The sequence below is a fragment of the Cryobacterium glaciale genome, assembly GCF_004402535.1.
GTDB lineage: Bacteria > Actinomycetota > Actinomycetes > Actinomycetales > Microbacteriaceae > Cryobacterium > Cryobacterium glaciale.
The window spans coordinates 115,343-169,365 of the sequence record NZ_SOEY01000007.1; the positions used below are offsets into that span (position 1 = coordinate 115,343).

At 67.0% G+C, this 54,023-nt stretch carries 62 protein-coding genes (2 of these 62 running past the window's edge); 29 read left to right on the plus strand and 33 right to left on the minus strand.

The window, feature by feature from the left end; translation table 11 throughout:
- Window positions 1-937: the 5' portion of a heparan-alpha-glucosaminide N-acetyltransferase domain-containing protein gene (locus E3O06_RS04380; RefSeq protein ID WP_134501778.1), read on the minus strand. 83 nt of this gene lie to the left of the window's left edge; the window shows 937 of its 1,020 coding nt (coding positions 1-937); the start codon lies at window positions 935-937; the stop codon falls past the left edge of the window.
- A gap of 30 nt (window positions 938-967) precedes the next feature.
- Window positions 968-1,456 carry a hypothetical protein gene (locus E3O06_RS04385; RefSeq protein ID WP_134501779.1) on the minus strand — a complete coding sequence of 163 codons (489 nt, stop codon included), beginning with the start codon at window positions 1,454-1,456 and terminating at the stop codon, window positions 968-970.
- Between the two features lie 340 nt (window positions 1,457-1,796).
- On the opposite strand from E3O06_RS04385, the gene E3O06_RS04390 reads away from it, so the two are divergent.
- On the plus strand, window positions 1,797-2,141 hold the full coding sequence (locus E3O06_RS04390) for an HPF/RaiA family ribosome-associated protein (protein ID WP_134501780.1): 345 nt from the start codon (window positions 1,797-1,799) through the stop codon (window positions 2,139-2,141).
- 98 nt (window positions 2,142-2,239) lie between these two features.
- Here the strand turns inward: E3O06_RS04390 and E3O06_RS04395 are convergent, their stop codons facing one another.
- The 4 genes from E3O06_RS04395 to E3O06_RS04410 form a co-directional block, all read right to left on the minus strand.
- Window positions 2,240-3,460: a Dyp-type peroxidase gene (locus E3O06_RS04395; RefSeq protein WP_134501781.1), complete on the minus strand. Its 1,221-nt coding sequence runs from the start codon at window positions 3,458-3,460 to the stop codon at window positions 2,240-2,242.
- Complete coding sequence (locus tag E3O06_RS04400; protein WP_134501782.1) at window positions 3,460-3,975, minus strand: copper chaperone PCu(A)C; 516 nt, start codon at window positions 3,973-3,975, stop codon at window positions 3,460-3,462. Before E3O06_RS04400 ends, E3O06_RS04395 begins: the two co-directional genes overlap by 1 nt.
- Window positions 3,972-4,592 (minus strand): copper resistance CopC family protein, encoded by a 621-nt coding sequence (locus E3O06_RS04405; RefSeq protein ID WP_134501783.1) that lies wholly within the window; start codon window positions 4,590-4,592, stop codon window positions 3,972-3,974. Before E3O06_RS04405 ends, E3O06_RS04400 begins: the two co-directional genes overlap by 4 nt.
- A gap of 121 nt (window positions 4,593-4,713) precedes the next feature.
- Complete coding sequence (locus E3O06_RS04410) at window positions 4,714-5,307, minus strand: hypothetical protein (protein WP_134501784.1); 594 nt, start codon at window positions 5,305-5,307, stop codon at window positions 4,714-4,716.
- A 177-nt stretch (window positions 5,308-5,484) separates the two neighbouring features.
- On the opposite strand from E3O06_RS04410, the gene E3O06_RS04415 reads away from it, so the two are divergent.
- From E3O06_RS04415 to E3O06_RS04425, 3 genes are all read left to right on the plus strand, one after another.
- Window positions 5,485-7,842, plus strand: coding sequence for a trehalase-like domain-containing protein (locus E3O06_RS04415; RefSeq protein ID WP_134501785.1), 2,358 nt, complete (start codon window positions 5,485-5,487; stop codon window positions 7,840-7,842).
- Between the two features lie 93 nt (window positions 7,843-7,935).
- Window positions 7,936-8,628 carry a TetR/AcrR family transcriptional regulator gene (locus E3O06_RS04420; RefSeq protein WP_134501786.1) on the plus strand — a complete coding sequence of 231 codons (693 nt, stop codon included), beginning with the start codon at window positions 7,936-7,938 and terminating at the stop codon, window positions 8,626-8,628.
- An 11-nt stretch (window positions 8,629-8,639) separates the two neighbouring features.
- A complete protein-coding gene (locus E3O06_RS04425; RefSeq protein WP_092107039.1) occupies window positions 8,640-9,158 on the plus strand; it encodes a CarD family transcriptional regulator in 519 nt (172 codons plus the stop codon).
- Window positions 9,159-9,240: 82 nt separating this feature from the next.
- Here the strand turns inward: E3O06_RS04425 and E3O06_RS04430 are convergent, their stop codons facing one another.
- The 11 genes from E3O06_RS04430 to E3O06_RS04480 all read right to left on the minus strand — a co-directional run bounded on the left by E3O06_RS04430 (window position 9,241) and on the right by E3O06_RS04480 (window position 16,314).
- Window positions 9,241-10,518 (minus strand): hypothetical protein, encoded by a 1,278-nt coding sequence (locus E3O06_RS04430; protein ID WP_134501787.1) that lies wholly within the window; start codon window positions 10,516-10,518, stop codon window positions 9,241-9,243.
- Between the two features lie 159 nt (window positions 10,519-10,677).
- Window positions 10,678-11,736, minus strand: coding sequence for a YihY/virulence factor BrkB family protein (locus E3O06_RS04435; protein ID WP_134501788.1), 1,059 nt, complete (start codon window positions 11,734-11,736; stop codon window positions 10,678-10,680).
- Between the two features lie 120 nt (window positions 11,737-11,856).
- Complete coding sequence (locus E3O06_RS04440; RefSeq protein WP_134501789.1) at window positions 11,857-12,480, minus strand: DUF3618 domain-containing protein; 624 nt, start codon at window positions 12,478-12,480, stop codon at window positions 11,857-11,859.
- On the minus strand, window positions 12,477-12,893 hold the full coding sequence (locus E3O06_RS04445) for a phage holin family protein (RefSeq protein ID WP_134501790.1): 417 nt from the start codon (window positions 12,891-12,893) through the stop codon (window positions 12,477-12,479). The genes E3O06_RS04440 and E3O06_RS04445 overlap by 4 nt, the downstream gene beginning before the upstream one ends.
- A complete protein-coding gene (locus E3O06_RS04450; RefSeq protein WP_134501791.1) occupies window positions 12,890-13,654 on the minus strand; it encodes a methyl-accepting chemotaxis protein in 765 nt (254 codons plus the stop codon). Before E3O06_RS04450 ends, E3O06_RS04445 begins: the two co-directional genes overlap by 4 nt.
- A 93-nt stretch (window positions 13,655-13,747) precedes the next feature.
- Window positions 13,748-13,921: a CsbD family protein gene (locus E3O06_RS04455; protein WP_134501792.1), complete on the minus strand. Its 174-nt coding sequence runs from the start codon at window positions 13,919-13,921 to the stop codon at window positions 13,748-13,750.
- 81 nt (window positions 13,922-14,002) lie between these two features.
- Window positions 14,003-14,608, minus strand: a complete 606-nt coding sequence (locus E3O06_RS04460) for a hypothetical protein (RefSeq protein ID WP_134501793.1) — start codon at window positions 14,606-14,608, stop codon at window positions 14,003-14,005.
- Window positions 14,605-15,183: an Asp23/Gls24 family envelope stress response protein gene (locus E3O06_RS04465; RefSeq protein ID WP_134501794.1), complete on the minus strand. Its 579-nt coding sequence runs from the start codon at window positions 15,181-15,183 to the stop codon at window positions 14,605-14,607. Before E3O06_RS04465 ends, E3O06_RS04460 begins: the two co-directional genes overlap by 4 nt.
- Entirely contained in the window at window positions 15,180-15,644 is a 465-nt protein-coding gene (locus E3O06_RS04470; protein ID WP_134501795.1) for a hypothetical protein, read from the minus strand. Before E3O06_RS04470 ends, E3O06_RS04465 begins: the two co-directional genes overlap by 4 nt.
- Window positions 15,641-15,835, minus strand: coding sequence for a DUF2273 domain-containing protein (locus E3O06_RS04475; RefSeq protein ID WP_134501796.1), 195 nt, complete (start codon window positions 15,833-15,835; stop codon window positions 15,641-15,643). Before E3O06_RS04475 ends, E3O06_RS04470 begins: the two co-directional genes overlap by 4 nt.
- Window positions 15,832-16,314 (minus strand): Asp23/Gls24 family envelope stress response protein, encoded by a 483-nt coding sequence (locus tag E3O06_RS04480; protein ID WP_134501797.1) that lies wholly within the window; start codon window positions 16,312-16,314, stop codon window positions 15,832-15,834. Before E3O06_RS04480 ends, E3O06_RS04475 begins: the two co-directional genes overlap by 4 nt.
- A 130-nt stretch (window positions 16,315-16,444) precedes the next feature.
- Between E3O06_RS04480 and E3O06_RS04485 the strand changes: the two genes are divergently transcribed.
- The 4 genes from E3O06_RS04485 to E3O06_RS04500 are packed head-to-tail and all read left to right on the plus strand — an operon-like array spanning window position 16,445 to window position 18,645.
- The gene (locus tag E3O06_RS04485; RefSeq protein WP_134501798.1) at window positions 16,445-17,020 is read left to right on the plus strand and encodes an RNA polymerase sigma factor; all 576 of its coding nucleotides are present in this window, start codon (window positions 16,445-16,447) and stop codon (window positions 17,018-17,020) included.
- Window positions 17,017-17,664, plus strand: coding sequence for an Asp23/Gls24 family envelope stress response protein (locus E3O06_RS04490; protein WP_134501799.1), 648 nt, complete (start codon window positions 17,017-17,019; stop codon window positions 17,662-17,664). The genes E3O06_RS04485 and E3O06_RS04490 overlap by 4 nt, the downstream gene beginning before the upstream one ends.
- Entirely contained in the window at window positions 17,664-18,008 is a 345-nt protein-coding gene (locus E3O06_RS04495; protein WP_134501800.1) for a hypothetical protein, read from the plus strand. Before E3O06_RS04490 ends, E3O06_RS04495 begins: the two co-directional genes overlap by 1 nt.
- 55 nt (window positions 18,009-18,063) lie before the next feature.
- A complete protein-coding gene (locus tag E3O06_RS04500; RefSeq protein ID WP_134501801.1) occupies window positions 18,064-18,645 on the plus strand; it encodes a hypothetical protein in 582 nt (193 codons plus the stop codon).
- A 32-nt stretch (window positions 18,646-18,677) separates the two neighbouring features.
- Here the strand turns inward: E3O06_RS04500 and E3O06_RS04505 are convergent, their stop codons facing one another.
- A complete protein-coding gene (locus E3O06_RS04505; RefSeq protein ID WP_134501802.1) occupies window positions 18,678-19,163 on the minus strand; it encodes an Lrp/AsnC family transcriptional regulator in 486 nt (161 codons plus the stop codon).
- Between the two features lie 148 nt (window positions 19,164-19,311).
- Between E3O06_RS04505 and ald the strand changes: the two genes are divergently transcribed.
- On the plus strand, window positions 19,312-20,427 hold the full coding sequence (gene ald, locus E3O06_RS04510; protein ID WP_134501803.1) for an alanine dehydrogenase: 1,116 nt from the start codon (window positions 19,312-19,314) through the stop codon (window positions 20,425-20,427).
- Window positions 20,428-20,454: 27 nt separating this feature from the next.
- Here ald and E3O06_RS04515 read toward each other — a convergent pair whose 3' ends face one another.
- Window positions 20,455-21,057: an NAD(P)-dependent oxidoreductase gene (locus E3O06_RS04515; RefSeq protein WP_134501804.1), complete on the minus strand. Its 603-nt coding sequence runs from the start codon at window positions 21,055-21,057 to the stop codon at window positions 20,455-20,457.
- A gap of 84 nt (window positions 21,058-21,141) precedes the next feature.
- Between E3O06_RS04515 and E3O06_RS04520 the strand changes: the two genes are divergently transcribed.
- Entirely contained in the window at window positions 21,142-21,510 is a 369-nt protein-coding gene (locus E3O06_RS04520; RefSeq protein ID WP_134501805.1) for a winged helix-turn-helix transcriptional regulator, read from the plus strand.
- A 41-nt stretch (window positions 21,511-21,551) separates the two neighbouring features.
- Here E3O06_RS04520 and E3O06_RS04525 read toward each other — a convergent pair whose 3' ends face one another.
- A complete protein-coding gene (locus E3O06_RS04525; protein WP_134501806.1) occupies window positions 21,552-21,992 on the minus strand; it encodes a MarR family winged helix-turn-helix transcriptional regulator in 441 nt (146 codons plus the stop codon).
- 48 nt (window positions 21,993-22,040) lie between these two features.
- Here E3O06_RS04525 and E3O06_RS04530 point away from each other — a divergent pair, with 48 nt between their 5' ends.
- The 6 genes from E3O06_RS04530 (at window position 22,041) to E3O06_RS04555 (ending at window position 27,953) form a co-directional block, all read left to right on the plus strand.
- Window positions 22,041-22,283, plus strand: coding sequence for a hypothetical protein (locus tag E3O06_RS04530; RefSeq protein ID WP_134501807.1), 243 nt, complete (start codon window positions 22,041-22,043; stop codon window positions 22,281-22,283).
- Between the two features lie 5 nt (window positions 22,284-22,288).
- Entirely contained in the window at window positions 22,289-23,965 is a 1,677-nt protein-coding gene (locus tag E3O06_RS04535; protein WP_134501808.1) for an aldehyde dehydrogenase family protein, read from the plus strand.
- 204 nt (window positions 23,966-24,169) lie between these two features.
- Window positions 24,170-25,456, plus strand: coding sequence for an ATP-binding protein (locus tag E3O06_RS04540; protein ID WP_134501809.1), 1,287 nt, complete (start codon window positions 24,170-24,172; stop codon window positions 25,454-25,456).
- Between the two features lie 113 nt (window positions 25,457-25,569).
- Complete coding sequence (locus E3O06_RS04545) at window positions 25,570-26,622, plus strand: ATP-binding cassette domain-containing protein (protein ID WP_134501810.1); 1,053 nt, start codon at window positions 25,570-25,572, stop codon at window positions 26,620-26,622.
- Window positions 26,619-27,521 (plus strand): ABC transporter permease, encoded by a 903-nt coding sequence (locus tag E3O06_RS04550; protein ID WP_134501811.1) that lies wholly within the window; start codon window positions 26,619-26,621, stop codon window positions 27,519-27,521. The genes E3O06_RS04545 and E3O06_RS04550 overlap by 4 nt, the downstream gene beginning before the upstream one ends.
- A gap of 33 nt (window positions 27,522-27,554) precedes the next feature.
- The gene (locus E3O06_RS04555) at window positions 27,555-27,953 is read left to right on the plus strand and encodes a VOC family protein (RefSeq protein ID WP_134501812.1); all 399 of its coding nucleotides are present in this window, start codon (window positions 27,555-27,557) and stop codon (window positions 27,951-27,953) included.
- Window positions 27,954-28,016: 63 nt separating this feature from the next.
- On the opposite strand, the gene E3O06_RS04560 is transcribed toward E3O06_RS04555, so the two are convergent.
- On the minus strand, window positions 28,017-28,877 hold the full coding sequence (locus tag E3O06_RS04560) for a LysR family substrate-binding domain-containing protein (protein WP_166788101.1): 861 nt from the start codon (window positions 28,875-28,877) through the stop codon (window positions 28,017-28,019).
- Window positions 28,878-28,951: 74 nt separating this feature from the next.
- On the opposite strand from E3O06_RS04560, the gene E3O06_RS04565 reads away from it, so the two are divergent.
- A complete protein-coding gene (locus tag E3O06_RS04565) occupies window positions 28,952-29,389 on the plus strand; it encodes a DUF5997 family protein (protein ID WP_134501814.1) in 438 nt (145 codons plus the stop codon).
- 70 nt (window positions 29,390-29,459) lie between these two features.
- Here E3O06_RS04565 and E3O06_RS04570 read toward each other — a convergent pair whose 3' ends face one another.
- The gene (locus tag E3O06_RS04570; RefSeq protein WP_134501815.1) at window positions 29,460-30,134 is read right to left on the minus strand and encodes an alpha/beta hydrolase; all 675 of its coding nucleotides are present in this window, start codon (window positions 30,132-30,134) and stop codon (window positions 29,460-29,462) included.
- A gap of 173 nt (window positions 30,135-30,307) precedes the next feature.
- On the opposite strand from E3O06_RS04570, the gene E3O06_RS04575 reads away from it, so the two are divergent.
- Window positions 30,308-30,892, plus strand: a complete 585-nt coding sequence (locus tag E3O06_RS04575; protein WP_134501816.1) for an NUDIX hydrolase family protein — start codon at window positions 30,308-30,310, stop codon at window positions 30,890-30,892.
- 54 nt (window positions 30,893-30,946) lie between these two features.
- Here E3O06_RS04575 and E3O06_RS04580 read toward each other — a convergent pair whose 3' ends face one another.
- The 5 genes from E3O06_RS04580 to E3O06_RS04600 all read right to left on the minus strand — a co-directional run bounded on the left by E3O06_RS04580 (window position 30,947) and on the right by E3O06_RS04600 (window position 36,233).
- A complete protein-coding gene (locus tag E3O06_RS04580; RefSeq protein ID WP_134501817.1) occupies window positions 30,947-31,936 on the minus strand; it encodes a nucleoside hydrolase in 990 nt (329 codons plus the stop codon).
- A 101-nt stretch (window positions 31,937-32,037) separates the two neighbouring features.
- Window positions 32,038-32,529 carry a GNAT family N-acetyltransferase gene (locus E3O06_RS04585; RefSeq protein WP_134501818.1) on the minus strand — a complete coding sequence of 164 codons (492 nt, stop codon included), beginning with the start codon at window positions 32,527-32,529 and terminating at the stop codon, window positions 32,038-32,040.
- Window positions 32,530-32,633: 104 nt separating this feature from the next.
- On the minus strand, window positions 32,634-34,241 hold the full coding sequence (locus E3O06_RS04590) for a DEAD/DEAH box helicase (protein ID WP_134501858.1): 1,608 nt from the start codon (window positions 34,239-34,241) through the stop codon (window positions 32,634-32,636).
- A gap of 253 nt (window positions 34,242-34,494) precedes the next feature.
- Window positions 34,495-35,133, minus strand: coding sequence for a DUF1684 domain-containing protein (locus E3O06_RS04595; protein WP_134501819.1), 639 nt, complete (start codon window positions 35,131-35,133; stop codon window positions 34,495-34,497).
- 98 nt (window positions 35,134-35,231) lie between these two features.
- Window positions 35,232-36,233 (minus strand): 2-hydroxyacid dehydrogenase, encoded by a 1,002-nt coding sequence (locus E3O06_RS04600; protein WP_241979856.1) that lies wholly within the window; start codon window positions 36,231-36,233, stop codon window positions 35,232-35,234.
- Window positions 36,234-36,582: 349 nt separating this feature from the next.
- Between E3O06_RS04600 and E3O06_RS04605 the strand changes: the two genes are divergently transcribed.
- The 6 genes from E3O06_RS04605 to E3O06_RS04630 are packed head-to-tail and all read left to right on the plus strand — an operon-like array spanning window position 36,583 to window position 43,019.
- Entirely contained in the window at window positions 36,583-38,154 is a 1,572-nt protein-coding gene (locus tag E3O06_RS04605; RefSeq protein ID WP_134501820.1) for an ABC transporter substrate-binding protein, read from the plus strand.
- 38 nt (window positions 38,155-38,192) lie between these two features.
- On the plus strand, window positions 38,193-39,194 hold the full coding sequence (locus tag E3O06_RS04610) for an ABC transporter permease (protein WP_105035274.1): 1,002 nt from the start codon (window positions 38,193-38,195) through the stop codon (window positions 39,192-39,194).
- Entirely contained in the window at window positions 39,175-40,185 is a 1,011-nt protein-coding gene (locus E3O06_RS04615; RefSeq protein ID WP_105035275.1) for an ABC transporter permease, read from the plus strand. Before E3O06_RS04610 ends, E3O06_RS04615 begins: the two co-directional genes overlap by 20 nt.
- On the plus strand, window positions 40,185-41,228 hold the full coding sequence (locus E3O06_RS04620) for an ABC transporter ATP-binding protein (protein WP_134501821.1): 1,044 nt from the start codon (window positions 40,185-40,187) through the stop codon (window positions 41,226-41,228). The genes E3O06_RS04615 and E3O06_RS04620 overlap by 1 nt, the downstream gene beginning before the upstream one ends.
- Window positions 41,221-42,306: an ABC transporter ATP-binding protein gene (locus E3O06_RS04625; protein ID WP_134501822.1), complete on the plus strand. Its 1,086-nt coding sequence runs from the start codon at window positions 41,221-41,223 to the stop codon at window positions 42,304-42,306. The genes E3O06_RS04620 and E3O06_RS04625 overlap by 8 nt, the downstream gene beginning before the upstream one ends.
- A gap of 5 nt (window positions 42,307-42,311) precedes the next feature.
- Window positions 42,312-43,019, plus strand: a complete 708-nt coding sequence (locus E3O06_RS04630) for a sulfite exporter TauE/SafE family protein (protein ID WP_105035278.1) — start codon at window positions 42,312-42,314, stop codon at window positions 43,017-43,019.
- 12 nt (window positions 43,020-43,031) lie between these two features.
- Here the strand turns inward: E3O06_RS04630 and E3O06_RS04635 are convergent, their stop codons facing one another.
- From E3O06_RS04635 to E3O06_RS04650, 4 genes are all read right to left on the minus strand, one after another.
- Complete coding sequence (locus tag E3O06_RS04635; protein WP_240607200.1) at window positions 43,032-44,039, minus strand: 2-hydroxyacid dehydrogenase; 1,008 nt, start codon at window positions 44,037-44,039, stop codon at window positions 43,032-43,034.
- Window positions 44,036-45,328, minus strand: coding sequence for a glucarate dehydratase family protein (locus E3O06_RS04640; protein ID WP_198415778.1), 1,293 nt, complete (start codon window positions 45,326-45,328; stop codon window positions 44,036-44,038). Before E3O06_RS04640 ends, E3O06_RS04635 begins: the two co-directional genes overlap by 4 nt.
- Window positions 45,329-45,371: 43 nt before the next feature.
- Complete coding sequence (locus E3O06_RS04645; RefSeq protein WP_241979857.1) at window positions 45,372-46,226, minus strand: IclR family transcriptional regulator; 855 nt, start codon at window positions 46,224-46,226, stop codon at window positions 45,372-45,374.
- 108 nt (window positions 46,227-46,334) lie between these two features.
- Complete coding sequence (locus E3O06_RS04650; protein WP_134501823.1) at window positions 46,335-47,264, minus strand: 5-dehydro-4-deoxyglucarate dehydratase; 930 nt, start codon at window positions 47,262-47,264, stop codon at window positions 46,335-46,337.
- 113 nt (window positions 47,265-47,377) lie between these two features.
- Between E3O06_RS04650 and E3O06_RS04655 the strand changes: the two genes are divergently transcribed.
- The 3 genes from E3O06_RS04655 (at window position 47,378) to E3O06_RS04665 (ending at window position 51,414) form a co-directional block, all read left to right on the plus strand.
- Complete coding sequence (locus E3O06_RS04655) at window positions 47,378-48,352, plus strand: LysR family transcriptional regulator (RefSeq protein ID WP_134501824.1); 975 nt, start codon at window positions 47,378-47,380, stop codon at window positions 48,350-48,352.
- Window positions 48,353-48,461: 109 nt separating this feature from the next.
- The gene (locus E3O06_RS04660; protein WP_134501825.1) at window positions 48,462-50,072 is read left to right on the plus strand and encodes an aldehyde dehydrogenase (NADP(+)); all 1,611 of its coding nucleotides are present in this window, start codon (window positions 48,462-48,464) and stop codon (window positions 50,070-50,072) included.
- A 13-nt stretch (window positions 50,073-50,085) separates the two neighbouring features.
- Window positions 50,086-51,414 carry an enolase C-terminal domain-like protein gene (locus E3O06_RS04665; protein WP_198415779.1) on the plus strand — a complete coding sequence of 443 codons (1,329 nt, stop codon included), beginning with the start codon at window positions 50,086-50,088 and terminating at the stop codon, window positions 51,412-51,414.
- A 15-nt stretch (window positions 51,415-51,429) separates the two neighbouring features.
- On the opposite strand, the gene E3O06_RS04670 is transcribed toward E3O06_RS04665, so the two are convergent.
- Window positions 51,430-51,975 (minus strand): hypothetical protein, encoded by a 546-nt coding sequence (locus E3O06_RS04670; RefSeq protein WP_174843207.1) that lies wholly within the window; start codon window positions 51,973-51,975, stop codon window positions 51,430-51,432.
- A 57-nt stretch (window positions 51,976-52,032) separates the two neighbouring features.
- Here E3O06_RS04670 and E3O06_RS04675 point away from each other — a divergent pair, with 57 nt between their 5' ends.
- Both E3O06_RS04675 and E3O06_RS04680 read left to right on the plus strand, forming a co-directional pair.
- Window positions 52,033-52,473: an EVE domain-containing protein gene (locus tag E3O06_RS04675; protein ID WP_240607202.1), complete on the plus strand. Its 441-nt coding sequence runs from the start codon at window positions 52,033-52,035 to the stop codon at window positions 52,471-52,473.
- A 37-nt stretch (window positions 52,474-52,510) separates the two neighbouring features.
- Window positions 52,511-53,776: a coiled-coil domain-containing protein gene (locus E3O06_RS04680; RefSeq protein WP_134501826.1), complete on the plus strand. Its 1,266-nt coding sequence runs from the start codon at window positions 52,511-52,513 to the stop codon at window positions 53,774-53,776.
- Window positions 53,777-53,792: 16 nt separating this feature from the next.
- Here E3O06_RS04680 and E3O06_RS04685 read toward each other — a convergent pair whose 3' ends face one another.
- Window positions 53,793-54,023, minus strand: partial view of a SprT-like domain-containing protein gene (locus E3O06_RS04685; protein ID WP_134501827.1) — the 3' portion only. Its footprint extends 264 nt past the window's final position; only the last 231 of its 495 coding nucleotides appear in the window; its start codon lies off the right edge, out of view; its stop codon occupies window positions 53,793-53,795.

Below are 54,023 nucleotides of genomic sequence, written 5' to 3' on the forward strand. Positions count from 1 at the left end.
ACAGACCGGCACCGAGAAAGGTGAGCAGCAGCATCCCGACGAGCAGCGGCCAGCCGGGATAGTCGATCTCGGTGCCGCCGGCCATCACGGCCAGGGCGATAATCTGCACCGTGTAAACGGTGAGCGCCATCGATCCGGTTGCGGTGATCGGCCAGAGGATGCCGCGCAGGGTACGTGCCAGGGCGCCACGCTCCGCGGCCGTGAGCCAGAGCAGCGCACCGATGAGCAGGACGGCGAGCCCGCCGGAGCCGATCACCTCGGCGATCGAGCCGGAATGGGCTTCGGCGCTGACGCCCGGCAACACGAGAGCCGCGCCATAGCCGGCGACCGCCGCTGATGTACCGACCCCGACCAGCGCCACCTGGGTTTTCGGCCTGGCCAGGTCGGAGCGCGCGATGATCAGGCCCGCGAGCAGGAACGGCATCCAGATGAGAACCGGGTAGGTGCCGTTCAGAAAGAAGTAGTCGACGAAGTAGCTGACCGGCGGCGCGCCGGCATCCACCTCACCCTGGGCGGCGCCCAGCAACGGCGCGCCGAAGAGGAAGATGACGCCGGTCAGGCCGAGCAGCCACCGGCGCAGAAAGAGCATCGGAATGAGCAGCAGGAACATGAGGGCGTAGAAGTGCAGGATGACGGCAACGCCGCTGTTCAGGCTCGAGAGCAGCACGCCGAGCAGGAACAGGAACAACGCCCGCACCACGATGCCGATGACGCGATCCGAGCGCTGGCCGCGCGGGAGGGCCCGCTGCGAGCCGGTCATGATGCCGAGCGACACCCCGGCGAGGGTCGCGAACAGAATTGACGAGCGCCCGTCGACGAGCAATTCGGTGTCGCCCGCCCTCGGGATGACATGGGCCACGAACATGCCGATGATCGCGAGGCCTCTGGCCACGTCGATGGCGACGACCCGGTCGCTCGGGTCCGGCCTGATCTGCATGCACACAGGCTACGTGCTTCTGCGCCACATTCAGCGTGGCAACAGAATGACCTGCGCGAACGCGCCCCCGAAGAGGATAAGGAGTACGTACCCCGCTGCCAGCAGAATAACGACCAGCAGGTGGCCCCAGAGCGGGCCATATCCCTCGAAGTTTCGCAGGGAGGTGCGCTGGCCGCGCACGAACAGATAGACCGACGGAGCCAGCAGGGCCCAGTAGGGGAAGGCGGTTTTTCCATAGCCCCTGGTCTCCAATTGTTCACCGTCATACCAGGCCAACACGGCCGTCGTGCCGGCCACGAGCGCAGCAATCGCACCGACGGCGACCCAGGTGACATAGCCGCCCACGACATTCGCCGTCACGTGCACCCCCAACTGGATCAGGGGCGAGATCGCAATGATCCACGAGGCGAGGGTGTTGCTGCTGGACTGCACACCGAGGGGCGCGATCGAGGTACACAGGGCGGGTGCCCACCGGCGAAGCGGGGATTTGCGATAGTCATTTTCCCTCGGGCAGGTCATGAGCGAGACAGCGAGCGAGCGAGCCAGCCGGTCGATTGTCCCCTTGACCGAAACATTACTTTGGTATGCACCTGCGCCCGCGTCTTTTGGGAGGTCGGGGACCCCCAGAATGGGGTCGTTGCCAGAGCAGGGACTGACCGCGCCAGCGCCCTATCTGGCGGGGGTGCCCTTCGCCAGCGCGCCCGTGGCGTCGAGGGCCAGCGTTTCGGTCAGGCGCAGCCTGGCCAGGAAGGCGTCATCGTGGCTGACCACGATCAGAGCGCCCCGGTATGCCGCGGCCGTGCAGGGCCCGGATCAGGGAGCGGTAGCCTTAAGTTGTAAGCAATTAAGAGGAGTCATAATGCAGGTCATCGTGAACACCGACAGCAACGTCAACGGCACCGAGCGGGTTGCCGGAGCGCTCGAAACCATCGTCGAAGAATCCCTCTCGCGCTACGGCGAACGCCTGACCCGGGTTGAGGTTCACCTCTCCGATGAAAGCGCCGGACGCAGCAGCACCGACGACATCAAGTGCACGCTCGAGGCCCGCCCGGCCGGCGGAACGCCGGTCGTCGTGACCGAGAACGCCAACGCCGTCGAGGAAGCCCTGACCGGTGCACTGCACAAGATGAAGAGCCTGCTCGAGACCCACTTCGGCAAGCTGGATGCACGTAAGGGCAACCTCCCGATGGGTGAGGTCGTCTAACCAGCCCTTTCTGGTCGCGAGAGCGGGTGAAGTGTTGCTTCAGGACCCCTGCGATAACACTTCACCCGCTTTCGCGTGAAGCCGCGCGGCCCGCCAGCTCAGAACAGGGTGTCACCGATGTAGCCGCCCGCGGCGCACCCCGGCGGGATGGCGAAGACGGCCGACCCGATCGGCGTGGTCCACTCGTTCAACAGGTCGAGGGCGTCGAGGCGGCGCTGGATCGGCACGAACTGGGCGTCGACATCCGCTTGAAAAGTGACGAAGAGCAGCCCGGAATTCGACACGCTTCCGGCCGTGGGCAGGTCGTCATAGTTGTAGCCGCGGCGCAGGATGCGTTCGTCGGGGTTCTCGCTGCGGGCGCGGCGCAGGTGCGAGAACTCCGGGATCACCGGAAATCCGATGGCGGTCTTCGCATCGAAATCGGGTTCATCCGTTTCATTGACGCCGGTGAGCGGCGCGCCGTTGCTCAAGGTGCGCCCAACGGATGCCTCCCGCCCGGCCCGGTCAAGCTTGTCCCACTTGTCGAGTTGCATGGCCACGCGCCGCAGAACGAACCCGGTGCCGCCGTGCAGCCAGGCCGGGTTGCCGGCGTGACCCCAGACCAGCCGTTCGAAGTCGGGGGTGCCTGGCACGAAGTTGACGGTGCCATCGACCTGGCCGAACAGGTTGCGCATGGTCGTGCCGGGCTTGACCGAGCCGGGCGCCCGCCGAAAACCGGTCTGCACCCAGCGCACGGTGCTGAAGGAGCGGCTGTCTTTGAGCAGCATGCGGGTGGCGTGCGCCACGGTGAGGGCGTCGTCGGCGGCAATCTGCAGCAGCAGATCGCCGTCGGCCCAGGCCGGGTCGAGCCGGTCGATGCCGAACGCCGGCAGCGGTCGCAGCCAGCTGGGCGCGGCGCCGCCGGCCAGGGCGACCAGGCCGGGGCCGAAGCCGAACGTGACGGTGAGCCTGGCCGGTGCGACGGCGAGCTCCGGCTCGGAGTCGGCGAGCGCCGCCTCGCCCTGGCTGAGCCGGGCGGCGTCACTCGTGAGAATCTTCAGGAGCCGCCGCAGCGCCGCGGCGTCGGTTCCCGGAACCAGGTCGAGCGCGATCAGGGACGCGTTGCTCTGCGGCACGGTGTCGATCCCGGCCTGGTGCACCCCGTAGAACGGCACGGTCTGCGTTCCGTTGAGGGGCTCAGCGACGGCCGTCGGACCGGCCTTCGTCGCCAGGTCGATGCCGAGCGCGCCGACGGCGCCGATCCCGGCCGAGGCGCCTCCCAGAAGGAGGTGCCGCCGGCTGAGACGACGACCAGCGGATGCCTGCTGATCGCCGGACACTATTTCTCGGTCTCTTCGTAGCTCTCGTTCGCGCCGGAGTAGTCCTTGGCCGGGGCCGTGAACTCGAAGGTCGACCCGTCCGAAAGGGTCAGCGTGAACGTGGAGTCGACTCCCGCGACGAGCGGCGCGGTCAGCCCCATCAGCATCAGGTGGTTGGCGCCCGGTGCGAGCTCGTAGGAGCCATTGGCCGGAACGATGAACCCGCCCTCGATCTGCTGCATGACCATGGCTCCCGAGTCGTCTTCGACCGTCTCGTGCAGCTCGATCATGGTCGCGGCCGAGGATTCGGCCGAGACCACGGTGATGTCGGTGTCGCTCGCGTTCTCCAGGGTACCGAAGGTGGCGCTCATGCCCGTCTCGGCGGATTTGACCCACGGGTCGGCGATGGTGAGGCTTGCAGCCGCGGTGGTCGTCGCTTCAGGCGCCGCGGTGTCGGTGGTGGTAGCGCAGCCCGAGAGAGCCAGCAGCGCGGCGACGGCGACGACGAGAATGCGGGGGGTGGCGGGGAGAGTCATTGTTCTGTCTTTTCTGTAGTTGTGGAAATGCGTGCAGCGGATGCCGCGCGGCGCCGCTCAATCGCCAAAATGCCGAGAAAGAGTCCGAGGCCGACCGCGGCACCGATCAGCGCGGTGACGCCGATCGGCAGCCCGTCCGGGGACGGTGCGGACGCGGCCACGCTCGAATCGGTGGGGGTGGTGAAAGCGGGCGCTGCGGCATCCGTTGTGGGTGCTGCTGCCCTGCCGGAGCCGACACTGAAATCGAACGTTCCCGAGATGGGATGCCCGTCGGCCGAGACGACCCGCCAGCGCACCTGGTAGGCGCCGTCGGGCAGGGCGGGGTCGACGGCCAGGGTGGCCGTCGGACCGTCGAGGGCGGGTTCGCCCACTGCCCAGTCGGTGCCGGCGGCATCCACGACGAGCATGACCGCGCCGAGTTGCATGATGTCGTCGGTGAACCGCATCGATACCGTTGCCGGTGCCAGGTCGACGTGTTCGGTGTCGGACGGCACGGTGGCGAGCACCGAGTCGTGCGCGCTCGCGGCCGGTGCGGCGCCGCCGATCGCGAACGCTGCGGCGAGGGCGAGGGCCCCGAGACCGGTCAGGAGCCGGTTTCGGGCATGAAAATGGAGCATGCGGTACCTCCGAAGGGGTCGCGGAAAAGGTGGATGCTTCGTGGCACGTGTTTGGGCTCGGGGCACTGGTTCAAACCAGTGCCGACTTCTCAAACGAGTGCCACGAGCGGATGTGCGGGGGCTAGACGCCGGCGAGGGGCGGGCCGCGGTGTCGCATCGGCGACAGCAACACGGCCAGGTCGACTGGTTCGATCACGCGGTGCAGCGCGGCGCGCAGTCGAGCCACGCGAAGCGGAACGCGCACCAGCCCGAGCGCAATGACCACGGCCACTAGAGCGGTGCGCGCCAACTCGACCAACGCCCAGAAGGTGCGCTCGCCGCGGCGCAGCGCCACGATCGTCAGGGCCGCCGCGCAGGCGTGGGCCAGCCACATCCACCCCATAGCGGGCGAGACCGGCGAAGCGGATGCCGCCCCCACGATCACCGTCGTCGCCCCGTGGTGCCCGGCCACGGACATCGAGCCGGCTGATCCGCCGAGGCCGAACAGCAGGTGAAACAGCACCTGGCTGAAACCCACCGACAGGCTGAGCCGCGCGAGCGACAGTTTCCTGCCGGCGAGGGCCACGCTGACCATGCCGGCGAAGGCCAGCGCGATGGCGATGCTGACCGGTGCGGGGGCATGGCCGCCGGCGGCAACGTGGGAGAGGGCGGCGACGAGCACGGCCACGACGGCGGTCAGCCAACCGCGCACGAATCGCGCCCATCTCGTTGCCATATCACCCACCCGATGAAGAATTAACTGTGGTCGTTGCTTCAGGCTAGCGGGTCGCGGAGCCACGCCAGACTGATAACAGCCCGCCAGAAGGCGCGATCTCCACTGTGCCGTCGTTGGCAAATGGTAACGTCGCCTAGGTCTGGCAACCGGTCGACGCCCTCCTGCAAGGAATTTCAGATGCCCCACCGCATGAATCTCTCCAAAAACCTTCCACGCACATTGACGGGGCTGTCAAGTGAAATTCTGCAGGACCTGCAGCAGCTCGCCCGTACGCCCTCGCTGCTGGTGGCCTGCAATTACGGCGGCACGCTCTCGCACCACGTTGCCTCCGACGTGCCGTCGGTGCTGCTGGCCGAGTCGGCGACCGCACTGCGCGCCCTCGCGGCCCTGCCCAACACCCACACCGCCGTCATGTCAGGCCGCCCGCTGCGCGACCTCGCCGCGGACTCCCGCCTGCCCCGCGAGGTGCATCTGGTCGGTTCGAACGGCGCCGAGTTCGACTCGGAATTCTTCGACGCCCCCCAGCGTGACGACGAGTCCGAGGACTCCGGCGTCGCACTCGACCGCCTGCGAACCAGGCTCGGCGTCAGCGCCGCCTTTTTCGCCGGCGATGCCGAGAGTGACGAATTAGCCATGAACACCCTGCACGGCCCCGACCTCGGCATTCGCATCGGTGACGACGAATCCGTCGCCGCCCACCGCATCAGCGGCCCCGAAAAGCTCGCCCAGATTCTGGCCCTGCTGTTCGAACTGCGCAAGGACTGGCTGTTCGGCCAGCACGTCGTGGCCATCGAACGCCACTCGATGCTCGGTGACGGCACCTCGACCGCCCTCGTCACGCCGGAAGCGCGCATCTGCTGGATGACGCATCCGCTGCCCGATTCGGGGTCGTTGTTCGCAAGCATCCTCGGCAGCGAAGAGGCCGGGCACTTCTCGATCGAGCCGGTCAAAAAGAGCCGGGTACTCGGCCAGCGCTACGTCGACAACACCATGATCGTCGAAACTCGCTGGGCCGACGTCACCGTGACCGATTACATCGAGCCCTCGCCGCTCGGCATCACCAACCTCGTGCGCAAACTCACCGGCACCGGCCTGGCCCGCATCGTGTTCGCGCCGCGGCCCGACTACGCCGTCGCCTACTTCAACATGCACGCGACCGACGGCATGGTCACCATCACCGGCACCCTCGACCCGATCGTGCTCTCGGCGGCGGGCGTCGAGTTCGCCGTCACGAGCGACGGCCGCAACGAAACGGCCACCGCCGTCGTCGACCTCTCGCAGGGCGCGGTCATGCTCAACCTGCGCTGCGGCGACACCGAGCCGTACACAGCGGATGCCTCCGGCGAGGCCGCCCGCCGCGGCGCGGTCATGAACGACTCGCGTGCCTGGGTGAATTCATTGTCGCTGCCGAGCGTGAAGCCCTCGCTCGTCGGCCGCTCAGCCCTGGTGCTGCGCGCTCTGTGCTACGAACCGACCGGTGCGGTGCTCGCTGCGTCGACCACCTCGCTGCCCGAGGGAATCGGCGGCACGCGCAACTGGGACTACCGCTACTGCTGGCTGCGCGACGGCTCGATGACGGTCAAAGCGCTCGTCGACCTGGGGTCGACCGACGAGGCCGACGGGTTCTTGCGCTGGCTGGCCGGGGTCGTGGCCGACAGTCCCGGCGCGCAGTGGCTGCATCCGCTCTATTCGGTCACCGGCTCGTCGCTGTCGACCGAGGCGAGCCTCGAATCGCTGCCTGGCTATGCCGGATCCCGCCCGGTGCGCATCGGAAACGCGGCCGACAACCAGGTGCAGATCGACGTGTTCGGACCGGTCGCCGAACTGATCGACACGCTCAGTGCCCGGCAGGGAACCCTCTCGGACTTTCAGTGGCACCTGCTTACCGAGATGGTCGACGCCGTCACGAGCCGCTGGCAGGAACCCGACCACGGAATCTGGGAAGCCCGGCGTTCGCCGCGGCACCACACCTACACGAAGACCATGTGCTGGGTGACCGTTGACCGGGCCATCCGCACCGCGGTGCGGCACGGGCGCGACGTGGGCGAAGGCTGGGCCCTGCTCGCCGCCACGATTCGCGAGGAGGTGCTGCGCGAGGGCTGGAGTGAGGAAGCTCAGTCGTACACCGTGGCCTACGACAGCCCCGACCTCGATGCCGCCGTGCTGCACATCGGCCTGTCCGGACTGCTCGACGTGACCGACGAGCGCTTCCAGCTGACCGTGAGCGCGGTGGAGCGTGAGCTGCGCGTGGGCCCGACGGTGTTCCGCTACCGCTACGACGACGGCCTGCCCGGCCTCGAGGGCGGCTTCCACATCTGCACGACCTGGCTGATCGAGGCCTACGTGCTCACCGGTCGCCTCGACGAGGCCGAGGCCCTGTTCAACCAGCTGATCGCCCTGGCCGGCCCGACCGGACTGCTCTCGGAGGAGTTCGACCCGGCCACCGAAACCCACTTGGGCAACCACCCGCAGGCCTACTCGCACCTCGGCTTCATCCGCTGCGCGCAGCTGCTCGACGAGTGCCGCGGGCGCTGAATTCGCGCGGCGCAATCGGGGGATTCGTGCGAGTCTGCCGTGAAGCGGTACAACCGTCTCGGACATGTGTCCGAAAAGTGTTAGTATAGACGGATGACTTCGTTGACTACCCCCCGCCTGCCAGCGGGCGAGGTTCAGTCCGGCGTCGTGCAGTCCGTCGCGGTGCAGTCCAACGCTCAGGGCGAATCGAAGCACGACCCTCGCGCCGAGCGCACCCGGCAGCTCATTCTCACGGCGATGCGCACGCTGATCGCCCAGCCGGCGGCATCCGTTTCGGTGGCCGAGATTGTGCGCCTGGCCGGCATCAGCCGCAGTTCCTTCTACGCGCACTTCGCGAGCCTCGACATGCTCGCGGCCGAGCTGCTGCAGGCGCAGTTCGCCGACATCGGCTCGGCCGGGCTCGACTTGCCCCGGCCGCGAACCGGCGAGAACGCTGCCCGGCTCGGTTATGCCCGCCTCGTCGCGCACATGGTCGAGAATTTTCCCCTGTACGCGAGCGTGCTCGAGCTGCCGTTGACGCGCAGCGCGCACGATCAGATCATCGAGGCCTACGCCACCCGCATGCTCGAGTCGGTGCTGGTCTTCGACGAGACCGTGAATGCCGAACTGGTCACGACCTACGTCGCCGGCGGCGCCCTCACCCTGATCGGCGCCTGGATGCGCGGCCACCTCGACGTCTCCGACGACGAACTCGTCGACCAGCTCGTGGCCCTGCTGCCCGGCTGGCTTCTCGATACCCCTGCTTCAGCAACGCCCGTTCGCGTTGCACCACCCACACAACCCTGAAGGCGCATTCTATGAAGATTGAAATTGGCGAAACCCTGGTCTACCCGCACCACGGAGCGGTCACTATCACGGCCCTGGCGACCCGCACCATCAAGGGCGTCGAGAAGCAGTTCATGACCCTCAACGTGCACACGAGCGCGCTGACCATTCAGCTGCCGGTCGACAACGTCGAGCTGGTCGGCGTGCGCGATGTCATCGACGCCGCCGGAGTGAGCGCCGTGTACGAAATTCTGCAGAACGCCTTCACCGAGGAGCCGGGCAACTGGTCGCGTCGCTACAAGGCCAACCAGGAGAAGATGGCCAGCGGCAGCGTCTATCGGGTCAGTGAGGTCGTGCGCGACCTGTGGCGCCGCGACCAGGACAAGGGCGTCTCTGCCGGCGAAAAGCGGATGCTCGAAAAGGCCCGCCAGATCCTCGTCTCCGAACTCGCTCTGGCCCAGGGCCTGACCGACCAGGAGGCCGGCGACCTACTGCTCATCGAGATTCAGAACTACGTCGTCAGCGACGAGCCGGTCGAAGTCGCCGTCTGATCTGACGCCCACGTGCACCCTCGTTCGCCTCGCGAACGGGGGTGCACCTGCCTGATCTGTTGGCGCGTTCGTCCCCCGAGCGCTAGACCAGTGCGGCGCAGAGCAGCAGCGCCGGCCAGGCAGCGACCAGCACGGCCGCGAGGTAGACCAGGTTGCGGCGGGTGAGGGTGATGCTGTCGATGCCGTACCGGGCGCTGAGCAGCAGGGTCAGGCCGGTGATCGGACCGACCGCCGTCGATACTCCCCAGCCGATGCACGCGGCGAGCACGAACAGGGTCGGGTCGGGGTGCAGCGGATGCACCAGCGCCGCGACGATCGCGACCGACACGACCGGGTGCACCCCGATGATCGCGCAGAGAACCATGGAGAGAATCATCGCCCAGGCGACGGGAACGGTGAACTCGGACACCGGCAGCGGTAGGTCGAACAGGGGAAGCAGCATCCGCAGGCCGACGGCGAGCACGCCCGCCGAGGCGAAGAGCGTGACCTCGCCGCGCAGCTGCGGCAGGTCGTGGCGGGCGTGTCGGGCGAGCGCGCGCAGGGCCCCGCGACCGTTGGTGATCAGCAGGCCGATCAGCGTGACGCTGAGGCCGGCGATCAGCACGATTCGCGGCACGGTGACCGAGGGAAACAGCTGGTGGGCGGTGATTACGAGGGCCACGAGGGCGAGTGGAACGCGCACGAGCGCCCAACTCAGGGAGTAGCCGGTATACGCGGGAAGGTCCGGTCCCCAGAGGTGGAAGATGTCCCAGAGGCTCAGGCCGATCGCGACGATCGCGAGCGCCAGGCCCACCAGAAGCAACACGAGGGAGTTCGCTCCCGGCACGAGCGTGGTCGCGGCCGCGGCGGCCGCCCAGAACGGTGACCAGAACGCCGCCGCCGAGAAGGATCGGGTCAACAGCGCGGCGTCGGCCAGCCGGAGCGCGGAACGGCCGCGCAGGTGATCGCCGACGATGCCGACGGCTCCGATATTGATGATCGCACCGAGCGCGTGCGTGGCCAGGGCCGTGCGCACCACGGCGAGGCGGCCGCGCAGTCGGGTGCGGGTGTTCGGCACGGTCGGGATGACGAGCCGTAGAAACGACACCGCCGTGAGCATGCCGATGAGGTCCTGGTTGACCGAGAGCAGGTTTCGGCCGTCAAACTGGCCGCCGAACATAAGCGCCAGCACAACGGATGCCAGCCCCACGCCGATCAGCAGCAGTGCAATGATGCGCTGGGTGCGGTTGACCAGAACCAGGCCCACCGCGGCCGCGGCGAGGGTGAGCCCACCGGCGACGAGCGTTGCATCGGGCAGCGCCACCGACAGCCCCACGGCCAGGATGATGCCGCTCAGGAACAGCGCGTAGAGCAGTCGCACGCGTGCCCCCATTCGGTGTGGCCGGGTCGCCGGGTACTCCTATCCAACCAGCACGTGCGTGCATCGCGGACGGGGCCCGGGCCCCGAACGCGGGCCCATGATACAAACTGGGCCCAGGGACGGGGCCCGGGCCCCGTCTAAAAAAAGAGACGGGGCCTCCTACTCGCGCTGGGTCGCGTTCGCCTTGCGGATGCGGCGGCCGTCGGCGACGGTCTGCATCTCCTTCAGGGCGGCCTTCTTGCTCTTCTTGGTGCCGCGCGGCGGCAGCTGAATATTCTCTTCGGCGGCGATGCCGGCCTGAAGCTCGCGCCCACGTTCGAGTTCGGCGTCGAACTCCGCCCCGAACAACAGCGCGAGGTTGGTCAGCCACAGCCAGAGCAGAAAAATCACGATCCCGGCCAGCGAACCGTACGTTTTGGCATAGTTCGAGAAGGTCGTGACATAGAAGCCGAAGCCGAGCGAGGCGACGACGATCGCCACGAGGGCGACCAGGGCACCGAGGCTCATCCAGCGAAACTTGGGCTGCCGCACGTTCGGCGTGAAGTAGTACAGCACCGCGATCAGCAGCACGACGGTCGCCGCGAGTACCGGCCACTTGGCAATGGACCAGACCACCTGCACGGTCTGGCCGAGCCCGAGGGCCGCGCCAACGGCATCCGTCACGGGGCCGGAAATGGCCAAAATGAGCACGGCCACGAGCAGCAGGGTGATGCCGATGACGGTCACGAGCAGCTGGGTGGGCTTGAGTTTGAGAAACGTGCGACCCTCGTCGATCTCGTAGATGCGGTTCATAGCTCGGCTGAAGGCGCCGACATAACCGGATGCCGACCAGATCGCCACCGCGATCCCCGCCACCAGTGCAAACCCGGCCGACGGTGAGGTGCTGAACTGTTCGATCGGTCCGCGAATGACCTCGAGAGCGTCGCCGGGGGCGACCGAGGCGAGAATCGTCAGCAGCGTGTCGGCTGACTGCTTTCCCTGCCCGAATACGCCGAGCAGGGAGACCAGGGCGATGAGTGCCGGAAACAGCGACAGCACGGCGTAGTAGGTGAGCGACGCCGCAATGTCGGTGCACTGGTCGGTGCCGAATTCGCCCAGCGTGCGCTTAAAGACGTACTTCCACGAGGTTTTAGTGACCTCGGTCGGGGAGTCGGGCTTATGCTCATCGTCGGGCGCTGGGGCGTCGGCGAGTTTCTGGCTCTGGCCGTGGTCAACCATGGGGGGTCTCCTGCTCGGGTCGAATGAGGCCGGGGATCGCGATCGGTCAGGGCGACCGCGATCCCCGGCGCTGAAAATGTACTGCGTTTCGAGCTATCCGGCGGGATGCCGGGGGAGGAATCAGTACAGGTTGGTGTCGCTCTTGTGCTTCGCCGAAGCGGCCTCGTCGCGAGCCGTGTCGGTGACGGTGTCCTTCGCAGCCTGCGCTTCGTCTTTCACCTCGGACGCGGCTCCCTGCGCGGCCGACTTGACCTCGTCGACGGCGTCGGTGGCGCTGTCCTTCACCGCGGCGACGGCCTCCTGCGCGGGTTCGCGCAGGTTGTCGGCCAGCTGCTTGGCGGCATCCGTCGCCTCGGAGATGAGCGGCTGGGCCGCTTCCTTCAACGAACCGGCCAGCTCCTTCTCCTTGTCGCTGGCGGGAACCAGCGACGCGGCCAGCCAGCCGATGCCGAATGCGATGAGTCCGACGGCCATGGGGTTTCCCTTGGCTTTGTTCGCGGCCTGGTGCGGCAGATCACCGATGGTGTCGGTCGCCGAAGACACAGCGTCGCCGGTCTGCGAGGCCGCGCCCATGACACGCTCCGATACCGAACCGAAGGCGGACTTCACCTTGTCGGTCTGGCGCTGCATGATCTTGGACGGTGTCACCTTGTCGGCGAGCGCGTCGACGTCGCCGCCGAGCTCGCGCCGGGTGCGCTCGATGTCCATGCGGATCTGATCGGGGGTGCGGTCGGTGTCGGTCATCGGTTTTCCTCATTTCGTTTCAGTGTGTCGGGGATTTTCTTCAGGGAGTCAACGGTGCGCGGTGCACCCTTGACGGTTTTCAGTTCCTTACGGCCCATCAGGAAGAGCACGAGGCCGATGATTGCCCAGAGTCCGGCTACGATCAGGCCGGACCAGCCGTTGCCGACCAGGTAGCCCAGGCTCCACCAGAGGGCGATCGACAGGAACAGCACGGCCATGATCGCGGCGTAGCCGGCGCCGCCCAGCATGCCGGCGCCTTTTCCGGCCCGGGTGGCCGATTGGCGCAGTTCGGCCTTGGCCAGCTCAAGTTCCTGGCGCATGAGCGTGGAGAGGTCACGGGTGACTTCTCCCAGCAGGTCTCCCAGCGAGGTTTCCGCGGCCTTCTGCTCCGACGGAGTATGCAGGTCGGTCATCGCTCCGGAACCGCCAGATCGGGGTCGTCGCCGAGCAGGCCGGGCTGCCCGGCGACGCTCGTGCGGTCGCTCGTGTCGGTGAGCCCAACGATGCCGGCCTGGCCGACTGCGCCGCCGGTGCCGGACAGACCAACGCCGGGATCTGCTGCGCCGGTATACCGCGGAGTGGTGTCGGTGTCGATACCGCTGCGGTCCCCGGCCGTGCTCTTCGCCTCATCGGCAGACTCCGCGGCGACCGAGCGGGTCAACCGGCCGGCCAGGATACCCGCCGCGGCGGCCAGGGCGATGAACGTTCCGGGCTTGCGACGGGCATAGGAACGCACCTCGTCGAGCAGCGACCCGGGGTCGCGGTCGTCGAGCCAGGTTGCGACACGCCCGGCGCGGGACGCGGCCTGCCGCACGAGGTCCGTGGCGACTCCGTCTGCATCGGACACGGTGGCCATCTGGGTCAGCTCGTCGCTGATCGAGCGCAGGCCGTCGGCGACGCGGGCCTGCTGTTCGCCGGCCTGCTCGGTAAGTTGGCTGCGGGCATCCGTGAGCAGGTCTTTCGCCTGTTTCTTCGTCTCGGCGGCGACCTTTCCCACTTCGTCCTTGGTGACGTCGGCGACCTCACCGGCCGCGTGCGCGGCGGTGTCGCCCACTTTCGAGGCCTGGTCGGCGGCAACGTTCGCCGTATGGGTCGCGGCGGTCTTCGCAGGCGAACCGTCGAACTCGGAATCTTCGGCGCTCGCGGCCGGCGAGGTTGCATAGAGGTTGGACATTGTGCTTCCTTTCATGGCGTGATATTCGGCCACAGGGCCAGGGGAGTACGGGTGCGCGGCACGCCTCAGCGCCCGCCGCGCACCCGGGTGGGACTAGTCCTTGAAGACGTCCTTGACGTTTTCGCCGACCTTCTTGGCGCTCGCCTTGGTCTGGTCGGCACGGCCTTCGGCGACCTTGGAGTCGTCGTTGGTGGCCTTGCCGACGGCCTCGGTGGCCTTGCCCTTGAGGTCCTGCGCGGCGTTCTTGATCTTGTCCGATGCACTCATCGTGTTCTCTCTTTCGGGTTGTGTTTCCGGGGGCTGTTCGGCGCGGGCGCGCCGAACGTGAGTAGGGGGTGCGGCATCCGCTCAGCTGATGCGCGTGGTGCGATTGCTGCGCACCCGGAAGCCGCCGCTGATCTGCAGCAGCGCGGGGATGCGCAGACCGAGGAGGTCGTCGAGGGCGGTGAGCGCCTGTTCGACGATGCGCACGACATCCGCTGGGTCGCGGCCGCGTCGACAGGTCACCGAGATCTTCAGCACGGCTCCGCGCGCGACCCGGTAGGTCGAGACGCGGGTCGATAGAAACTCCGGACGCTCGGTGAGCGCCTCCTGCAGCATCTGCTCGGCGACGGCCGAATCGACCTGGGTGCTGCCCCAGTCCGTGGTCTGCTCGCTGATCAGCCGGCCGGAATGGCCGCGGCCCTGCCGCACGATGAAGCCCAGCAGCAGGCCGACGACCACGGCCAGCAGGGCGAGGGCGGCGATCCAGAGCCAGCTGTGCCCTGTCGCTGCAAGCGGTGTGGCCTGGAGCCAGCCCGCGACCGTCGTGCGAACACTGTCGGCAACTCGGCCCCAGGCATCCGCAATCGCGGTTGGCGTGGCGAGCAGGCCGAGCATGGTGGCCGCGGCGAGCAGGAGCAGGCCGGCCACGAGAATCAGGCTGCGGTTGAGCGCGCGGTTGGTGTTGTTCACGCGCCGACCTTTCCGCCGAGCGCCACGACCACCCGGGACTGCAGGGGCGGCCGCGGGTTCAGCCCGTCGAGCTGCCCGCGCACGGCATCGAGCACGGCGCCCTGGTGCACGGGTCGCCCCGACGTCGGCACAAGGTGCACCGTGGCGAGGCGGCGGGAGATGCTCACCCGGGTGTTGTCCGGGTCGATCCCGCCCACGCGTGCGGACCGACCGGCGAGAGCGGATGCGATGACCTCGTCATCGACGACGGTCACCGTGCGCTCGGAATCGATCTGGTGCCGTGCCCGCCGTCCCGGTGCACCGGCGAGCACCACGAGCAGGAGGCCGACCAGGCCACAGCCAACGGAGAGACCCGCGAGTAGCGGAGCGGGCGCGGTTGAAGCGGATGCGACACCCTCCGCGAGATCCGCCGGCGTCGCCAGCAGGGCCGGCTCATTGATCAGGTGCAGCACGATCTCGGTGCCGAGCCAGCCGCACAGCAGCATGATCGTGACGGCCACGGCGATCGCCGCGGCGGACCGCGGCGAATGCAGTTCCCGCCGAATGATGCGCCCGTAGGTCGCTGACAGGTTCATTGCACGCGCCGTTCCGGGGTGACGTCCACGCCGGTGAGGCGCACGGTGACCCGACCGATGTCGGCGCCGGTCAGTTCACCGACGCGGCGGCGGATCTCGGTCTGAGAGGCCGCCGAGCGAGCCAGAATGGTGCCACCGGTGCGCGCGATCAGGGCCGGTTCGCGGGTGACGCGTTGCAGGGACACAACCCGGATCGACGTGCTGATCGTGAGCGCGAGCAGGCCGTGGTCGTCGCCCAGCTCCACGCTGACCTGGTTCGGCGTGACGCCGAGCGATTCGGCGGTGACCATGCCGACGATCTGGCGCAGCGCGCGCGGCACGATACGGGTGCGCCCACGGGTCAAGGCCGGGGTTTCGTCCGTCGGCGAGTGCGCTGGGGTGTCACTGGGCTTGATGTCACTGTGCTTGATGTCACTGGGCGCACCGAGGAACCAGTCGGCCGAGTCGGCCGTCACGCTCATGACGAGGAGCGCTTTCCTTGGAAGGCGCCGATCAGGCCGCTCACGTCGAGACGGCCGTCGATCACCCGGCCGACGAGGGCTCCGACGAGCATCGCCGCGCCCACGAACACAAATGCCCAGAATCCCAGAATCACCCAGGTCAGCGCCAACAACGCTCCGACCAGCATTCCGGTGCGGGTCGCGGTGGTCATCGGAGTGCGGCCTTGGTCGGTTCGGTTTCGACGGCGGCGTCGTCGCTCGGCAGGTGGATGTCGACGATCGTCACGTTGACCTCGGTGACCTCGAGGCCAACGAGATCCTCGATGGCCCGAATCACATTGGAGCGGATGTCGCTTGCCACCTGCTGCAACGGCACCGGGTACTCGGCGACGATGGTCACGTCCACGGCCACCTGGGTCTCGCCGACCTCGACCGACACGCCCTGGCTCACATCGGTGCTGTTCATCGCCTCGCGGATCGCGCCAAGGGCGCGAGCGGCGCCGCCGCCGAGCGCGTGCACACCGGCGACCTCGCGAGCGGCGAGGCCGGCGACCTTGGCCACGACGCCGTCATTGATGACCGTCTTTCCGGTCCCGATCAGCGGCTCGCCCGCCCGTGCCGTGCCGATCGGGGCGCTGGTGTTGGTTGATTTACTCGAGGACGCGGTGCCATTGGTGTCGATGAGGTCCATCTGAAGAACTCCTTAAGGTCTGGCTGTTTGTCACGCCGAAAGCGGATTGTTACCTGTAGGACGCAACCTGTGGCATATTCGTCACGCAAAGATGAGAAAAACTTTTTAGGGTTCTCTGGAGGAGGGGACAATGCCCGGCACCCTGCGTGAGCAGGTCGCGTCGCCGCTCGCTGCGGCGACCGACCAGATGCTCGCCGACCGCGCCGCCGACGGAGACCTGCGAGCCTTTGAAGTACTCGTTCGGCGGTACGGCCCGCTCATGCGGGTCTACGCCATTCGGATTCTCGGCTCCAACGACGAGAGCGACGATGTCGTCCAGGAGTCGTTCATCACGGCCTGGCAGCAACTGGGCACCCTCGACGACGGCAGCGCCGTGAAGAGCTGGCTCATGCGCATCGTCAGCCGCAAGAGCATCGATCGGTTGCGCGCTCGCCGCCAGCACGTCAACATCGACGACACGGATGCCCCGGCACCTGACCACCACGCCCCGCACGCCCTGGCCGAAGTCGAATCACAGACCGAAGCACTCGCCCGGGTGCTCGCCGCCCTTCCCGAAGACCAACGCCGCTGCTGGACCCTGCGGGAAGTCGCCGAGTACAGCTACGGTGATATTGCCGCCGAGGTCAACCTTCCGCTCTCGACCGTGCGCGGCCTGCTGGCCCGGGCGCGAAAAACCCTGCTTCGCGAGATGGAGGAATGGCGATGACCGAACTGACGCCGGCAAACCGGCGCTTCCTCGCCTTCGACCTCGACGACACCGAGCGCGAACAGGCCGGCCTGAGCGGCCACACCATCGAGCACCTCAGCGACTACCTCGACCGTGACCGGATGCCCGCCGACGCGAGCATCGACGATTCGCCGGACTGTGAGATCGCCCTGCGCGGTCTCGAACGCCTGCGCCGGGCTCAGCGGTTGCTGCTCGAGCGAGACCTCGAACGTGAATCGCGGCGCGACGACAGCTGGGTGTCGGCCATTCTGGACAACATCACCCTGGAGGCCCACGCCGGCCGCGAGATTCCGCTGGCCCACCCCTCGCCGACCGCGCGGCTGGTCGTGACGGAGGGCGCCGTGCGCGGCATTCTGCGAGAGACCGGCGACCGCATGCAGAACGTATTCGTGGGCCGGTGTGTGCTGGTCGGCGACGTCAGTGTGCCCGGCGCACCGATCTCCATCGGGGTCGATGTGACCGTATTCCCGGGGGAGAATATACCGCTGCTCGCCGAGCAATTGCGCCACGCGATGTACGTCGCGCTGGGCAAATACACGGAACTTGTGGTGGCGGCCATCGACATCACCGTGAGCGATTTGCAGGCACTGCCCGATGCACCCGCTCAAGAAAAGGAGCACTGATGACCACGGTTCTTCCCTTCACCGACCAGCTTGACGCGCTGGTGCGCCAGGTTCCTGGTGTTGACGCGCTGTACCCGGCCGGGTCGATCGTGGCCACCGTACTCACCGCCACCCTCGATGCTGTCGCGCATCGTGCGCCCGCAGCGCCGCTGGTGCACACGCCGCTGGTGCACACTGCGCAGCAGGCCGACGGTGTGCGGGTCACCGCGAAGATCGGCATCGGGGCGGCCGAGTCCTCGGCCGAGGTCAGCGCTCGGGTGCACGACGCCATCGCCGCGCACCTGCGACAGGCCGGCAACCCTCCAGTGGCGCAGATCGCGGTGATCGTGGCACGGATCGGCTGAGGGTCTGGCCGACGAGCTTATAGCCTCAGCCGTGCAGCCGTGCTAGCTTCCCCAGATGAAGCAGAGAGAGATGTTCCTTCAAGCGGATGCCGCGTTGCGCTTCGTCGTCGACCAGATCACTCCCGCACAGCTCGACCGGCCCGCCCCGGCCGAGTGGTCGACCGAGGAGAACCCGACCCTGCGCGATATTCTCGCCTCGCACGCCGAAGACGAAGCCTGGCTGCCCGCGGTGCTCGAGGGAAAAACGATCGAGGAGGTCGGTGATACCTACAAGGGTGATCTGCTCGGTGACGATCCGATCGGCAATTACGACCGCATTAACGACGTGACGACAGCGGTGGTCAGGGACGACCTCGACCCCGACAAGGTCGTGCACCTCAGCTACGGCGACTATCCGCTCAAGGAAGCCCTGCAGCACACCGCCCTGTATCGGGCGTTCCAGGCCTGGAGCATCGCCAAGCACCTCGGCCTCGAATACTCGCTGCCCGACCCGCTCGTCGAGAACCTGTGGGAGCAGATCGCGCCCGACATTGAAATGTGGCGGGGTTTTGGCGTCTTTCCGCCCGAAGTGCCGGTGCCCGAGACCGCGAATCGCGAGGTGCAGCTGCTCGGCAAGGCCGGGTACTGGCGCGAATAGACGTACGGGCTGAACTACTCGTGCTGGCTTAACTACTCGGGAGCTACGCCGTTGTAGAAGTGCTCGAACACCATGCTCGTGCGGGTGGACGCCACTGCGGGGTTGGCCGAGAGGTTTTCCAGCACGAAATCACGCACGTCGTCGGTATCGCGGGCCGACAGGTGAATGATGAAGTCCTCGGAACCGCCGAGGAAGAACAGCTGCACGACGCGCGGCATCACCCGGATCGAATCGCGAAAGGCCGGGATATGTGTGCGCGCGCCGGCGCGAATGCTCACGCTGATCAGGGCTTGCAGGCCGAGCCCGATCGACTTGGGGTCGACCATGGCCGTGAAGCGCGTGACGATTCCGCGGCTGACCAGCGAACGCACCCGGGAAACGCAGGTGGACTCGGCGATGCCGGCCGCGCTGGCCAGTCGGCTGTTGGTGGTGCGGGAATCTGCCTGCAGCGCCGCGACCAGAATGCGGTCGACCTCGTCGAGAGTCTCGGCAACCCGAATCCTCTTCGTTTCCGCCATCGCAGGGCTCCCGTCATCCGCATATTTCATGGAATATTCTTGAAGTCTGGCAGATTCTACGGATTTTACCTAGCCGGAACGAATCAATAGCAGTCTTACGTCTATCACAGCCGAGTCGTTCGGCTTCAACCCCCGAGACGGAGACCTCATGCTGGTCGGCATTCCCACAGAGATCAAGAACAACGAGAACCGCGTCGCGATCACCCCGGCTGGCGTCAATGAACTCACCCGCCGCGGCCACGAGGTCATCATTGAAAAGGGCGCCGGACTCGGCTCGAGCATCACCGACGATGCGTTTCGGCTCGCCGGGGCATCCATCGCCGACACCGCCGCCGAAGTCTGGGCCGCGGCCGAACTGCTCCTGAAGGTCAAGGAGCCCATTGCCAGTGAATACCCGTTGATGCGCCCTGGCCAGGTACTGTTCACCTATCTGCACCTCGCGGCATCCGCTGAGTGCACCGATGCCCTGCTCGCGTCGGGCACGACCGCGATCGCGTACGAGACCGTGCAGCTGCCCGACCGCAGCCTGCCACTGCTCTCCCCGATGAGCGAGGTCGCCGGCCGCCTCTCAGCGCAGGTCGGCGCGTACCACCTGCTCAGCGCCAACGGCGGCAGCGGCATACTGCTCGGCGGCGTGCCCGGAACCCCCAAGGCCAAGGTCGTCGTGATCGGCGGCGGTGTCGCCGGCGAGCACGCTGCGGCCAATGCGCTCGGTATGGGCGCCGACGTGACGATCATCGACCTGTCGCTGGCTCGCTTGCGCCAGCTCGAGGCCCGGTTCAACGGCGAGATCCAGACGCGCGCGTCGACCCAGTACGAGATCGCCGAGCAGGTGCGGGAAGCCGACCTCGTGATCGGTTCCGTGCTCATTCCGGGCGCGCAGGCACCCAAGCTCGTCACCGACGCCATGGTCGCGTCGATGAAGCCGGGCTCAGTGCTCGTGGACATCGCGATCGACCAGGGCGGCTGCTTCGAGGGCTCGCACGCCACGACGCACGACAACCCCACCTTCGCGGTGCACGACAGCATCTACTACTGCGTCGCCAATATGCCCGGTGCCGTGCCTGCCACGTCCACCCGCGCGCTGACCAACGCAACCCTGCCCTACGTCGTCGCGCTGGCCCAGAAGGGCTGGAAGAAGGCCATTGCCGAAGACGCCGCCCTCGCCCAGGGCCTCAATACACACGACGGGCGCATCACCAACCCGCACGTGGCATCGGCGTTCCACGCTGAGCTGCTCACGGTCGCCGACGCGATCGCCTGAGGCGCGGGTGGCGCCCCGCAACCTCGGCTAGTGGGCGACGGTGAAGCGACGGCGCTCGTGCGCCGGGGTTTCCAGCTCGTCGAGGGCTGCCACAGCGAAGTCCTGGGTCGAGATCTCGCTGCCGGCGGGGGAGTCGATGCCGAGAACGTAGCTGCCGGTGCGCTCGCCCGGCAGGATCTGCGGGGCCGGGGCCAGCATGGTCCAGTCCAGGTCGGTCGACGCCCGATAGAGGTCGAGCACGGTGCTGAACGTGGAGGCTTCAGTGTGATACTCCGCGGGGAATCCCGGCGTCTCCTTGAGTTGCACACCGTCGACGCTGAGGGCTCCGGCGCCACCCACCACCAGGAGTCGCGAGGTTGACGGCGCAGCGACGATGGCGTGGTGCATAGCAAGGAAGGAATCGTGCGGCCCGCCCGTGCGGTCCGGTGCCACCGACAGCACGACGATGTCGTGGTCGCCGGCGATCGCGGTGTAGCTGGCCGTGTCGGACAGGTCGGCTGCGAGGGCAGTGGCTCCGTCGACAGCGGTTCCGCTGCGGGTGATGGCGGTGACGGAGTGTCCGCGGCGGAGGGCCTCGGCCGTGATCTGGCTGCCGACCATGCCGGTGGCTCCGTAGATTGCGATGTTCATGGGCATCCATTTCTGTGATCTGGGGGGTGTGGGTTTGACAGTATCAAACAGATACTCAGTACCTCAACGTAATATACTTACCCAATGGATACTGAGTTCGATGTTCTCAACAATGACTGCCCATCGCGCGTCGTGCTGCAGCGCATCGGCGACAAGTGGGCACCGCTCGTCTTTCAGGCGCTCAAGGGTGGCCCGCTGCGGTTCTCCAGCGTGCGCAGCACCATCCAGGGCGTGACGCCCAAGGTGCTCACCCAGACGTTGCGTACCCTGGAGCGTGACGGTCTCGTGCGCCGCACGGTGTTCGCCCAGGTCCCGCCGCGGGTCGACTATGAGCTCACGCCGCTCGGGCACACGTTGCTCGAACCGCTCGACGCGGTGCGCGCCTGGGCCGAGGCCAATGCGGCTCATATTCTTGACGCCCGCGAGGACTACGACGAGCGCCAGGCGAGCTGAACGGGTGGCGGCATCCGCTTGACCGGTGGGTAGCAGGTGCCTCAGGCGGTCGCGGCCATCACCCGGTGCAGCGCGTCGCGCAGGGTGGCGAGTTCCTCCAGGGGAAGGTTGAGGGCCGCGACGACCCGCGGCGGAATGGTCTCGGCCACCGCGCGCAGGGCTGTGCCCTGAGCGGTCAGGGTGATGTCGAGCGTGCGTTCGTCGGCGGCTCGGCGCTGGCGACGCACGTAGCCGGTCGTTTCCAGACGTTTCAGCAGGGGCGACAGGGTGGCCGACTCGAGGCAGAGAGTCTGGCCGAGACCCTTGAGCGTGCGCGGGTTTTCGTCCCAGAGGGCCAGCATTACCAGATACTGCGGATGCGTGAGGCCGAGCGGCTCGAGAATCGGGCGATACAGGGCGATGACATTGCGGGAGGCGATCGCGAGGGCGAAGCAGACCTGGTTGTCGAGAGCGAGGGGGTTCTCGAGCGTTGATGAAGTCATGAGGCGATCCGTTTCGTGTTCGAGCGTTTAGTTAGTACACTAACAGTTATGACACACGGAAGGGAATCCCACCCGCGCAGCAAGGGCCCCGGCGGGTTCACGGCCTGGCTCAATGGTCGACTGTTTCCCATTCTCGGGCCGCCGCCGGTCGGCCCGACCGGGTCCGATCTGCTGCCGGCAGCACCCGCGCCCGTGCGCGGCTGCCCGGTCTGCGCCCAGCCGATGGACCAGCACGACATCGACCGCACCGGCGAGCGCACCCAGCTGCACTGCCCGGTCGTGGCACACTAGCCACAATGAACACCGCCGAGCTCGACCGCGCAATCGCCGAGCTCGGCGCCGGCAGCCAGCGGTGGGCGGCGACCACCCTCGCGGCGCGTGCCGAGCTGCTGGCCCGCACCGCGGCATCCGTTGCCGACGAGGCCGAGCGCTGGGTGGCCGCGGCAGCGCGCGCCAAGGGCCTCGAGCCGTCATCGCCGCTGATCGGTGAGGAATGGCTGACCGGTCCCTACGGCGTGCTCACCTCCCTGACCGCTCTCGGCCGCACGCTGCGCACGCTCGCTTCGGGGCGTAACCCGCTCGCCGGCCGGAGGTTCGGGCGGGCGCCGGGCGGTCGGGTGACGGTTTCCGTGCTCCCGCACAACCGGTATGACGGCCTGCTGCTGCACGGATTCACGGCACGTGCCTGGCTCAAGCCGGGCATCACAACGGCGCAGGCCCACGCCGGATTGGGCCAGCTCACACCCACAGCGCCCGGCGGAGTCGGCCTCGTGCTCGGCGCCGGCAATATCTCCTCGATCGCGCCGCTCGACGTGCTCTACGAGCTGATGGCGCACAACCGGGTCTCGATCCTCAAGCTCAACCCCACTCTCGACGGCCTGCTGCCGGTCTATCAGGCGGCTCTCGCCCCGCTCATTGACGCCGGCCTGCTGCGCATCGTGACCGGAGGCGTCGAGGTGGGTGGCTACCTCGCCCACCACTCCGTCATCAGCCACGTGCACATCACCGGCAGCGCGGCCAGCCACGATGCGATCGTCTTCGGCGGCGCCGATGCGCCCCGCCTCGATAAACCGATCAGCAGCGAGCTCGGCGGTGTCGCGCCGATCATCGTGCTGCCGGGCCGGTGGAGCGCCCGCGACCTGCGCTACCAGGCGGAGCACGTCGCCACCATGCGGCTGCACAACGGCGGCTCCAACTGCATCGCCGGTCAGGTGCTCGTGCTCAGCGCCACCTGGCCGCAGAAGGCCGCGTTCCTCGATGCGGTCGCGGCCGCCCTCGCGGCGGCGCCCGTGCGTGCGGCCTGGTATCCCGGCAGCGACGACCGGATGCGCGCAGCCCGCGCCGCCTACCCCGCCGCTCGGTCACTGGCCGGTGGGCGCGTTGTCGTGGCGGCCGCGGACGCCGCAGTGAGTGCGGCATCCGCTTCACCCGAAGATATGCTCATCACGGAATATTTCGCGCCGGTGCTCGGCGTGCTGGAGTTGCCCGGCACCGGCCAGGCCTTTCTCGACACGGCCGTCGAGACCGTGAACCGTGACTTTCTCGGCACCCTCGGTGCCAATATTCTCGGGCGGCCCGGCACGATTCGACAGCTCGGGCCGGGGTTCGAGCTGGCCGTGGCGCGCCTGCGGTACGGAACCATTGCGATCAACGCCTGGACCGGTGTCGGCTTTCTGTCGGCGGCGGCGCCGTGGGGCGCGTTCCCGGGGCACACCCTGGCAAACGTGGGGAGCGGCATCGGGGTGGTGCACAACGCACTCCTGCTCGATGAGGTCGAACGCACCGTTGTGCGGGGACCGTTCCGGCCGTTTCCGCGCTCGATCCTGCACGGCGACTGGGCACTGCTGCCCAAACCGCCGTGGTTCGTGTCGGCTCGAAGCGGAGCGCGCACCGCCCGCCTGCTGACCGAATTCGCGGCTCATCCTTCGGCGCGCAAGCTGCCACGCATCCTCGCCGCCGCCTTTCGCGCCTGATCTTCTCCAATTCAGCAGGCCCGCCCGCGCATAACTCCTGCAAATCACTCGGGGCTTCGAAGAGTTGGGCGTGTTTTCGGGGCTCGTCAGAAATTGCGGGCCGAATTGCAGGAGTTATGCGCGTTGGAGGGGCGACGAAGGGCTAACGGGGCACAAGGACCGGTGCAATAGATTGGCAGTACACCCAAAGATGCGAGGTTCACGATGACTGGCTGGCGACTGCGCGATTTTCACTCCGACGATCTCGACGGCATCCTGCGTCTATGGGAAGAGATCAAGGCCTCCGACACCGAGCCGGTGTACGGCCTGTCCGAGGTACTCGCCTCCTGCCAGAAGGATCACGCCGTCGTCGCGGTGCACGGTGACGAGGTGGTCGGTGCCGCCGTCGGGCGAGCCGCCCACGCGCAGGGCTGGATCGTCTTTCTGGCGACCGCGGAAAGTTGGCAGAGCCAGGGCATCGGCACGGCCATGCTCGCCGCCCTCGAAGCTCGGATGGCCCCGCACGGCATGACCAAGCTGTCGGCGCTCATGCCCGAATCCGAGACCAAGGTCGACGCCTTCCTCAATCGCGGATTCGAGGTGAAGAAAAACCTGCGCTACTTCGAACGGCACATCCCGGTGCAGCGCGAGGAGCTTAAGCTGCTCGGTGAGCTCGGCGGCCGGGTGCTGCCTCGCGACCTGTGGCAGAAGGTCGGCGGTATGGCGCGAGAGAAAGAACTGCTCGAGCGCCGCCTGGTCATGCCGCTGGCGCAACCCGACCTCGCCGAGCAATACGGGGTGTCGCCGCCCAAGGCCGTCGTGTTGTTCGGGCCGCCCGGCACCGGAAAAACCACGTTCGCCAAGGCGATCGCGTCCCGCCTGGAATGGTCGTTCATCGAGGTCTTCCCGTCGCGCCTCGCCGCCGACCCGCAGGGACTCGCCGGCGCGCTGCGCGAAACGTTTCTGAAGATCTCCGAGCTTGAACACGCGGTCGTGTTCATCGACGAGGTCGAGGAGATCGCCGCCCAGCGCTCGGGCGAACCGCCGTCGGCCATGCAGGGTGTGACCAACGAGCTGCTCAAGATCATCCCGGCCTTCCGCGAACAGCCCGGACGCCTGCTGGTCTGTGCCACCAACTTCATTCGCGCGCTCGACTCCGCCTTCCTCCGGCACGGCCGCTTCGACTATGTCGTGCCGATCGGGCTGCCGGATATCGCCGCCCGCCAGGCCATCTGGGAGCGCTACATACCCGAGGCCGTGTCGGACGAGGTCGACCTCGCCGTTCTGGTCGAACAGAGCGATGGCTTCTCGCCGGCCGACGTCGAGTATGCCGCGCACCGTGCCTCCCAGCACGCCCTGGAGAAGGCCCTGTACCGGGCCGGCGACGGGCCGGTCATCAACGGCCCGAGCACCGAGGACTATGCCCTGGCGATTTCTGAAACTCGTCGAACCGTGTCCGACGAGGTCGCGGCCGAGTTCCTCGAAGACATCGAGCGGCTCGCCCGGCTCTAGCAAGCGGATGCGCGGGCCCCGTCCGAATCAGCATCCGCGGTTGTTGAATAGGGAGGTCATTACTAGCATGGCAGGCAGCCCGCAGTCCTCCCCCCTGATACCACCGGCAAGGAATCCCCGTGATCATTGAGGCCCAGGGCCTGACCAAGACCTACCAATCCAAGAGCGGGCCGGTGCACGCACTCGCCGGGCTCGACCTGCAGGTTCCGCGCGGCACGGTCAAAGCCCTGCTCGGACCGAACGGCGCCGGAAAAACCACCGTCGTGAAGATGCTCACGACCCTGATTCGACCGGATGCCGGCACCGCGGTCATCGACGGAATCGACGTCGTGCGCCACCCCAAATCGGTGCGCCGCATCATCGGGGTATCCGGCCAGTACGCCGCCGTCGACGAGAACCTCACCGGTTTCGAAAACCTCGAGATGGTCGGTCGCCTCTACCACCTGGGCGGCGCGGCCGCCCGCCAACGGGCGAAGGAGCTCATCGACCTGTTCGAGCTCACCGCCGCAGGCAACCGGCCGGTCAAGGGGTTCTCCGGCGGCATGCGGCGACGCATCGACCTCGCCGGCGCGCTCGTGATCAACCCCAAGGTTCTTTTTCTCGACGAGCCGACGACCGGGCTCGACCCGCGCAGCCGCATCGCCCTGTGGGACGTCATCAAACGCCTCGTCGCCGACGGCACGACGGTGCTGCTGACCACGCAATACCTCGAAGAAGCCGACCAGCTCGCTGACGACATCGTAGTCATCGACGACGGCCGGGTCATCGCCGAGGGCACCTCCGACCAGCTCAAGGCGCAGATCGGTGGGCACCGCGTGGTCGTGGCCCTGGTCGATGCCGCCGACGGCGCGGCCGCTCGTGACATTCTCGCCCGGCACGGATCCGGGCAGCCCTCGGTCTCTACCGACGGTCGCGGAGTCGAAGTCGCCGTCACCGACGGCCCCACCGCGCTGCAGAACATGCTCGCCGACCTGCGCGCCGCCCAGATCAGCCTGCACGACGCCGGCATGCGCCGCCCCACCCTCGACGACGTATTCCTCAAACTCACCGGCCACAAAGCCGACCTGGACGCGACCGACGACGATGATGCCGGCGGGCCCAAACTCTCGAAACGGGCGCAGGCCAAGCGTGCGCAGGCGCGCGCAGATCTGGAGAAGGTGCAATGAGTCCCCGGCATGCGACCGTCCCGTCTGAGTCCACCACGCCGGAGCCCGGCCTCGCGCGCGGGGAATCCCGAGGGGGGACCCTGCCCCCGCTGCCCACCTGGAACCCGTTCTCGCTGTGGTACTCCGACGGCTGGACGGTGACCAAGCGCAACCTGATCAAGATCAAGCGCTCGCCCGACATGCTCGTCTTCGCCGTGATCCAGCCGATCATGTTCGTGCTGCTGTTCAGCCAGGTGTACGGCGGCGCCATTGCGGTGGAGGGCAGCGACTACACGCAGTTCCTCATGGCGGGCATCTTCGCCCAGACCGTCGTGTTCGGGGCAACGTTCTCGGGCGCCGCCATGGCGCTCGACCTGAAAGAGGGCATCATCGACCGCTTTCGGAGCCTGCCGATGAACGCATCCGCTGTGCTGATCGGTCGAACGAATGGCGACCTCGTCTTGAACACCATCTCCATGGTCATCATGATGGCGACCGGCCTCGCGGTCGGCTGGCGGGTCAACACGTCACCGCTGGAGTTCCTGGCCGGAGTCGGGCTGCTTCTGCTCTTCGGCTACGCCTTCAGCTGGGTGATGGCGTTGCTCGGCATGAGCGTGAAGAGTCCAGAGGTCATCAACAATGCGTCGTTCCTCATTCTGTTTCCGCTGACCTTCGTCTCGAACGCGTTCGTGCCGAGCGAAACCCTGCCGACCGTGCTGCGCGTCTTCGCCGAGTGGAACCCGGTGTCCTCGCTCGTGCAGGCCGTGCGGCAGCTGTTCGGAAACCTCGGCACCGCGCCGGTGCCCGATATCTGGACCATGCAAAACCCGATTCTCACCGTTCTCATCGGCATCGCGGTGATGCTGCTCGTCTTCGTGCCGCTGTGCATCCGCAAGTTCGCGTCGATCAGCTCCCGCTGACCGATCACCGTTCCGACTGAAGGAGTCACCCTCATGGCCCAGACCGAGCACAACGTCGGAATCGTCGCCGGCTTCAGCGGATTCGCGGTCTCCGACCTCGACGCGGCGCGCACCTTCTACGCCGAAACCCTCGGCCTCGAGGTGACGATCGGGGAGATGGGCATGCTGCGCATCATTCTGCCCGACGGAGCGACCGTTATCGTCTATCCGAAGCCGGACTTCGTGCCGGCCACCTATACGATTCTGAACCTCGCTGTTTCCGACCTCGACGCCACCGTCGATGAACTCACCGAACGCGGCGTGGAGTTTCTGCGCTACGACGGCTTCGAACAGAACGACAAGGGCATCGCGGCCGGGGGAGGCCAGGGACCCGACATCGCTTGGTTCACCGATCCGTCCGGCAACATTCTCTCGGTGTTGAAGAACCCGTAGCTCGGGCGGCCCGGCGGGATGTTGTGGCTCAGCGACCTTCCGAAGGCGGGATCCGGCATCCGCTTATCGGCCGCGGCTCTTGCCCTTATTGGGATTCTTGGTCGGCCGGGTACGGCCGGGGGAGTTCTCGACCTTCTTGCGCACGGCGGGCTTCGCCTTGGCGGCCGCCACCCGAATGGCTTTGGCCGCGGCCTTGGCCTTGTCGGTCTTCTTGGGCTTGCGCGGTGGCTTGGGCGGCCGCCCGTCGCTGCGCGCGGGTGCTTCGTCGGCATCAGCGGATGCCTCAGCGGATGCCGCTCCCGCCGCCGCAGCGCCGGTATCGGTGCGGGAGCTTGCGACGCCGCGACCGCGTACGATGCCGATGAATTCCTCGATGTCGTCGGTGGTCTCCCTGGTGATCCAGGCCAGGGCGATCTGGGTGTCGGCGACACCCGTCACCGGGCGGGACACGACGTCTTTGCGGCCGTAGAGCCGAGCGACCCCGTGCGGCACGATGATGATGCCGACGCCGGCCGCGACCTGCTCCATGGTCTCATCGAGGCCGAGCGTGAGGGGCAGGGCCCGGCGGGTGCCGTCCCGCACCTCGTCGGCGAGGTCGCGCCACTCCGGGACTTCGTCGGGGTTCTGCAGCAGGTGTTCGCCGGCCAGGTCGGCCAGCAGAACCGTTTCGGACTGCAGGGTCGCGTGATCCTTCGACGCCACGACGACCGGAATCTCGTTGTACAGGTTGATGACGCTCAGGTTGGTCTCGTCGATGGGGAGGCGCACGAGGCTCAGGTCGGCCCGGCCGTCGTGCAGCACCGCAATCTGCTCGGCCGTCTCGGTGCGAAACACGGTGAGGGGAACGTCGGGGCGGCGGGTAGTCCAGATGCGGGTCCACTTGGTGGGGGTCACACCGGCGACGAAAGCGAGGGAAAAGCTCACCGGCATCCTTTCTCGGGGGAGTTAAGCGTGCGATTTGCCCAAACGAGGGCCCTCTCAGGCTATACGCTTGAACAATGAGTTCCGAGAAGAAGCCCCAGACCATGAAGCCCGCCACGGCGGCCCAGAAACTCGGGATTCTGCTCGACGCGGCACCGGCCGAGTTCCAGACCGAATTCGTCAGCCGCACCGAGCTCGCCGAGCTCATGGCGAACCCACCCGAATGGCTCATCGAGCTGCGCGCCAACGGCCCGCACCCGCGCCAGGTCGTCGCCGCCAAGCTCGGCGTCTCGATCTCGGGACTGGCCCGCAGCGAAATCATCGACCCGCTGACCACCGCCGAGATCGCCGCCTTGCTGCAGCAGCCGCCGGCCTGGCTCGTGCTCGAACGTTCCACCCAGGCCGGCGTGCGCGCCGACCAGATCGCGGTGAAAGATCGCGACGCCCACCGCGCGGCCAAGAAGGCGCACGTCGAACGCCAGGCCGCCCAGGAGCAGGCCAAGCGCGACCGCTAGTCGCTTTGCTCGCTCCGCGCTTCGCGGGTGAGCGGGTACCGCGCGGCGGCATCCGCTCACCCGAATTCGCCTAGGCGGTCGGTTCTACCGCGACCGCCGCGTACTGGGCACGCAGGAAGTTGACCACGTCGCCGAGTTCGGCCTGCGAGATCGAGTGGGGAAGTCCCTCGTAGATGCGCTCGGTCAGGGTGCTGTGGCCCGGCAGCCAGGCCTGGGTGCGTTCGATCGCGCTCGCCGGGATCACGCCGTCGGCGGTGCCGCGGCCCCAGAACACCGGAAGCGGCTGCGCGGCCAGTACTGCGTCGCTGGACTGCGGGCCGGTCGCGATGAATCCGGAGAGGTTCACCGCGAAACTGAACCGGTCGGGCGCGGCGCGCAGTAGCTCGAGCGCCATAGCGCCGCCCTGGGAGAAGCCGAGCAGGCCGACCGACGGCGGCCGCTGCGGCAGGGCGTCCAGCCAGGCGAGCACGGCGGTGACGGCGGCGGTGACGGTGGCCGGGGCGGGGCTGCCCGGTTCGCTGATCGGAAACCAGGCCCAGCCGTCGGTGACCGGCGCCGGAGCCACGAGCGGCGCGCGCAGGGCCGCGATCACCGGCTCGAGCGGCAGATGCGGGGCGAGCGAGAACAGGTCGCCCTCGTGCGAGCCGTAGCCGTGCATGATGATCAACAACGGGCGGTCAGCCCGGTCGGCGCCGGTCGCCGACCAGAGTACGGCGGCGTTGTCGATGGTGGTGCTCGTGGTCATGGGGTCCTCCGGGGGGTTCGGGACGTGTCGGCGCCGCGCACGTCAATACTTTCATCTCCGTACCCGCGATTTGTGCCCGGCCGGCGATCCTGTGCAACTCTGCCCGTCGCTGCTGGGCCGTGCGGACCCGGGCCGGGTGCGCGAGCCGGGCCGGCGTAGGACAGAATGGCATTATGAGCGTGCGAACCCCTGACCCAGACCCGGACTGGACGCCGAAGCCCCCCACGGGAGCTCCGAACACGAATCCGGGCTGGCTGAAAGACGTCGAGCTCGCCGAGATTCGCCGCCGCCTGCCGATTCTCTATATCGAGGCCGTGCCCGTGCGGGTCGACGGCCTCGGCCAGGTCGTGGAGGTCGGCGTGTTGCTGCGCGCGCGCCCGACCGGCGAGATGACCCGCACGCTGGTCTCCGGCCGGGTACTCTACGGCGAGACCCTGCGCGACGCACTCTTTCGCCACCTTGAAAAAGACCTCGGCCCGATGGCCTTTCCGCAGCTGCCGACCAGCCCGGTGCCGTTCACCGTGGCGGAATACTTTCCCATGCCCGGCATCACCGCCTACACGGATGACCGTCAGCACGCCGTCTCGCTGGCCTATGTCGTTCCCGTCACCGGCACCTGCGACCCCCGCCAGGACGCGCTCGAGATCACCTGGATGACCCCGGCCGAGGCCGCGTCCCCCGGCGTCTCGGCCGAAATGGAAGGCGGCCGCGGCACCCTGCTGCGGGCCGCCCTCGCTTCGGTGGGCCAGCTGTACTGACGCACCAGCGGATGCCGCGCCGGCGTTCCGCGGGCGGCATCCGCTGGTGGGCGCCTACGCCGGCAGCGCCGAACCGAGGCCGAGCGTGTCGAGGAACAGGCGCGCATACCGATCGACGTCGACGTCGAGGGCGACTTCGGCAGCTTCCCACTCGCCGGCGAGGCCGTGCATGATGTCTTCGCCGGGGTGCGTGCGCTTGTCGACCAGCGTCTGGCCGCGGCCGTAGCCGGAGAGCTGCACGCGCAGTGGCAGCATCCTGGTGGTCAGACCGCGCGGGTCGACGAGCGCGCACAGGGCGCCGGCGTCGCCGATCAGGCCCGTGTATTCGGCGTTGCGACCCGATCCAAGCGCGATCCGGTTGTTGAGGAGCTGACCGACAACGTGGGCGACGGTGGAATCGCTCTGCACGAGGGCCAGGGCGACCCGCTCCGGGATCGAGACCTGGTTGAATACGTCGAGCCCATACATGAAGGTAGGCACGCCGGAGTCGAGAACGATGGCTGCGGCTTCCGGGTCATGCCAGACGTTGAATTCGGCGACGGCCGTAGCGTTGCCGACCGTGGTGGAACCGCCCATGAAGACGATGCGTTCGATGTTGTCCACCACGTCGGGGTACTGTCGCAGCAGCAGCGCCAGGTTGGTCTGCGGCGCGAGGCCGATCAGAGTGACCGGGTGCGGGCTGGCCTGAATCAGCCGGTGCATGAGGTCGATCGAACTGATCGGCTCCGCCTTCCGGTCGGTCGGCGGAAGCTGCAGCGTGCCGAGACCGCTTTCACCGTGCACGTGCGCGGCCGACCTGGGCGGTTCGAGCAGGGGGCGCCGCGCGCCGGCGGCGACCGGAATATGCGGCGCCTCGGCGACGTCGAGAATGCGCAGGGTGTTCTCGACGACGCGTTCCAGCGAGGCATTGCCGGCGACACAGCTGATGCCGAGAACGTTGATCCCGGGGTGTGCGAGCGCGAACAGGATGGCCATCGCGTCATCGACGCCGGTGTCAACGTCGAGGATGACAGGAATCGCCTCGGGGGCCGTGGAAGGAGTCATTCGCTCACTGTATTGCTATGAATCTGCCCACAATCCCCATTGTGGGTTTTTGGGCCAGATCCAAGCGCTAAATGGCGAAGTTTGCACTTCTGAGCAGGCCTTTAGCGTACTAAGCGCACCTCGTGCAGCTTCTCGCCGAGCACCTCTTCGTTGCGCTCGAGACCGTCCGGGAGGTAGCCGTTGCGGGCGTAGAAGGCGTGCGCGCGGGGGTTATCGGCGGCTACCCACAGCGACGATGGGCCGGGGTCGACGACGGAATCGAACAGCTTCTGGCCGACGCCTGAACCGTGGTTCGCCTCGAGCAGATACAGGAAGAACAACTCGTTCGGGGTGGGATGGTCACCGTCGCGTGTCGGTCCGCTACCGGCGAAGCCCACAATCTCGTCATCGACGAGCGCGACATGCTGGCGATACTCAGCGCCCTGGGTCGTGAAACGGCTCCAGAGGGCGGCCAGGCGCTGCGGCCGCAGCTGTGACAGGGCGGCCTGGCTGAGCAGGTGATCGTAGGTCTCATGCCAGCAGGCGGCGTGTACACGTCCCAGGCTTTCGGCATCGGCTGCGCTGACGGGTCGAACGACAACTGTGGTGTTCATGATTCGACACTAACCGTCTTTGCGGGTGGTCCCGAACACAGCAACGGGCCGGCCTCGTGAGAGACCGGCCCGTTCCACTGCTGTTTCAAGCGGATGCTGCTGGCTTAGCCCTGCGAACGGCGCGGCGCCGAGCGACCGGCTCCGCCGTCGCGTGGTCCGCGAACGAGTCCGCCAACCTGGAGGCTGCCGACGCGGGGCCCGCCGGAACGGCCGGCGGCCGAACCGGTGCGGGGTGCGCTGGAGGATGCACCGGCCGGACGACCGCTGCGCTCGCGACGGGCGCCACCGGCCGAAGCCGAGTCGCGGCTGGCGCTGCGGCCACCGTCATTGCGGTCGGTGCGGGCCCCGTCGCGGCTGCCGCCGGAGCGGCTCGCGCCGGCATCGCGACCGCCACGGCTGGAGTCACCGTCACGGCTCGGGCGACCCGTGCGCTCGCCCTGGGCACGGCCGCCCTGCGAGCGACCGCCCTGCGAACGACCACCCTGCGACTGGCGCTGCTGCTGCGGCGCCTCGACGCGGGGAGCCGGCTTGACGTAAGCGGCCACGTCGCCGACGAGGGCGTCGACGGCGGGGGAGGAGGAATCCACGCGCTGCGGGGTCACCTTGATGGCGGCCTTCCGCAGCAGGGCGTCGGTGTCGCGCTTCTGCTCTGGCAGTACGACGGTGACGACGTCACCGGCGCTGCCGGCCCGGGCGGTACGGCCCGAACGGTGCAGGTAGGCCTTGTGCTCGGCCGGCGGGTCGACGTGGATCACGAGTTCGATGTCGTCCACGTGCACGCCGCGAGCGGCGACATCCGTTGCGACGAGAACCTTGACCGTGCCGGCACTGAAAGCGGCGAGGTTGCGGTCACGGGCCACCTGTGAGAGGTTGCCATGCAGGTCGACGGAGGGGATGCCGGCGTCGGTGAGGCTCTTGGCGAGCTTCTTGGCCTGGTGCTTGGTGCGCATGAAGAGGATGCGACGGCCGGAGCCGCTCGCGAGCTTCTGCACGAGTTCCTTCTTCGCGTCGACGCCGGAGACCTCGAACACGTGGTGGGTCATGGCCGAGACGTGGCTGTTGGCTTCGTCGACCGAGTGCATCACCGGGTCGTGCAGAAAACGCTTGACGATCTTGTCAACGCCGTTGTCGAGCGTGGCGGAGAACAGCATGCGCTGACCGTTGCCGGGCGTCTTGTCGAGGATGCGGGTGACGACGGGCAGAAAGCCCAGGTCGGCCATGTGGTCGGCCTCGTCGAGCACGGTGATCTCGATCGTGTCGAGGTTCACGAAGCCCTGCTTCATGAGGTCCTCGAGGCGGCCGGGGCAGGCCACGACGATGTCGACGCCGGCCTTGAGCGCGGCGACCTGACGGCCCTGCGAGACACCGCCGAAGATGGTGGTGGTGTTGAGGCCGTAGGCCTCGGCGAGCGGGGTGATGGCGTTGGTGATCTGCGTGGCGAGCTCGCGGGTCGGCGCGAGGATCAGACCGAGCGGGCGGCCAGGGCGACGCTTGCCGCCGGCGAGGTCGCCGCCGAGGCGGGACACCATCGGTATGGAGAAGGCCAGGGTCTTGCCCGAGCCGGTCTTGCCGCGGCCGAGCACGTCGCGGCCGTTCAGGGTGTCCGGAAGGGTGTCGACCTGGATGGGGAACGCGGTGTCGATTCCCTGACCGGAGAGAACCTTGACCAGGGGAGCCGGCACGCCGAGCGTATTGAAAGTTGTAGACAAAATGGTGCCTTTCGGGGCATCAGTCTCCTCGCCCGTTCGACTTACCGCGCAGCGATGAGCAAACCAGGAGGATTCACATGGCGAAGGTGCCGAGGGGCACATCCGTTCGCCGTAAGAATGTTTCATTCGAAAAATCAGGTCAGCCCTGGTGGACCGCCGGATAAAGAAGAGGGCGTTCTACGACGCAGCAAGCGCAACTACGCACTCGCAAGTACCCCCAGTCTAGCGGATGCTGTCAAATCGCACTCGCTGGCCGCTAGGAGTGGTCGCCTCGGTAGAGCTCGCCGACGGGCACCTCGACGTTGATGATGTTGCCGCTCTGCGGCAGCGGGCAGGCCCACATCGGGTCGTACGCGCAGGAGGGGTTGTAGGCGAAGTTGAAGTCGAGGATGAGGCTGTCGTCGCCCAGGCCCGGGCCGAGGTCCGCGCCCTTGATGGTGTCGAGCAGGTAGCGCCCCCCGCCGTAGGTGCCGTCGTTCTTGCCGGCCAGGGCGTCTTTCAGTGGCAGGAACAGTCCGCCGCCGTAGCTGGCGAGCCGCCACACGTCGAGCGACCCGAGGTACGGCAGCCGCACAGTTCCCACGAGGTCGAAGAGTACCGTGCCGTCGGTCCCGGTTTCCACGTTCAGGCGATAGGGCTGCTCGGCCCGGTGTACCTCGGCCTCAAACCGCCAGTCGGGGTCGTAGGCGGCGATCGGCAGCCCGGTGAACGCCGAGCGGTCGTCGGGCAGCAACGGCGACGACGGATGCCCGGCGAACAGTTCGTCCCGCCCGGAACGCCACAGCTCGTGCCCGCTCTGCGGACTACTCGCGCTCAACTGGCGCACTCCCGCATACAGTCCGATCATGCGACGACGCCAGTCGGCGATCTGCAAGGCTCCGAGCGAAGAACTCATGATCGCTACGCTACCGCCGGCGGCGATGGTGTGCACCGAGTTGGTCGTCGCCGGTCAGATCCGCACTGGCGCAGGTGCACGCTGCCGTGACGTACGGTCTATCGAGCGACGGGCGTGCACAGCGTTCCATCGGTGAGGAATTGATCCAGGTTGGCGAGGGTCAGCTCGGCCATCGCCTGTCGGGTCTCGACGGTCCCACTGGCGAGGTGCGGCAGAAGTACGACGTTGTCGAGCGCAAGGAGCGACTCAGGAACATTGGGCTCGTCCGCGAAGACATCGAGGCCGGCCCCACCAAGCGCGCCGCTAACCAGCGCGGCAACGAGTGCGGTTTCATCGATGACTGTGCCGCGCGCAATGTTTACGAGGTAACCCTGCGGTCCCAGCGCCGCGAGAACTTCGGCTGAGATGAGCTTGACCGAGTCGGCACCGCCGGCCGCCGCGACGATCAGGGCGTCCGAGCCCGCGGCGAGCTCGGTGAGCGAGCCCACGTACCTGTAGTCAACCCCGGCCACAGGCTTTCGGTTGTGGTAGGAAATGACACAGTTGAAACCTTCGAGCCGCTGGGCGATAGCCGTACCAATGCGGCCAAGGCCAACGATGCCTACCCGCTTGCCGGATAGTTTGCTGGCGAGCGGAAAATTACCTGCCTTCCACGCGCCGCGGCGCACGAACCGATCGGCCTCGCTAGTGCGTCGAAAGACGTCCAGGAGCAGCGCCAGGGCGGTGTCGGCGACACAGTCGTTGAGGACGTCGGGGGTATTGCTGATCAGGATGCCGCGGGCCTGGGCCTGGGCGACATCCGTTGTGTCATAGCCGACTCCGAAGTTCACGACCGCCCGCAGGTTCGGAAGCCCCGCCATGAGCGCACTGTCGACACCGATTTTTCCCGAGGTCACGGCAATGGTGAATTTGGAGCCGTGGTCGGAGAGAAATGCTTGCCGATCCGAGCCGTCCGGCACCCGCACCGCGTTGTGATCGGCCACAATTGCGTTCTGCACCATGGGCATGAGCGGCCCCACCTGCAGCACTCCGCCGCGAAGGTCGGCGAGGTCGGTCGGTGCCGGAGTATTCGCGGCTTGATGCTCTGCGTTTATGGTCACATTCTGCAGGCTAGGTTGCGCGACCGATACCCGTCCAACACGTAATTCGTATAGATCGATACCCGCCCTGCATGAAACTGGCGCAGGGCGGTCAGTTCCGCGGAATTCCGCGGAACTTCCGGACCTTGCCCGGGCAACATGATGGCGCAAGACCGCCATCCGCCGGTCCCGGACGTTCGCCGCAACGAATTCGTGTCTTGACGATCCACGCGACGCCGCACAAGCTAAGTCCTGTCTACCAGCACAGACCTCATCTTCATCTGTAGACGAGCGCTCAGCACAAGCGCGTGGGCCGGTACCGCACCATGAGGTTGCGGCAAGCTCTGTGCCATATCAACCGGAGGAACCAATGTTGTTTTCTTTTACCCGTAACTCGAGGACACCCCGTGCTGTCGTCACGGGCGCCGCGGTCGCCGCGAGTGCCGTCCTGCTGCTCAGCTCCTGCTCCGTCGCCAACTCCGAATCCACGGACGAAGGCGGGGCTGCCGATACCATTCGCATCGTCCTCACCCAGGAGCCGCCGACCCTGGAGGCCTGCGAGTCCAACCTCACCTCGACCGGAGTCGTCATGCGCTCTAACGTGACCGAACCCCTCGTGGAACGCAACCCCACCACCGGCGACCTCGACCCGCTTCTGGCAACCTCCTGGGAACAGACCAGCGATACCGAGTGGACCTTCACCCTGCGCGACGACGTGACCTTCTCCGACGGCACCCCCTTCAACGCCGAAGCCGCAGCCTTCACCATCGACCGGGCCGTCAACTCCGACCTGGCCTGCAACGTCGAGGGATACGTCTTCGGCGACGACGACCTCGTCGTCAACGCGGTCGACGACACGACCCTCACCGTCACCACCGTCTCACCCGACCCCATCCTCCCGCTGCGACTGTCGTTCATCGAGATCGTCCCCACTTCAACGGATGCCACGGCCAAGGTTCGCGAACCGATCGGTACCGGCCCGTACGCCATCGCCTCATGGGATGCCGGCACCAAGCTCACCCTCGAGCGCAACGACACCTATTGGGGTGACGCCCCCGCCTACGCGAGCGCCGAGTACCAGTGGCGTTCAGAGGGAACCGTTCGCGCGGCCATGATCACGAGCGGCGAGGCCGACCTCGCCATGGGCCTCGGCCCGGACGACGGCGCTGGCGACCTCGGTCTCGACTACCCGAACAACGAGACCGTCGCCCTGCGCATGACGGCCGAGATTGCCCCGCTCAACGACATCCGTGTTCGTGAGGCTGTCAACTACGCCATCGACAAGTCGGGCATCATCGACTCGCTCTACCAGGGCGCGCACATCGCTGCCGCACAGCTCGTTCCCGAGGGCATCGTCGGCCACAACGCCGACCTCGAGGCGTGGGACTTCGACGTGGAGAAGGCCGCGGCGCTCGTCGCCGAGGCCAAGGCCGACGGCGTACCCGTTGACGAGACGATCACCATCGTCGCCCGCAACGCCCAGTTCCCGAAGGTGTCGGAGATGGCCCAGGTGCTGCAGGAGCAGCTCACGCAGGCCGGCCTCACCGTCGAACTCAAGATGGTCGACACCACGCAGCACCTGCAGTACCAGTTGCGTCCGTTCGTCGAGAACGAGGGTGCCATTGCCCTGCTGATCCAGCACGGCAACCAAGCCGGAGACGCCCAGTTCAGCGCCGACCAGTACATGACGACGACCGGTGCGCAGAGCGTGTATGGCACAGCCGAATTCGATGCCCTACTCGAAGCAGCGTCGACCAAGACGGGTGCGGAACGACAGGCCGCATACGAGGACATCTTCGAGTACCAGAACGATGAAATCGTGCAATTCGCCTTCATCTCGCACCAGACCGGAATCATCGGCAAAGCGGCTAATGTCGACTACACGCCGAACTCCTCCTCCGGTGACGAACTCCGCATCGCGGAGATCACGCCCGCGAGCTGACGCATCCGCTGACCGGCAGAAATAGGTAGAAGTCACTCATGCTGACATTCCTCAGGCGCAGAATCCTCTCTAGCGCACTCCCCTTGCTCGTCGTGATCCTGGGCGTCTTCGCCCTGGCCCGGCTGACCGGAAACCCGGCGAGCCTGTACCTACCGCTAAACGCCACCGAGCAGATGCGGGCGGACTTCACGGAGAAGAACGGGCTTGACAACCCGATCTGGGTGCAGATGGCCGAATATTTCGGTGGGGTGCTCCGGCTGGATTTCGGTGAGTCGCTTCGCACGGGAGAGTCCGCAGCCGCCATGGCGCTGCGGGCCTTCCCGGCCACCCTGCAGCTGGCTGGCACGACGATGCTCCTCGCCGTCGTGCTGGCCGTCATCGTCGGCAGTTGGGCCGCCCTCAAGCCCAACGGAATTGCCGACCGTATCTCAAGCTTCATCTCGATGGCCGCCGCGAGTGTTCCCGATTTCTGGCTCGCCATCATGGGTATCTGGGTCTTTGCGATCACTCTCGGGTGGCTGCCCACCTCGGGCGTCGGCGGGCTCGACGCCTGGGTGCTGCCCATTCTCACGTTGCTGCTGCGCCCATTCGGGGTGCTGGTGCAGATCGTGCGCGGCGCCATGGTGTCCTCGCTCTCGGAACCGTACATCAAGCTGGCTCGAAGCAAGGGAGCGAGTGAGTTTCGGGTCGTCACCCGCCATGCCCTGCGCAACGCAGCGGCCCCCGCACTGACCGTCGCCGGCGACCTGGCCGTCGGCCTCGTCAACGGAGCGGTCGTGGTCGAGTCGATCTTCGGCTGGCCCGGCATCGGCAAGCTCATGATCGACTCCATCCTGCAGCGCGACTTCGCGGTGCTCCAGGCGGCCGTTCTGCTCACCGCCATCTCGATCTTCATCCTGAATATTCTGATCGACCTCGGCTACGCCGGGCTCGATGCTCGAGTGCGTCCCACCGGCAAACCGAGGAAGGCGTCCAAAACGGGCAAGGCCACTGCTGCCCCGGCGAAGGAACGGAAACTTCATGTCCAAACCACCCCGTAACGTCACGCAGCTGCCCACGGGCGGCCGCGCCGTCGCCCCTCCCGGCACCGAAGCGATCGCCCTCCCCCGGCCAGACGTCGCCGACAAGAGGATCCGCCTCTTCCACCTCCTGCTCAAAGACCGCTTCGCCTCGGTCGCCGCGCTGATCCTCGTTGTCGTTGGGCTGACCGCTCTCTTCGGGCCGACCCTGATGGGCGACCTCGCAACGCGCCAGGACCTGAGCGCCACGAACCGACCACCCTTCAGCTTTGCGGACGGCTGGGCGTTCATCCTCGGCAGCGATTCACTCGGCCGCAGCATGGTGGCGCGCCTCGTGGTTGCCACTCAAACCACGCTCTCGGTCGCTCTCCCCGCCGTCGGTATCTCTCTCGTCATCGGCTCGCTGTGGGGCGTCTGGGCCGGCTACCACCGCGGCATCCGCGAGACCATCTCGATGCGCATCGCCGATGTCGTCATGAGCTTCCCGTCTCTGTTGCTCGCCGTCGTCATCCTTTACGTGTTCTCGCCGAGCGCCGCCAACATCGTGCTGATCCTCGCGGTGACCCGCATCCCGATCTACCTGCGCACCGCCAGGGCCGAATCGGCCGAGCTGCAGAGCCGCACCTTCGTCGACGCCGCCCGAACCTTCGGCACCAAGCCGAACGCGATTATCCGTCGCCACGTGATTCCGGTGGTCCTGCCCACGCTGCTCACCTTGGCCACGCTGGAATTCTGCTACGTGATGCTCGCCGAAAGCTCGCTGAGCTTTCTCGGCATCGGAATCCAGCCGCCGGACGTCAGTTGGGGCCTCATGGTCGCACAGGGCCGTCAATACCTGCAGACGGCCTGGTGGCTATCGTTCTTCCCCGGACTGGCCATCGTGGTGACGACGGTCGCGGCCAACGTGCTCGCCGCCTGGCTGCGCATCGCGACCGACCCGGCCCAGCGCTGGCGGCTCACGCTGCCCCGCAAGCGGATGATTATGCGTATTCCCGCAAAGGAGATTCAGTGATGAGCACCCACACCCAGAGCGTGTCCACGGCGCGCGAGGACCTCACCGAAAATGAGGTCGTGCTCAGAGTTACCGGCCTCGACGTAGATATCCGCACCCCCAAGGGCGTGCTGCGGGCCGTCAACAACGTGAGTTTCGAAGCGCGCGCCGGGCGCACCCTCGCCCTGCTGGGCGAGTCCGGCTGCGGCAAATCGATGACGGCCAAGGCCGTCGCCGGACTGCTCGACCCGGTCGCCGACGTCACCGGAGGCACGGTCGTACTGAACGGCACCGACCTTGCGGCGCTCAGCCCGAAGCAGCGGCTGAAATACGCCGGCCCGGAACTCGGCATCGTCTTTCAGGATGCCCTGACCGCCCTCAACCCGGTCTATACCGTTGGTACGCAGCTCAGCGAGGCATTCCGCATCCACCAGAAACTTTCGGCGAAGGCAGCCAAGGTCAAGGCGATCGAACTCATGCGCCACGTCGGTATTCCCGAACCCGAGTCGCGGGTGGATTCGTTTCCGCACCAGTTCTCTGGCGGCATGCGCCAACGCATCCTGATCGCTATGGCCGTCGCCCTGAACCCCCGGCTCCTGATCGCTGACGAGCCCACGACCGCACTCGACGTAACCGTGCAGGCGCAGATCATGAAGCTGTTGCGCGACCTTCGCACCGAGAGCCACCTGGCCGTCGTGCTGATCACCCACGACCTCGCCCTGGTTGCCGAAGAGGCCGACACCGTGGCCGTCATGTACGCGGGCAATGTCGTGGAGACCGGCCCCGTTCGGGAGGTCTTTGGTTCGCCGAAACACCCATACACGCGCGGACTACTCGATTCTGTGCCGGCCGATGTTGGTCGCGGTGCCGACCTGAATTCCATTGCCGGGTCGCCGCCCGAGCTGCACCGTATCCCCGAAGGATGCGTATACCAATCCCGCTGCCCCCTCGTGCAAGATGTGTGCCGCGCCATCCGCCCGGCTCTTGAAGCCGAGGGTGCCGGTCGCACCGTCGCCTGCCACTTCGCACTGACAACCGCGAACAAGGAGCTGGACCATGTCTGACGCCATTTTAACACCTTCCGCTGTCGCGCCGACCGTGCCACTGCTCGACGTGCGCGGCTTGACCAAAAACTTTCACGTTCCGGGGCGCGGCAACAACGTGCTGTGCGCGCTCGACAAAATCGACCTGCACGTGGGCCGTGGTGAAACACTCGGACTCGTCGGAGAATCGGGTTGCGGAAAGTCGACCCTCGCCCGCACCCTGCTGATGCTCGAGCAGCCCGATGAGGGCACCATCCGGTTCGAGGGAACAGACCCCTTTGGCCTCAAGGGCAAGCAGCTGCTGGCCTGGCGCCGCCGGGTGCAGATGGTCTTCCAGGACCCGTTCGCGTCCCTCAACGCACGCATGACCGCCGGGGAGATCATCTCGGAACCGTGGGCCACCCACACCGATCTGTACCCGACCAAAAAGGCCCGCGCCGCCCGCCTGAACGAACTCATGGAGATCGTGGGACTCCGCGCGAGCGACGCCGGCAAGTCCCCCCAGGAATTCTCCGGCGGCCAGCGCCAACGCATCGGCATCGCCCGCGCTCTGGCCCTCAATCCGGATGTCATCGTGCTCGACGAGCCCGTGTCCGCGCTCGATCTCTCGGTTCAGGCGCAGGTGCTCAACCTGCTCAACGACCTGCAGAAGCGCCTCGGCGTTGCGTACATCTTCATTTCCCACGACCTCTCGGTGGTGCGGCACGTCGCCGACCGGGTCGCCGTCATGTATCTCGGCCGAATCGTGGAGACGGGCACGACCGAGCAGGTCTTTGACCGACCGAGACACCCGTACACCGCCGCACTCATGTCGGCGTCGCCGCACCTCGACGTGACCGGTGCCACGCCGCGGAATCGCATTGTGCTCGAGGGTGAAATGCCGTCGCCGCTTGACCCGCCGTCTGGCTGCCGGTTTCGCACGCGGTGCTGGAAGGCGGAGGATGTCTGCGCCACGACTGCACCGTCTGGCTCGAGCTCCGCAGCCGAGCCCCTGCACACGGCCGAATGCCATTTTCCGATGACGACGGAAGACCTGAAATCGGCGGGCAGCCCGATCAAGCCCAAGAACGCGGTGAACCTGCTCGCACCGCTTCAGTGAGCGGAATGGAGATCGCGATCATTGCGATCGTGATTGTGGCAGCATCCGCTTTGCAAGCGTCGATCGGTTTTGGCATGGGTATGCTCGCCGCGCCCGTGATCGGTCTCATCGACCCCGCTCTGCTGCCCGGCACGGTGATCATCCTCGCGGTGCTCCTCACCGGGATTGTCGCCGTGAAGGAGCGCTCCCACCTCGATCTGAAGGGCGCAGGCTGGGCCCTCGTCGGCCGCATCCCCGGCAGCCTTCTTGGAGCCTGGCTGGTCTTTGTGCTCCCCGCGAGCGGGCTCGCCTGGGCCGTGGCGGTGGTCGTGCTCGGGGGTGTGGTGATGGCCGTGTCCGGCTGGGCGCCGATGCCTGGACGGGGGTCCCTCATCACTGCGGGGGCGGCTTCTGGTGTGATGGGCACCGCGACGTCGATCGGCGGCGCACCCATGGCTCTGATCTGGCAGCGTTCGCGCGGGCCGCAGCTGCGCGGCACGATGAGCGCGTTCTTTCTCGTCGGCTCGTCGATCTCCCTCATCGCGCTGGCCGCGCTCGGCACGGTGACCGGAGCGACCGTCCAGCTTGCCGTGTGGATGATCCCCGCGGTGCTGCTGGGCTACCTGCTGTCCCGGTTTGTGAACCGGTATCTCAATCACGGTCGGTTGCGACTGACCGCGCTGGCGGCATCCGCTCTCGGCGCGGTACTGCTGATCGCGGCGCAGCTGCTATAGCCTCGAACGCGGTCAGTGCACCACGTGAGCGAGCGGCCGACCGTGCGCGAGGCTGTCAACGTTCGCCGCGATGTCGGCCGCGCGCAGCTGAAAGGTACGCAGAGCATGCCCGGAGTAGTGCGGGGTGAGGACGACCGTATCGAAGTCGGCGAAACGGGCAGCGGATGCCGGTGCCGCGCCATCGGCGCTCGGCGCTCCCCACCAGACGTCGAGCGCGGCGCCTCCGATGCGCTTCTCTGTGAGGGCCTCAACGAGTGCGTCTTCGTCGATCAGCGGGCCGCGGGCGACGTTGATGAGGATGCCGGTGGCTCGCATCTGGTGCAGGGCGCGAGCATCGATGACGCCGCGGGTGGCATCGCTCAGGGGCAGGGTCACGACGACGATATCGGAGCTGCCGAGCAGCTCGGGCAGCTCGTCGAGGCTGCCGACCCAGTCGAGTGTCAGGTCTTCGGGTACAAAGCCGGCGGGATTGTGCCGAACGGCCCGCACGCGCATGCCCAGGCCGGAGGCCAGACGGGCCACCTCCTGCCCGATCCCGCCGAATCCGAGCAACCCCAGGGTGCGGCCGCGCAGGGTGCCGTGGAACGGCTCGGACAAGTCATTGGCGACCGTCCGCCAGGTGCCCACCCGCATTTCCCGGTCGACCGGGATGACCCGCCGGGAGAGCATGAGCGCGGTCATGATGACGTGCTCCGCGATCGCCTCACCGTGGTGGAACGTGTTGGCAACCCGGATTTCCGGCGCGAGCTCGGCCAGGGGAATCTTGTCGAAGCCCGCTCCGGTGACGTGCACGAGCCGCAGTCGGGATGCCGCAGCGGCCATGGTCGACGACATTGAGGAGCAGACCAGCACGTCGGTATCTGGCAGGGCCGCGATGACCTGCTGCTCGCTCCACGTATTCGCGATCGTCCACTCGTTGCCAGCGTCTGCCTGGGTCAGCTCGGCCACAAAGCGGCTCATGATGTTGTCCGTCACGAGCACTCGCAGCGGAGTGAACGATTCGGCGGGGAAGGCGCTCACCAGCGCGGGCTGAGCAGCTCGTAGTCCGGCTGGATGCTCTTCATGTATCCGGTGTCGTCACGATTGAGCAGACCGCACTTCAGATACTGTTCGTGCAGGCGGGCCAGAGCGTCACGATCGAGTTCAACGCCGAGACCTGGCGTCGTGGGCACGGTGACGGCCCCCTTATGGAACGACAGCACGCCGGGCACGATCACGTCCTGGTCGGTGTCCTTCCATGGCCAGTGCGTGTCGCAGGCGTAGTCCAGGTTGGGTGTTGCGGCAGCGAGGTGAACCATGGCCGCGAGACTGATGCCGAGGTGCGAGTTGGAGTGCATCGACAGCCCAAGCCCAAAGGTCTCCGTGATGCCCGCGAGCGCCTGGGACCGCCGCAAGCCACCCCAGAAATGGTGATCAGAAAGGATGACGTCGACGGCGCCTTCGCGCACGGCCGGGGCCACATCGTCGAAACTTACGACGCACATGTTCGTGGCGAGGGGCATCGGTACTCCGCGACGCACCGCGGCCATGCCGGTGATGCCGGGCGTGGGGTCCTCGAGGTATTCCAATACTCCCTCAAGTGCCTGCCCGACCTTGATGGATGACTCAACGGTCCAGGCGCCGTTCGGGTCGAGGCGCAGGGGGTGATTCGGGAATGCCTGTCGCAGTCCCCGAACGGCGTCGATCTCCTCCTCGGGGGTGAACACTCCCCCCTTGAGCTTGAGCGCGGTGAAGCCGAAATCGGTGATCATGCGTGCGGCCTGGGCAACGATGCCGGCCGTGTCCAGTGCCGCACCCCACGAATCCTCGTTCTGGCCCGGGTGGCCGGCCCACTTGTAGAACAAGTACCCGCTGAACGCGATTTCGCTGCGTACCGCACCGCCGAGCAGATCGCTCACCGGGCGACCGACAACCTTGCCCTGGATATCCAGGGCGGCGACGTCGAAAGGTGACAGCACCCGGTCCGGCGTGCTGGAGCCAGTGACCATGCCGCTCATGCCGTGGCCGCCGACGGTCGTGTCGGCGTGGAGACCGAGGATGATGCGACGGCGCATCTCGCTGATGTTGAAGATGTCGACGCCGATGAGATCACGGGCGACCAGCTTGAGCCGGGCGATATGCGGGGCGTCTCCGTAGGTCTCGCCGAGCCCGGTGAAACCGGAATCTGTTTCGATCTCGACGATCGCGCGCAGGGCAAACGTTTCATGCACGCCCACCGTGTTCAGCAGGGGCAGGTCGCGAAACGCGATCGGGGTGATCGTGATCTTGGTCACGAGGTGGCGTTCGGATACTTCGATGGGGCTGGTCACTGCGGGGTGCTCCTTCTGGTGGCATTGAACTGGGACCTGGGGATCACGGCCAGGCGGCGTCCTTGATCGGACGAATGATCTTGCAGATCTTCTGAGCGGCCGAGCGCAACGCGGCCACGATGTCGCTCTCGAGTTGCGGGGTGAGTCTCGCGAGGGGAAGCGAAACGCTGATCGCGTCCGAGGTCGGGTCGGCATACGGGAGGGCGACGGCAAAACATTTCAGCCCGAGGGTGTTTTCCTCGTTGTCAATGGCGTAGCCGCGCTGCCGCGTCTGGTCGAGGTCGGTATCGAGCAGAGCTCGCAGGGTGAGGGTGTGCGGAGTCAGGGGTCGGGCATCCGTTGGAACATGAGGGTCGAGATCTGCTCCACTACGCTCGGCCAGCACGGCCTTGCCGAGTGAGGTTGAGTAGGCGGGTAGGCGCCGCCCGATCCGACTGACATGACGTGAGTACCGGCTCGATGCGCGCGTGGCCAGATAGACGATGTCGAAACCGTCGAGCCTCCCGAAGTGGAACGTCTCATCGAACTGTTCGTGGAGCTCGTCGAGATACGTTTGCACGATCGGCAGGTAGGGGTCGGCGTCGAGGTAGCTGGTTCCGGCCAACAGCGCCCGAATCCCGATCATGTACATCGACCCCGAGCTGTCGCTGCGCACCCATCCGTGCTTGGAGAGGGTGCGCAGCAGGGCGTGCAGGCTGCTGCGGGGCACGTTCATCGCCTCGCTGAGTTCACGGATGCTGGTGGGTCGGTTCTGGCGGGCGGCCAGCCGCTCGAGCAGCTCAACCGTGCGTGCCGCAGACTTCACGTCGCGCATCCCCGACTCCGGGGTGAGGTTCGGAGTCAGGGTGGGAGTTGAATCGGCCGGCTCGGTCACATTCGGAACGGCTGAAATCGGCATCGTCAACTCCTTCGTGAGACGCCCTTCCTTGGACGCAATCTGCTGGTGAGCCTAGTCGAGCGGCTGGGTCGCGTCCACGTATATGGATGACGACTTCATCCGTGACATTCAGTCGACCGGTACCGCGCGTTCGGCAAGAACGCGGCGGCCCGCAGCGAGAATGCTGGCGAGTTCGGTGACGTGAACTGCCGAGGCATTGCGCAGTGGCGGGCGCACGCTTCCGGTATCGATGCCGCCCAGCGCAGCACCCGCCTTGACGAGCGCCACGGCGTAGCCGGGAGCCTGATCACGCAAAGCAACGAGTGGGTGGAAGAATTCGCGGTTGAGGGCATTCGTCAGCTCGGTGTCACCCGAGATGAGCGAGTCGTAGAACGCGACCGAGAGCTCAGGGGCGAAGGCGAAGGTCGCCGAGGAATACAGCTCAACGCCAATGGCCCGGTAGGCGGCCTGAGATGACTCGGCGGTGGGCAGCCCGTTGAAGAACTGAAATTCCTTGCCGGCGGCCGTGGTCGAATCCTCTACAGCGCGCACGATGCGGGACATGAGATCGAGGTCGCCGACGCCGTCCTTAAAACCGATGACGGTGGGAAAGGTGGAGACTTCCACGGCAGCCGCCACGGTGAACTGGGCGTTTCCGCGATGGTAGACGATGATGGGAAGGTCGGTGGAGTCAGCGACGGCTCGCACGTAGTCGAGGATTCCGGCCATTGGGCTGCCCACGAGGTAGGGCGGCAGCAGCAGCAGGCCGTCGGCGCCGGCATCCTCTGCCCGACGTGCCATGAGCTTGGCCGAGGCGATCGGGCCGCCAGCTCCGGCAAAGACGGGGACGCGGCCTGCCGTGACGGTCACCGTGGTGGCGACGATCTCGGCGAACTCGTCGACGGCGAGGGTGTGGAATTCGCCCGTGCCGCAGGCCACAAAGATTCCGCCAGGACCGTAGCTGATTCCGTGCTCGAGGTGAGCGGTGAGCGCCTCGTGGTTGACGGTGTCATCCTCATGGAATGGCGTAATCGGGAAAAACAATATTCCGTCGAGCACGGCAAGACTCCTTTGGTCGGCTGCACACTGCAGCGGCTATGTCGAAAACGATAAAGAGAAATCGATTCAAGTCCAAGCTAAAATATGCACAGCTTGATACAAGGAGTAGATCGATGTTTTCGCTGGTGCAGTTGGAGTGTTTTATCGCCGTGGCCGAGGAACTGCATTTCGGCGCCGCTGCCGAACGCCTGCGTATCACGCAGCCACCGTTGAGCCGCCAAATTCAGCTGCTCGAGCGTGAGCTCGGCGCGCTGTTGTTCAATCGCACCAGCAGGCGCGTGGAGATGACGGCGGCGGGCGCGTCGCTGTTACCGAGCGCGCGGCGGGTGCTCGACCTGGCAGCCAAGATGGCCGTCGATGTGCGCCGGGTCGCGTCGGGAGCGGCGGGTACCCTCACCGTGGCCTACACGGCCATGGCGGCTCAGAGCGCACTGCCCCTGTTCATTCGGCGCGCCGCCGCGGACATGCCTGACGTAAGCCTCGTGCTGCGCGAGCTCGTGACGACCGATCAGATGGACCAACTCGTGAAGGGAACCGTTGACCTTGGGCTCTTGCGGCCACTGGTGGCGCGGCCGGGCATCCAGACTCGCGAGATCATGTCTGAGCGGATGGTTGCGGCCATTCCCGCTCCCAGCCGCCTCGCGCAACCGACCGGTCCAATCTCGCTGCTCGACTTCGAGCACGAACGTTTGCTGATGTACTCGCCCACCGAGGCTCGGTATTTCCACGACCTGCTGCTGCGCCTGTTCGCCGCGAGCGGCAGCCAGCCGGTTGTGATCCAGTACGCGAGCCAGGTTCCGGCGCTGCTCGCGCTCGTGCAGGCAGGCCTCGGGCTGACTCTCGTGCCAGCATCCGCCCAACGCTTCGCGCCGGAAGGTGTGGTCTTCCGCGACCTCGACTCGAACTCGCCCGCTGACCGGCTCAACATCGTGCACCTCGACGTGGCCTGGAGTGAGGAGAGCACCAACCCGGCCGTGGCAAAAGCTGTTGAAATGCTGACGCGCCCGGAGGCGTCCGCCGTGGGTGCGCTGGGCGACCCTCAGGCCGACGCCGCGGAAGAAACTCCGGGAACCGCCCCGGCACCGTGATCGATGCTTTGCGCGCATCAGTGCATGCAGATTTCAAGTTGAAGCGGCATCGGTTCATTCCTAGGCTTGGTGGCAGTCCGCGTGACCCGCCGCCCGAAGGAGTGCTTACATGACCGTGCCGACCGCAACCACGCAGCCCACCGTTCTCACCGGGTCTTCCCTGATTGGCGGGGTTTCCGTGCGCGGAACCCGCGGCGAAGTCTGCGCGGTAAACCCGGTCACCGGCCACACTCTCACCCCGGCGTACGGCCTTGTCGGCGTTGAGGAGGTCGACCAGGCTGCGGAACTCGCCTGGACGGCGTTTGCCAGCTATCGCAAGACCTCGCCCCAGGCGCGGGCGGCCTTTCTCGAGACCATTGCCGACAACATCGCGGCCCTCGGGGCGGCCCTGACCGACCGGGTCATTGCTGAGACCGGCCTTCCCGTTCCCCGCGTGATCGGCGAAACGGGCCGCACCGTCGGCCAGCTGCGCCTCTTCGCCGCGGTGCTGCGCGAAGGCAACTTTCACGGCGCCCGAATCGACCCGGCGCAGCCCGACCGTGCCCCACTGCCGCGCCCAGACATCCGCTTGCGGTCAATCGCCCTCGGACCGGTCGCCGTCTTCGGCGCGAGCAACTTTCCGCTGGCTTTCTCGGTCGCCGGCGGCGATACCGCCTCGGCGCTTGCTGCCGGATGCCCCGTGATCGTCAAGGCGCACAGCGCCCATCCGGGCACGTCCGAACTCATCGGCCGGGCGATCAGCGCGGCGGTCGCGCACCATGAGCTGCCGATCGGGGTGTTCTCGCTGCTGTTCGGTGGCGGGGCTTCGGTCGGCACCGCCCTCGTGACCCACCCGCGCATCAAAGCCGTCGGCTTCACCGGATCCCGCCGTGGCGGGCTAGCGCTCGTGGCAGCGGCCGCCAGCCGCCCCGAACCGATTCCCGTATACGCGGAGATGAGCAGCATCAACCCGGTCTTCGTTCTGCCGGGCGCCCTCGCTCGCAACGCGGCCGGCCTCGGCGAGCAGTGGATCGCATCCGTTGTAACCGGAACCGGCCAGCTCTGTACGAGCCCCGGATTGGTCTTCGTGCCCGAAGGCGCCGACGGGCTTGCGTTCACGGCCGCCGCAGTCGCCGCTGCGGCAAAGGTCAGCGCCGCGCCGATGCTCACTGCGGGCATCAAGGACGCCTTCGATCGCGGCGCCGCAGCGTTCCACGACCATGCCGGCGTTCAGAACCTCGCCGCCGGTACCCCCAACGCCGCTGTGGTCGTGGGCGCCGCGCCGCAGATCTTCGCGACCGACGCCGCGACGTTTCTCGCTGACCCCGCGCTGCAGGAAGAGGTGTTCGGCCCCGCGAGCCTCGTCGTGACCGTGCGCGACACCATCCAGATGGCGCAGATTCTGGCCGGGCTCGAAGGGCAGCTGACCGTGACGCTGCACACCGACGCTGACGAGCCCGGTTCCGCTGATCTGTTGGAGGCGGCCGAGTTGCGCTCCGGACGAGTGCTCTTCAATGGTTGGCCGACCGGCGTCGAGGTCGTCTCCGCGATGGTGCACGGCGGGCCCTTCCCCGCGACGTCGAACGCGCAGGGCACCTCCGTTGGCACCCTGGCGATCGATCGGTTCCTGCGCCCGGTGAGCTACCAAAACGTGCCAGCGGCGCTGCTGCCGGAGGCGTTGCGGGACGACAACCCGCTCGGCATCTTTCGTCAACACAATGGCCAACTCGCGCGCGACTAGAACGGTATCTCTGATGACTTCCAGCCCAACGATCGAGTCGATGCGGGTAGTGCCGGTCGCCGGCCACGACAGTATGTTGCTCAATCTCAGCGGCGCCCACGGCCCCTTCTTCACCCGCAACATCGTGCTTCTGACCGACTCGAACGGTAATACCGGAGTGGGGGAAGTCCCCGGCGGCGAGCCGATTCGACGTACCCTGGAAGACGCGCGGGTGTTCGTGGTCGGATCGCGCCTCGGTGATTATCTGAACACCCTGCGCCGCGTGCGCCTGCAGTTCAAGGACCGCGATTCCGGTGGCCGCGGGGCGCAAACTTTTGACCTCCGCACGACCATCCACGTAGTCACCGCACTCGAAGCGGCCCACCTCGATCTTCTGGGCCAGCACCTCGGCGTGCCCGTTGCGGCTCTGCTCGGCGAGGGCCAGCAACGTGACGCCGTAGACACCCTCGGTTATCTGTTTTTTGTCGGCGACAAAAACCGAACCGACTTGCCGTACGTGCAGACAGACCCGGGAACGGATGCCTGGTCGCAGGTTCGCCACGAGGCCGCCCTCGACCCGGAAGGCATCGTGGGGCAGGCCGAGGCCGCCTTCGAGCGCTACGGATTTCGGGATTTCAAGCTCAAGGGCGGGGTGCTTCCCGCCTGGGACGAAGCCGAGGCGATCAAGGCTCTGGCGACCCGGTTTCCCGAAGCGCGCGTCACCCTGGACCCGAATGGTGGCTGGCTGCTCGAGCAGGCTGTGGCCGTGGGTCGGTCCCTGCGCGACGTGCTCGCCTACGCCGAAGACCCGGTCGGTGCGGAGGGCGTCTATTCCGGACGGGAGATCATGGCGGAGTTCAAACGGGCCACCGGGCTGCCAACGGCGACCAACATGATCGCGACCGACTGGCGTGAACTGGGTCACACCATCCGTTCGAATGCCGTTGATATTCCGCTTGCAGATCCGCATTTCTGGACGATGGCCGGATCCGTGCGCGTTGCGCAGCTGTGCAACGACTGGGGATTGCAGTGGGGATCGCACTCGAACAACCACTTTGACGTGTCGCTGGCCATGTTCACCCACGTCGCTGCCGCGGCGCCCGGCACGCCGACCGCGATCGACACACACTGGATCTGGCAGGACGGACAGAACCTCACGGCGAATCCTCCGCAGATTCGGGGCGGTCAGATCGCTGTTCCAACCGAGCCTGGACTCGGCGTGACCATCGATGAGGAGCGCCTCTTCGCCGCGCACGAACTTTATCTGAGTCGCGGACTCGGCGGTCGCGACGACTCGGTTGCGATGCAGTACCTCGTCGATGGCTGGGCGTTCGATCCTAAGCGGCCAGCCCTCGACCGGTGAAGTCGCTCACGCGCGCTAGTTAGTTTCAGTAGGGGCTGCACGCTGCGACAGCGGTACAAAGTTGGGGTCGTCGATGCCGACGTCGTGCTGCCAGGTGGGAGCGAGGCGACGGAGCCGCAGCATGCGCCACTGCCAGAACGCCCAGAACGTCGGCCAGAGCGCGAGCGTAGCCGGTCGACCTCGAAAAATGAGCTGGTCGCGGTACAGCGTCTTGCCGGTGCCAGCCGGATCGGGGGCGATCGCCATGCGGTGGTCCCACAGCGTCACCGCGCTCAGCGCACCGGACACACCACGCCCGGTATCGCGCAGGATGCGCACCCCGTCGGGGCGGTGCGTGGAATTGGCGAGCCGAATGATCTGGGTGCCCATCGGCACGAGGCCGAGCATGGAGAACACGGCGGGGTGTTCACCGGGCTCCCAGCGGGTGGGAAACCCGTCGGCTTCGAGCGATTGAACCGCCATGAACGGGCTGCTCACCTCGCGAAATACGGCGGGGCTGTGGATGGCGTGCCAGGCGGCATCCGGTGTGCAGTTCAGGATCTCTTTGAGCAGTACGCGCATCTGCCCAGTCTGGTTGACGGTGGTCTGCAGTACAACTGAATGCAGTACAAATGAAGGGTGGCAATTCGGTTCTGGCTCGTTGTGGTGCACCGCGAGCACGTGCTCCGCGGTGTCGATCTGGGCATCGCCCGCGCCAACCGCGGCGCCGGTGACCTGATCGCCCAGATGGGCGAAGCCGACGGCATCGTCTATTACTCGCCGAAAACGGCGATCGAAGGGGATCCGCTCAAGGAATTCACCGCGATCGGACGCATAGCGGATGCCCACGCCTACCAGGTGGGCGACCCCGGCAGCGAGCGTCGGCCGTGGCGACGCCGTGCCGACTACGATCTGGATGCCTGGCCCACGAGCATCCGCCCGCTGTTGTCGGTGTTGCAACTGACCCGCGGCAACCCGGACTGGGGTTTTCAACTGCGCCGCGGCGTGCTCGAGATTTCGCGGCACGACTTTGAGATGATCCGGCAGCAGATGCGCCGGCCCTCCGCCGACGATCGGTAGGGCGTTCGGTCAGCAATCCTTAATTAGACTCAAGCCCATGAATGGCGATCTCTGGTGGGTACCCTCGGTCATCATTATCGGCCTCGTCGTGGCCGGAGTCTGGGCACTGGTGGGCGCCTCGCGGCGGCGTACCAGGGCCAGGCTCGGGCAGGTGAGCGCGGCGGCCACCGAGCTGGAGCGCAGCGCGGCGAGCAGCCTCGTGCGCGCCGATGACCTCGTGCAGGACGCGACCGACGAACTGAGCTTCGCGATCGCGCAGTTCGGGGAATCGTCGACGCGGGAGTTTGCGGCCGCGCTCGCTACCTCCCGTCGGCAGCTGAGCGACGCCTTCGCGCTGCAGCAGAAGCTCGACGATGCCGTGCCAGACAGCGCGGCCGAACGCACCCGCTGGAACCAGCAGATCGTGCAGCTCGCCGACGAGGCGACCGGCCGGCTGAACAGCCAGGCGCGCGATTTCACGGCCAAGCGCGGGGTGGAGCGCAACGCGCCGCAGCAGCTCGACGAGCTGCGCCGCCGACAGGGCCGGGTGTCCGACCGGGTCGCGGGCGGCGCGAGCACCCTCACCCGGCTGGGCCTGAGCTATTCTTCGGCGGCTCTCGCGCCGATCAGCGGCAACGTCGGCCGGGCGCGCACGGCTCTGGACGCGGCCAGGGCGAGTGCGGATGCCGCAGCGGCCCGCCTCGACGCGGCATCCGCTGAGCCGGTCGGTGAGCAGTTGCAGGCCGCCGAGCACGCCCTGTTCCAGGCCACGCAGCTGCTCGATGCGATCGAAACCGGCGAGGATCAGCTGCATCGCGGCTTCGCCAATCTGCAGCAGGCTCTGGATGCTGCCGGCACCGAACTCGCCGAGGCTCGCGCCCTGCGCGATGGTCACGAGGAATCCGACGCGAGCGCTTCGCTCAACCAGGTGATCACCGACGCCGCGTCGGTTCAGGCGTCTCTGCGCGAGCCCGGACGGCGCAGTGACCCGGCCGCGGATCTCGTGGCTTTGGAGGCGGCGATGAACGGGCTGGACAGCATCCGTTCGGAGGCGCGCAACCGCCAGCTGCGCCTCGATAACGCGCGCACCGCCCTGGCCGGCGCGCTGCTCACCGCGCGCAGCCAGATCACCGTCACCCACGACTTTGTTGCCGCCCATCGCAGCCGGGTGCAGGCCGCAGCCCGCACCCGGCTGGCCGAAGCCGAACGGCAGCTGGCGCTCGCGGTGGCCGAGGCAGACCCGGTGACCGCGCTCGACACCGCGCGGCGCTCGATGACGCTGGCAACGGATGCCGACGCCCTCGCCCGCTACGACACCCACTAGCTCCCCGCTCGCGTGACTACGGTCCAGCGGATGCCGCGGCCCGGCGCCGAATCGCCGGCGTGATCTCGCGCCGCAACCAGGTGATCGCGTGTGCCTGGTCGAAGCGGCGGGCGCAGAGGCCGCAGGCCAGGGGGCGGGTTGGTTGCCGATACCGAAAGTGCGTGTGGCCGGCGGGGCAGGTGCCGACCCAGGGCGCGAGCTCGTTGGCGATCTCTCCGTCGTGTGTGCGCTTACCGTCGTAGCCGAG

Coding starts and splice junctions, on each gene's coding strand:
- E3O06_RS04680 (WP_134501826.1), top strand. CDS start 52,511: ATGAATGGCGATCTCTGGTGGGTACCCTCGGTCATCATTATCGGCCTC.
- E3O06_RS04615 (WP_105035275.1), top strand. CDS start 39,175: ATGTCCAAACCACCCCGTAACGTCACGCAGCTGCCCACGGGCGGCCGC.
- E3O06_RS04525 (WP_134501806.1), bottom strand. CDS start 21,992: ATGACTTCATCAACGCTCGAGAACCCCCTCGCTCTCGACAACCAGGTC.
- E3O06_RS04580 (WP_134501817.1), bottom strand. CDS start 31,936: ATGACTCCTTCCACGGCCCCCGAGGCGATTCCTGTCATCCTCGACGTT.
- E3O06_RS04540 (WP_134501809.1), top strand. CDS start 24,170: ATGACTGGCTGGCGACTGCGCGATTTTCACTCCGACGATCTCGACGGC.
- E3O06_RS04625 (WP_134501822.1), top strand. CDS start 41,221: ATGTCTGACGCCATTTTAACACCTTCCGCTGTCGCGCCGACCGTGCCA.
- E3O06_RS04575 (WP_134501816.1), top strand. CDS start 30,308: ATGAGCGTGCGAACCCCTGACCCAGACCCGGACTGGACGCCGAAGCCC.
- E3O06_RS04475 (WP_134501796.1), bottom strand. CDS start 15,835: ATGACCACCGCGACCCGCACCGGAATGCTGGTCGGAGCGTTGTTGGCG.
- E3O06_RS04530 (WP_134501807.1), top strand. CDS start 22,041: ATGACACACGGAAGGGAATCCCACCCGCGCAGCAAGGGCCCCGGCGGG.
- E3O06_RS04435 (WP_134501788.1), bottom strand. CDS start 11,736: ATGGTTGACCACGGCCAGAGCCAGAAACTCGCCGACGCCCCAGCGCCC.
- E3O06_RS04455 (WP_134501792.1), bottom strand. CDS start 13,921: ATGAGTGCATCGGACAAGATCAAGAACGCCGCGCAGGACCTCAAGGGC.
- E3O06_RS04445 (WP_134501790.1), bottom strand. CDS start 12,893: ATGACCGACCTGCATACTCCGTCGGAGCAGAAGGCCGCGGAAACCTCG.
- E3O06_RS04390 (WP_134501780.1), top strand. CDS start 1,797: ATGCAGGTCATCGTGAACACCGACAGCAACGTCAACGGCACCGAGCGG.
- E3O06_RS04645 (WP_241979857.1), bottom strand. CDS start 46,226: ATGCCGATTTCAGCCGTTCCGAATGTGACCGAGCCGGCCGATTCAACT.
- ald (WP_134501803.1), top strand. CDS start 19,312: ATGCTGGTCGGCATTCCCACAGAGATCAAGAACAACGAGAACCGCGTC.
- E3O06_RS04400 (WP_134501782.1), bottom strand. CDS start 3,975: ATGACTCTCCCCGCCACCCCCCGCATTCTCGTCGTCGCCGTCGCCGCG.
- E3O06_RS04565 (WP_134501814.1), top strand. CDS start 28,952: ATGAGTTCCGAGAAGAAGCCCCAGACCATGAAGCCCGCCACGGCGGCC.
- E3O06_RS04665 (WP_198415779.1), top strand. CDS start 50,086: ATGACTTCCAGCCCAACGATCGAGTCGATGCGGGTAGTGCCGGTCGCC.
- E3O06_RS04485 (WP_134501798.1), top strand. CDS start 16,445: ATGCCCGGCACCCTGCGTGAGCAGGTCGCGTCGCCGCTCGCTGCGGCG.
- E3O06_RS04420 (WP_134501786.1), top strand. CDS start 7,936: ATGACTTCGTTGACTACCCCCCGCCTGCCAGCGGGCGAGGTTCAGTCC.
- E3O06_RS04470 (WP_134501795.1), bottom strand. CDS start 15,644: ATGAGCGTGACGGCCGACTCGGCCGACTGGTTCCTCGGTGCGCCCAGT.
- E3O06_RS04620 (WP_134501821.1), top strand. CDS start 40,185: ATGAGCACCCACACCCAGAGCGTGTCCACGGCGCGCGAGGACCTCACC.
- E3O06_RS04610 (WP_105035274.1), top strand. CDS start 38,193: ATGCTGACATTCCTCAGGCGCAGAATCCTCTCTAGCGCACTCCCCTTG.
- E3O06_RS04385 (WP_134501779.1), bottom strand. CDS start 1,456: ATGACCTGCCCGAGGGAAAATGACTATCGCAAATCCCCGCTTCGCCGG.
- E3O06_RS04480 (WP_134501797.1), bottom strand. CDS start 16,314: ATGGACCTCATCGACACCAATGGCACCGCGTCCTCGAGTAAATCAACC.
- E3O06_RS04550 (WP_134501811.1), top strand. CDS start 26,619: ATGAGTCCCCGGCATGCGACCGTCCCGTCTGAGTCCACCACGCCGGAG.
- E3O06_RS04520 (WP_134501805.1), top strand. CDS start 21,142: ATGGATACTGAGTTCGATGTTCTCAACAATGACTGCCCATCGCGCGTC.
- E3O06_RS04535 (WP_134501808.1), top strand. CDS start 22,289: ATGAACACCGCCGAGCTCGACCGCGCAATCGCCGAGCTCGGCGCCGGC.
- E3O06_RS04495 (WP_134501800.1), top strand. CDS start 17,664: ATGACCACGGTTCTTCCCTTCACCGACCAGCTTGACGCGCTGGTGCGC.
- E3O06_RS04585 (WP_134501818.1), bottom strand. CDS start 32,529: ATGAACACCACAGTTGTCGTTCGACCCGTCAGCGCAGCCGATGCCGAA.
- E3O06_RS04505 (WP_134501802.1), bottom strand. CDS start 19,163: ATGGCGGAAACGAAGAGGATTCGGGTTGCCGAGACTCTCGACGAGGTC.
- E3O06_RS04570 (WP_134501815.1), bottom strand. CDS start 30,134: ATGACCACGAGCACCACCATCGACAACGCCGCCGTACTCTGGTCGGCG.
- E3O06_RS04655 (WP_134501824.1), top strand. CDS start 47,378: ATGTTTTCGCTGGTGCAGTTGGAGTGTTTTATCGCCGTGGCCGAGGAA.
- E3O06_RS04465 (WP_134501794.1), bottom strand. CDS start 15,183: ATGAACCTGTCAGCGACCTACGGGCGCATCATTCGGCGGGAACTGCAT.
- E3O06_RS04515 (WP_134501804.1), bottom strand. CDS start 21,057: ATGAACATCGCAATCTACGGAGCCACCGGCATGGTCGGCAGCCAGATC.
- E3O06_RS04410 (WP_134501784.1), bottom strand. CDS start 5,307: ATGGCAACGAGATGGGCGCGATTCGTGCGCGGTTGGCTGACCGCCGTC.
- E3O06_RS04490 (WP_134501799.1), top strand. CDS start 17,017: ATGACCGAACTGACGCCGGCAAACCGGCGCTTCCTCGCCTTCGACCTC.
- E3O06_RS04660 (WP_134501825.1), top strand. CDS start 48,462: ATGACCGTGCCGACCGCAACCACGCAGCCCACCGTTCTCACCGGGTCT.
- E3O06_RS04670 (WP_174843207.1), bottom strand. CDS start 51,975: ATGCGCGTACTGCTCAAAGAGATCCTGAACTGCACACCGGATGCCGCC.
- E3O06_RS04450 (WP_134501791.1), bottom strand. CDS start 13,654: ATGTCCAACCTCTATGCAACCTCGCCGGCCGCGAGCGCCGAAGATTCC.
- E3O06_RS04500 (WP_134501801.1), top strand. CDS start 18,064: ATGAAGCAGAGAGAGATGTTCCTTCAAGCGGATGCCGCGTTGCGCTTC.
- E3O06_RS04605 (WP_134501820.1), top strand. CDS start 36,583: ATGTTGTTTTCTTTTACCCGTAACTCGAGGACACCCCGTGCTGTCGTC.
- E3O06_RS04630 (WP_105035278.1), top strand. CDS start 42,312: ATGGAGATCGCGATCATTGCGATCGTGATTGTGGCAGCATCCGCTTTG.
- E3O06_RS04440 (WP_134501789.1), bottom strand. CDS start 12,480: ATGACCGACACCGACCGCACCCCCGATCAGATCCGCATGGACATCGAG.
- E3O06_RS04405 (WP_134501783.1), bottom strand. CDS start 4,592: ATGCTCCATTTTCATGCCCGAAACCGGCTCCTGACCGGTCTCGGGGCC.
- E3O06_RS04425 (WP_092107039.1), top strand. CDS start 8,640: ATGAAGATTGAAATTGGCGAAACCCTGGTCTACCCGCACCACGGAGCG.
- E3O06_RS04555 (WP_134501812.1), top strand. CDS start 27,555: ATGGCCCAGACCGAGCACAACGTCGGAATCGTCGCCGGCTTCAGCGGA.
- E3O06_RS04595 (WP_134501819.1), bottom strand. CDS start 35,133: ATGAGTTCTTCGCTCGGAGCCTTGCAGATCGCCGACTGGCGTCGTCGC.
- E3O06_RS04415 (WP_134501785.1), top strand. CDS start 5,485: ATGCCCCACCGCATGAATCTCTCCAAAAACCTTCCACGCACATTGACG.